Source organism: Aneurinibacillus aneurinilyticus ATCC 12856 (genome assembly GCF_000466385.1).
GTDB classification, from domain to species: domain Bacteria; phylum Bacillota; class Bacilli; order Aneurinibacillales; family Aneurinibacillaceae; genus Aneurinibacillus; species Aneurinibacillus aneurinilyticus.
The window spans coordinates 13,796-71,466 of the sequence record NZ_KE952827.1 but is presented as its reverse complement, the minus strand read 5'-3'; the positions used below and the strand labels follow the sequence as shown (position 1 = coordinate 71,466).

General features: G+C 45.4%; 56 protein-coding genes and 1 pseudogene (1 of these 57 cut by a window edge). 49 read left to right on the top strand and 8 right to left on the bottom strand.

Translation table 11 applies throughout. The annotated features are described in order from the left end of the window. The 3 genes from dinG to HMPREF0083_RS15885 form a co-directional block, all read left to right on the top strand. Positions 1-376, top strand: the end of a protein-coding gene (gene dinG, locus HMPREF0083_RS15895) for an ATP-dependent DNA helicase DinG (RefSeq protein ID WP_040303109.1). 2,468 nt of this gene lie to the left of the window's left edge; 376 of the gene's 2,844 nt are visible here — the last part of the coding sequence; its start codon lies beyond the left edge, outside the window; its stop codon occupies positions 374-376. A gap of 76 nt (positions 377-452) precedes the next feature. After that, positions 453-1,070 (top strand): redox-sensing transcriptional repressor Rex, encoded by a 618-nt coding sequence (locus HMPREF0083_RS15890; RefSeq protein WP_021622588.1) that lies wholly within the window; start codon positions 453-455, stop codon positions 1,068-1,070. 102 nt (positions 1,071-1,172) lie between these two features. After that, positions 1,173-2,522 (top strand): amidohydrolase family protein, encoded by a 1,350-nt coding sequence (locus tag HMPREF0083_RS15885; RefSeq protein ID WP_021622587.1) that lies wholly within the window; start codon positions 1,173-1,175, stop codon positions 2,520-2,522. 86 nt (positions 2,523-2,608) lie between these two features. On the opposite strand, the gene HMPREF0083_RS15880 is transcribed toward HMPREF0083_RS15885, so the two are convergent. Next, complete coding sequence (locus HMPREF0083_RS15880; RefSeq protein WP_021622586.1) at positions 2,609-2,788, bottom strand: hypothetical protein; 180 nt, start codon at positions 2,786-2,788, stop codon at positions 2,609-2,611. Positions 2,789-2,927: 139 nt separating this feature from the next. Between HMPREF0083_RS15880 and HMPREF0083_RS15875 the strand changes: the two genes are divergently transcribed. From HMPREF0083_RS15875 to HMPREF0083_RS15860, 4 genes are all read left to right on the top strand, one after another. After that, complete coding sequence (locus HMPREF0083_RS15875) at positions 2,928-3,407, top strand: cell wall elongation regulator TseB-like domain-containing protein (RefSeq protein ID WP_021622585.1); 480 nt, start codon at positions 2,928-2,930, stop codon at positions 3,405-3,407. Positions 3,408-3,584: 177 nt separating this feature from the next. Beyond that, positions 3,585-4,106, top strand: a complete 522-nt coding sequence (locus HMPREF0083_RS15870; RefSeq protein WP_021622584.1) for a hypothetical protein — start codon at positions 3,585-3,587, stop codon at positions 4,104-4,106. Further along, on the top strand, positions 4,099-5,628 hold the full coding sequence (locus HMPREF0083_RS15865; protein ID WP_021622583.1) for an AAA family ATPase: 1,530 nt from the start codon (positions 4,099-4,101) through the stop codon (positions 5,626-5,628). The genes HMPREF0083_RS15870 and HMPREF0083_RS15865 overlap by 8 nt, the downstream gene beginning before the upstream one ends. 279 nt (positions 5,629-5,907) lie before the next feature. After that, positions 5,908-7,086, top strand: a complete 1,179-nt coding sequence (locus HMPREF0083_RS15860; RefSeq protein WP_040303053.1) for a pyridoxal phosphate-dependent aminotransferase — start codon at positions 5,908-5,910, stop codon at positions 7,084-7,086. A gap of 181 nt (positions 7,087-7,267) precedes the next feature. Here HMPREF0083_RS15860 and HMPREF0083_RS15855 read toward each other — a convergent pair whose 3' ends face one another. Continuing rightward, the gene (locus HMPREF0083_RS15855) at positions 7,268-7,804 is read right to left on the bottom strand and encodes a hypothetical protein (protein ID WP_021622580.1); all 537 of its coding nucleotides are present in this window, start codon (positions 7,802-7,804) and stop codon (positions 7,268-7,270) included. Positions 7,805-8,133: 329 nt separating this feature from the next. Here HMPREF0083_RS15855 and asnS point away from each other — a divergent pair, with 329 nt between their 5' ends. The 3 genes from asnS to HMPREF0083_RS15840 all read left to right on the top strand — a co-directional run bounded on the left by asnS (position 8,134) and on the right by HMPREF0083_RS15840 (position 10,696). Then, positions 8,134-9,423 (top strand): asparagine--tRNA ligase, encoded by a 1,290-nt coding sequence (gene asnS / locus HMPREF0083_RS15850; protein WP_021622579.1) that lies wholly within the window; start codon positions 8,134-8,136, stop codon positions 9,421-9,423. A gap of 88 nt (positions 9,424-9,511) precedes the next feature. Beyond that, a complete protein-coding gene (locus HMPREF0083_RS15845; protein ID WP_021622578.1) occupies positions 9,512-10,261 on the top strand; it encodes a DnaD domain-containing protein in 750 nt (249 codons plus the stop codon). Positions 10,262-10,282: 21 nt separating this feature from the next. Beyond that, a complete protein-coding gene (locus HMPREF0083_RS15840; protein ID WP_021622577.1) occupies positions 10,283-10,696 on the top strand; it encodes a hypothetical protein in 414 nt (137 codons plus the stop codon). A gap of 166 nt (positions 10,697-10,862) precedes the next feature. On the opposite strand, the gene ppdK is transcribed toward HMPREF0083_RS15840, so the two are convergent. Further along, positions 10,863-13,511 carry a pyruvate, phosphate dikinase gene (gene ppdK / locus HMPREF0083_RS15835; protein ID WP_205762629.1) on the bottom strand — a complete coding sequence of 883 codons (2,649 nt, stop codon included), beginning with the start codon at positions 13,509-13,511 and terminating at the stop codon, positions 10,863-10,865. A gap of 241 nt (positions 13,512-13,752) precedes the next feature. Here ppdK and HMPREF0083_RS15830 point away from each other — a divergent pair, with 241 nt between their 5' ends. The 14 genes from HMPREF0083_RS15830 (at position 13,753) to HMPREF0083_RS15770 (ending at position 26,815) form a co-directional block, all read left to right on the top strand. Then, entirely contained in the window at positions 13,753-14,538 is a 786-nt protein-coding gene (locus HMPREF0083_RS15830; protein WP_021622575.1) for an enoyl-CoA hydratase/isomerase family protein, read from the top strand. Positions 14,539-14,621: 83 nt separating this feature from the next. Further along, positions 14,622-15,458, top strand: a complete 837-nt coding sequence (locus tag HMPREF0083_RS15825; RefSeq protein WP_021622574.1) for a sulfurtransferase — start codon at positions 14,622-14,624, stop codon at positions 15,456-15,458. Positions 15,459-15,775: 317 nt separating this feature from the next. Further along, positions 15,776-15,964, top strand: a complete 189-nt coding sequence (locus tag HMPREF0083_RS15820) for a hypothetical protein (protein WP_040303051.1) — start codon at positions 15,776-15,778, stop codon at positions 15,962-15,964. Positions 15,965-16,149: 185 nt separating this feature from the next. Continuing rightward, entirely contained in the window at positions 16,150-16,311 is a 162-nt protein-coding gene (locus HMPREF0083_RS28775) for a hypothetical protein (RefSeq protein WP_021622572.1), read from the top strand. Positions 16,312-16,372: 61 nt separating this feature from the next. Then, the gene (gene yfmF / locus HMPREF0083_RS15815; RefSeq protein ID WP_021622571.1) at positions 16,373-17,656 is read left to right on the top strand and encodes an EF-P 5-aminopentanol modification-associated protein YfmF; all 1,284 of its coding nucleotides are present in this window, start codon (positions 16,373-16,375) and stop codon (positions 17,654-17,656) included. After that, positions 17,653-18,939 (top strand): EF-P 5-aminopentanol modification-associated protein YfmH, encoded by a 1,287-nt coding sequence (gene yfmH / locus HMPREF0083_RS15810; RefSeq protein ID WP_021622570.1) that lies wholly within the window; start codon positions 17,653-17,655, stop codon positions 18,937-18,939. The genes yfmF and yfmH overlap by 4 nt, the downstream gene beginning before the upstream one ends. Before the next feature lie 25 nt (positions 18,940-18,964). After that, positions 18,965-19,699: an elongation factor P 5-aminopentanone reductase gene (gene ymfI, locus HMPREF0083_RS15805; protein WP_021622569.1), complete on the top strand. Its 735-nt coding sequence runs from the start codon at positions 18,965-18,967 to the stop codon at positions 19,697-19,699. A 122-nt stretch (positions 19,700-19,821) separates the two neighbouring features. Then, complete coding sequence (locus HMPREF0083_RS15800) at positions 19,822-20,076, top strand: DUF3243 domain-containing protein (RefSeq protein ID WP_040303050.1); 255 nt, start codon at positions 19,822-19,824, stop codon at positions 20,074-20,076. A 153-nt stretch (positions 20,077-20,229) separates the two neighbouring features. Continuing rightward, positions 20,230-21,030 (top strand): DUF3388 domain-containing protein, encoded by an 801-nt coding sequence (locus tag HMPREF0083_RS15795; RefSeq protein ID WP_021622566.1) that lies wholly within the window; start codon positions 20,230-20,232, stop codon positions 21,028-21,030. A gap of 31 nt (positions 21,031-21,061) precedes the next feature. Next, positions 21,062-21,916 (top strand): helix-turn-helix domain-containing protein, encoded by an 855-nt coding sequence (locus HMPREF0083_RS26465; RefSeq protein ID WP_051354684.1) that lies wholly within the window; start codon positions 21,062-21,064, stop codon positions 21,914-21,916. A gap of 104 nt (positions 21,917-22,020) precedes the next feature. Beyond that, positions 22,021-23,361: a 30S ribosomal protein S12 methylthiotransferase RimO gene (gene rimO / locus HMPREF0083_RS15785; RefSeq protein ID WP_021622564.1), complete on the top strand. Its 1,341-nt coding sequence runs from the start codon at positions 22,021-22,023 to the stop codon at positions 23,359-23,361. Further along, entirely contained in the window at positions 23,362-23,940 is a 579-nt protein-coding gene (pgsA, locus tag HMPREF0083_RS15780) for a CDP-diacylglycerol--glycerol-3-phosphate 3-phosphatidyltransferase (protein WP_021622563.1), read from the top strand. A gap of 49 nt (positions 23,941-23,989) precedes the next feature. Then, positions 23,990-25,234: a competence/damage-inducible protein A gene (locus HMPREF0083_RS15775; RefSeq protein ID WP_021622562.1), complete on the top strand. Its 1,245-nt coding sequence runs from the start codon at positions 23,990-23,992 to the stop codon at positions 25,232-25,234. Continuing rightward, positions 25,235-26,815: a DEAD/DEAH box helicase gene (locus tag HMPREF0083_RS15770; protein ID WP_021622561.1), complete on the top strand. Its 1,581-nt coding sequence runs from the start codon at positions 25,235-25,237 to the stop codon at positions 26,813-26,815. A gap of 103 nt (positions 26,816-26,918) precedes the next feature. On the opposite strand, the gene bioA is transcribed toward HMPREF0083_RS15770, so the two are convergent. The 3 genes from bioA to HMPREF0083_RS15755 are packed head-to-tail and all read right to left on the bottom strand — an operon-like array spanning position 26,919 to position 29,667. Continuing rightward, positions 26,919-28,304 carry an adenosylmethionine--8-amino-7-oxononanoate transaminase gene (gene bioA, locus HMPREF0083_RS15765; RefSeq protein WP_040303048.1) on the bottom strand — a complete coding sequence of 462 codons (1,386 nt, stop codon included), beginning with the start codon at positions 28,302-28,304 and terminating at the stop codon, positions 26,919-26,921. A 2-nt stretch (positions 28,305-28,306) separates the two neighbouring features. Beyond that, positions 28,307-29,080 carry a dethiobiotin synthase gene (gene bioD, locus HMPREF0083_RS15760; RefSeq protein ID WP_021622559.1) on the bottom strand — a complete coding sequence of 258 codons (774 nt, stop codon included), beginning with the start codon at positions 29,078-29,080 and terminating at the stop codon, positions 28,307-28,309. Continuing rightward, positions 29,077-29,667, bottom strand: a complete 591-nt coding sequence (locus tag HMPREF0083_RS15755) for a biotin transporter BioY (protein ID WP_081696096.1) — start codon at positions 29,665-29,667, stop codon at positions 29,077-29,079. Before HMPREF0083_RS15755 ends, bioD begins: the two co-directional genes overlap by 4 nt. 226 nt (positions 29,668-29,893) lie before the next feature. Here HMPREF0083_RS15755 and recA point away from each other — a divergent pair, with 226 nt between their 5' ends. The 9 genes from recA (at position 29,894) to mnmM (ending at position 39,230) form a co-directional block, all read left to right on the top strand. After that, positions 29,894-30,949 (top strand): recombinase RecA, encoded by a 1,056-nt coding sequence (gene recA, locus HMPREF0083_RS15750; RefSeq protein WP_040303097.1) that lies wholly within the window; start codon positions 29,894-29,896, stop codon positions 30,947-30,949. Positions 30,950-31,180: 231 nt separating this feature from the next. Beyond that, a complete protein-coding gene (locus HMPREF0083_RS15740; protein WP_051354683.1) occupies positions 31,181-31,846 on the top strand; it encodes a RecX family transcriptional regulator in 666 nt (221 codons plus the stop codon). Between the two features lie 229 nt (positions 31,847-32,075). Next, positions 32,076-33,617 carry a ribonuclease Y gene (gene rny / locus HMPREF0083_RS15735; RefSeq protein ID WP_040303045.1) on the top strand — a complete coding sequence of 514 codons (1,542 nt, stop codon included), beginning with the start codon at positions 32,076-32,078 and terminating at the stop codon, positions 33,615-33,617. Positions 33,618-33,686: 69 nt separating this feature from the next. After that, a complete protein-coding gene (locus HMPREF0083_RS15730; protein ID WP_021622553.1) occupies positions 33,687-34,484 on the top strand; it encodes a TIGR00282 family metallophosphoesterase in 798 nt (265 codons plus the stop codon). A gap of 118 nt (positions 34,485-34,602) precedes the next feature. Beyond that, positions 34,603-34,863 (top strand): stage V sporulation protein S, encoded by a 261-nt coding sequence (locus HMPREF0083_RS15725; protein ID WP_040303043.1) that lies wholly within the window; start codon positions 34,603-34,605, stop codon positions 34,861-34,863. Between the two features lie 330 nt (positions 34,864-35,193). Then, positions 35,194-36,930 (top strand): 2-oxoacid:acceptor oxidoreductase subunit alpha, encoded by a 1,737-nt coding sequence (locus HMPREF0083_RS15720; protein WP_040303095.1) that lies wholly within the window; start codon positions 35,194-35,196, stop codon positions 36,928-36,930. Position 36,931: 1 nt separating this feature from the next. Continuing rightward, positions 36,932-37,798, top strand: a complete 867-nt coding sequence (locus HMPREF0083_RS15715) for a 2-oxoacid:ferredoxin oxidoreductase subunit beta (protein WP_021622550.1) — start codon at positions 36,932-36,934, stop codon at positions 37,796-37,798. 110 nt (positions 37,799-37,908) lie between these two features. Further along, positions 37,909-38,649: an MBL fold metallo-hydrolase gene (locus tag HMPREF0083_RS15710; RefSeq protein ID WP_040303041.1), complete on the top strand. Its 741-nt coding sequence runs from the start codon at positions 37,909-37,911 to the stop codon at positions 38,647-38,649. Beyond that, entirely contained in the window at positions 38,646-39,230 is a 585-nt protein-coding gene (gene mnmM / locus HMPREF0083_RS15705) for a tRNA 5-(aminomethyl)-2-thiouridylate-methyltransferase MnmM (RefSeq protein ID WP_021622548.1), read from the top strand. Before HMPREF0083_RS15710 ends, mnmM begins: the two co-directional genes overlap by 4 nt. Before the next feature lie 44 nt (positions 39,231-39,274). On the opposite strand, the gene HMPREF0083_RS15700 is transcribed toward mnmM, so the two are convergent. After that, positions 39,275-39,481, bottom strand: coding sequence for a hypothetical protein (locus tag HMPREF0083_RS15700; protein WP_021622547.1), 207 nt, complete (start codon positions 39,479-39,481; stop codon positions 39,275-39,277). Between the two features lie 258 nt (positions 39,482-39,739). Between HMPREF0083_RS15700 and HMPREF0083_RS15695 the strand changes: the two genes are divergently transcribed. The 13 genes and pseudogenes from HMPREF0083_RS15695 to lepB all read left to right on the top strand — a co-directional run bounded on the left by HMPREF0083_RS15695 (position 39,740) and on the right by lepB (position 54,698). Further along, complete coding sequence (locus HMPREF0083_RS15695; protein WP_021622545.1) at positions 39,740-40,102, top strand: response regulator; 363 nt, start codon at positions 39,740-39,742, stop codon at positions 40,100-40,102. Between the two features lie 27 nt (positions 40,103-40,129). Further along, complete coding sequence (locus HMPREF0083_RS15690; RefSeq protein ID WP_021622544.1) at positions 40,130-40,588, top strand: chemotaxis protein CheX; 459 nt, start codon at positions 40,130-40,132, stop codon at positions 40,586-40,588. Positions 40,589-40,820: 232 nt separating this feature from the next. After that, complete coding sequence (gene miaB, locus HMPREF0083_RS15685) at positions 40,821-42,344, top strand: tRNA (N6-isopentenyl adenosine(37)-C2)-methylthiotransferase MiaB (RefSeq protein ID WP_021622542.1); 1,524 nt, start codon at positions 40,821-40,823, stop codon at positions 42,342-42,344. Between the two features lie 5 nt (positions 42,345-42,349). Further along, positions 42,350-42,817, top strand: coding sequence for a YlbF/YmcA family competence regulator (locus tag HMPREF0083_RS15680; protein ID WP_051354685.1), 468 nt, complete (start codon positions 42,350-42,352; stop codon positions 42,815-42,817). 302 nt (positions 42,818-43,119) lie between these two features. Next, positions 43,120-43,371 carry an outer spore coat protein CotE gene (gene cotE / locus HMPREF0083_RS15675; protein WP_021622540.1) on the top strand — a complete coding sequence of 84 codons (252 nt, stop codon included), beginning with the start codon at positions 43,120-43,122 and terminating at the stop codon, positions 43,369-43,371. A 98-nt stretch (positions 43,372-43,469) separates the two neighbouring features. Further along, positions 43,470-43,601, top strand: a complete 132-nt coding sequence (locus HMPREF0083_RS29805) for a hypothetical protein (RefSeq protein WP_262360680.1) — start codon at positions 43,470-43,472, stop codon at positions 43,599-43,601. A 35-nt stretch (positions 43,602-43,636) separates the two neighbouring features. Continuing rightward, the gene (locus HMPREF0083_RS15670) at positions 43,637-45,178 is read left to right on the top strand and encodes a recombinase family protein (RefSeq protein WP_209421085.1); all 1,542 of its coding nucleotides are present in this window, start codon (positions 43,637-43,639) and stop codon (positions 45,176-45,178) included. Between the two features lie 324 nt (positions 45,179-45,502). Next, entirely contained in the window at positions 45,503-47,230 is a 1,728-nt protein-coding gene (locus HMPREF0083_RS15665; protein WP_040303038.1) for a methyl-accepting chemotaxis protein, read from the top strand. Positions 47,231-47,363: 133 nt separating this feature from the next. Further along, positions 47,364-47,684: pseudogene (gene cotE / locus HMPREF0083_RS15660) on the top strand (outer spore coat protein CotE); the annotation flags it as partial. Positions 47,685-47,768: 84 nt separating this feature from the next. Then, positions 47,769-49,214 carry a putative amidoligase domain-containing protein gene (locus HMPREF0083_RS15655; RefSeq protein ID WP_021622535.1) on the top strand — a complete coding sequence of 482 codons (1,446 nt, stop codon included), beginning with the start codon at positions 47,769-47,771 and terminating at the stop codon, positions 49,212-49,214. 41 nt (positions 49,215-49,255) lie between these two features. Next, a complete protein-coding gene (mutS, locus tag HMPREF0083_RS15650) occupies positions 49,256-51,976 on the top strand; it encodes a DNA mismatch repair protein MutS (RefSeq protein WP_245191348.1) in 2,721 nt (906 codons plus the stop codon). Positions 51,977-52,000: 24 nt separating this feature from the next. Further along, complete coding sequence (mutL, locus tag HMPREF0083_RS15645; protein ID WP_167331573.1) at positions 52,001-53,998, top strand: DNA mismatch repair endonuclease MutL; 1,998 nt, start codon at positions 52,001-52,003, stop codon at positions 53,996-53,998. 175 nt (positions 53,999-54,173) lie between these two features. Next, positions 54,174-54,698 (top strand): signal peptidase I, encoded by a 525-nt coding sequence (gene lepB, locus HMPREF0083_RS15640; protein WP_370951640.1) that lies wholly within the window; start codon positions 54,174-54,176, stop codon positions 54,696-54,698. 82 nt (positions 54,699-54,780) lie between these two features. Here the strand turns inward: lepB and HMPREF0083_RS15635 are convergent, their stop codons facing one another. After that, a complete protein-coding gene (locus tag HMPREF0083_RS15635; protein WP_040303036.1) occupies positions 54,781-55,458 on the bottom strand; it encodes a DUF1232 domain-containing protein in 678 nt (225 codons plus the stop codon). 436 nt (positions 55,459-55,894) lie between these two features. On the opposite strand from HMPREF0083_RS15635, the gene HMPREF0083_RS15630 reads away from it, so the two are divergent. From HMPREF0083_RS15630 to HMPREF0083_RS29800, 3 genes are all read left to right on the top strand, one after another. Continuing rightward, positions 55,895-56,080: a hypothetical protein gene (locus tag HMPREF0083_RS15630; protein WP_021622529.1), complete on the top strand. Its 186-nt coding sequence runs from the start codon at positions 55,895-55,897 to the stop codon at positions 56,078-56,080. Between the two features lie 43 nt (positions 56,081-56,123). After that, on the top strand, positions 56,124-57,374 hold the full coding sequence (locus HMPREF0083_RS15625; protein WP_021622528.1) for a bacillibactin exporter BcbE: 1,251 nt from the start codon (positions 56,124-56,126) through the stop codon (positions 57,372-57,374). 120 nt (positions 57,375-57,494) lie between these two features. After that, positions 57,495-57,626, top strand: a complete 132-nt coding sequence (locus HMPREF0083_RS29800) for a hypothetical protein (protein ID WP_021622527.1) — start codon at positions 57,495-57,497, stop codon at positions 57,624-57,626. Positions 57,627-57,671 lie beyond the last annotated feature (45 nt).

Here is a 57,671-nt window from a genome sequence, read left to right as displayed (position 1 = left end):
CTGTGTGCTGCTCGGCACAAGCAGCTTCTGGGAAGGGGTGGACATTCCAGGAGAGGATCTGTCCTGTCTGGCTATTGTCCGACTTCCTTTCGTGCCGCCGAATCATCCGCTCGTTGAAGCGCGTAACCAGCAGCTTGAAGAGCAGAAGAAGAACCCATTTATGCAGCTGTCCGTTCCGCAGGCGGTTATCCGGTTCAAACAGGGGTTTGGCCGACTTGTCCGTACGAGTACGGACCGAGGCATTGTGCTTATTTATGACAGGCGTGTTATTGATGCGCGTTACGGAAGGGTATTCCTTAAATCCTTACCTGAGACGAACGTGCTCATCCAGCCGACAGGACAATTGCTTTCGGAGATTTCTGATTGGCTTGCATAGAATAGAATATTGCAAAAGCAAGCACGCAAAAGAATTTCTAATAAGTGGGATATAGGTAAGAAGGAGAGGACCGAGAGTGAAAGTGCCAAAGATTTCCGAAGCCGTTGTTAAAAGGCTTCCCGTTTATTTGCGATATTTAAATAGTTTAAAGGCAATGAACGTTCGTACGGTTTCATCGCATCAGCTTGGTGAAGCGCTTGATTTAAACCCGGCACAAATTCGCAAGGACCTTGCCTACTTCGGTGAATTCGGCCGAAAAGGAATAGGCTACGAAGTTAATTATTTAGTGGAAAAAATCAAAAGCATTCTCAAGCTTGACCGGCAGGTTAATGTGCTGCTGGTCGGTGCGGGACATCTCGGGCATGCCATTAGCAACTATAATGCGTACTTAAAGGATAACATGAAGATTATTTCAATTTTTGACGCCGATCCGATGAAGGTCGGCAAAAAAATTGCAAACTTAACCATTCAGCCGCTCGAAGAACTGGCACAAACAGTTAAAGAGAAAGATATCCGCATTGGTATTATTGCTGTGCCGGCGGATGCGGCACAGTCGGTGGTCGAGCACCTAGTGGATGCGGGAGTGGCTGGTATTTTGAATTTTGCGCCTACTAACCTGCGTGTACCGGAATGGGTACGTGTCCATGATGCAGATGTTACAATGGAGCTGCATAGCTTGGCGTATTATTTATAAAGTAAAACTTTACTCGGAGGGGGCCGCATCCCCCACCTAAACTTTTCTAATCCCTCTAAGTCTTGGGATAGGGGAGTTACTGCCCGTTAAGGCGGAATAAAAATGAAGAATAAGGAGGAAAGGCGCACTGGGGGCCAGTGTGCTCTATGCCCTATGAAAACAATCGTTATACATGCGACAGTGTTGACTGTCAACCAAACGAATCAAGTAATTTATGATGGCGCCATCGCTTTTGACAACGGTGTGTTAACGTATGTCGGACAGACGCCGGATAAACTTGATGCATATGAAGAGGTAATCGATGCTAAAGGTCGTATTGTGATGCCTGGGCTTGTAAATACACACGGACATACCGCTATGTCACTGCTGCGTGGCTATGCGGATGACCTTCCGCTTCAAGAGTGGTTGGAGACTAAAATGTGGCCGCTTGAGGCCCAATTTACAGAAGAACATGTGCGTTGGGGTACTTCGTTGTCTATTATCGAGATGCTGAAGACAGGTACAACGACGTTTGTCGATATGTATGACCATATGGATATGGTGGCAGAATTGGTTACCGCATCTGGAATGCGTGCTCGTTTGTGCCGCGGAGTCATCGGCTTATGTTCAGCGGAAGAGCAAACCAAGAAGCTGGAAGAGGCGAGTGCGTTCGCCGCTAAATGGAACGGAACCGCGAATGGACGTATCATGACGATGATGTCGCCACATGGAGCCTATACGTGCCCGCCGGATTACATAGAGCGAATTGTTGCGCGTGCCCATGAATTGGATTTACCTGTGCATATCCATATGTCCGAAACGGAATGGGAAGTACAACAAAATGTAGATGATTATGGTGCACGTCCAGTTGCCCATTTAGAGAAGCTTGGCGTGTTCAATCGTCCAACACTTGTAGCACACGCTGTACATTTAACAGATGAAGAACTGGACATTCTCGCCAAGTATGATGTCAAAGTATCGCATAACCCTATCAGCAATTTGAAGCTTGGCAGCGGTATTGCCCGTGTGCCGGACATGATGGAGCGCGGTATCTGCGTCTCGCTTGGCACGGATAGTTCAGCTAGCAACAATAATCTGGACTTGTTTGAAGAGATGAGGATGGTGGCGCTGCTTCATAAGGGTCACCGCCAAAATCCGGTGCTCGTTCCGGCGTCTGAAGCGTTGCGCATGGCGACGATTTACGGAGCAGAAGCCATTTTTATGGACGAACAAATCGGATCGCTTGAGGTAGGCAAGCAGGCGGATTTCATTATGCTTAATTCACATGATGTGTATTTCCAACCGGCGAACGACCCGATCTCGCATGTCGTTTATTCGGCAAGTGGCCGAGATGTAACGGACGTATATGTTCAAGGGGTGCAGCTGGTTAAAGACGGCAAGTGCCTCACGATGGAGGAAGAAACAGTAATCGAGAATGCAAACCGTATGTTTGAATTGCTGGAGAAAAAATAAAAAAATCCCTGCTGTGTATGGCAGGGAAAATAAGAATGAGATGGATAGGTAGGGGAATTAAATTACAATCACCGCCGTGACTGCGGCTATTCCATAGTAATCCAAGAATGAAGGTTAGGCTGGCGGAATGATGCAACCCCCATCTCTTCCCCGCATCGGTATGGAGAAGAAAGAAGCATCCATGATGGGTTCCGTTCATCCGCGAGCAGCCTTGCTACTTCATCCGGCAATTGTTCAAAAGGGTGCGCAAGGTGCGGCTGCTTCACGCACGCTCACCTCCTCCTGCGCGTACGATTAGTATTTCCGGGAGACTGGGCAGTATGTTTAGCATTTTTTGATGACTCTTCCGTCATTAGACGTGAAAGGCATGCTACACAAATATGAAATACAGGTAAGGGAACTTGAATGAAAAAATCGTGGTTATATGGGGTGCTTGCGTTGGTTATGCTTGTGCTGTGCTCAGTTTTGGCAGTGTATTTGCACCTGCAAGGACAGCAACGGGCAATAAAAGAAAAAGGGTCTGAACTGGCGTTGACGCGAACGCAGATGAACGAAGTAACCTTTGTGAATACGTATTATGGTAAGCAGGATTATATTGTGGTTGAAGGAAAAACGGAAAGTGGCGAAAAGCTGGTTGCTTGGTTTCATGGAGATCAAGGAGAGGTAGAGAAAATGTCGCGCCTTATTCCAAAAGAAAACGTACTTAAAGCGTTGAACAAAGACCATCCGAATATGCAACTTTCCCATATCATTCCTGCTAAGCAAGATAATAAGAAAGTATGGGAAGTACTGTTCACCGAGGGGAATGATTTCTACTATTATTACATTGATATGTATAATGGTAAGTTGATGAAACGCTATAAACTGCCGAAGATGAATACGTAAAAGAAGAAACATGATACAATGGAGCGGAGAGAATCTTCGCTCTATTTTTTGTTTTTCACGCAGAAGCTTGTCTTTTTTGTGAAGGAAAAAAACGCTTATCCCATAACCAACATATTTATGATATACTACGTGATATACAAACAATATATCACTTCTGTAGAAAGGGGTGGGTAGAGAATGAAAGTACGCCCATTGCCCATCTTTTTATCTGTTTTATTCAGTAGTTTGCTGTTGTTTGGGGGTTGGTATGTATTTCAGAATCAATTTGTGAAAAAACCAATCTCCAAAGAAATTGCCACCATGCAAGGTGTAAAGCTTAATGACGTTACAATCGCACGTGATGCGATCACTCTGAATGTGTCGTTTAACAATTCTGATAAATTTGCAGATGATTACAAAAAAGTAAAGAAAATCGCCTCTGAGAAAGCCAATGGTAAATCGGTCAAAATAGAATTTGACTCTCCGAACAAAAGCCTTAAGAAGATATGGGATGAGAACGCATTCGCTATTGCCGAAGCAATGGAACTTCACACGTATTCAAAGATTCCCGGCGTTTTGAATCAAATCAAACAGAAACATCAATTGAAAAATGTTAGCTCCTATATGGACGATCAGTATGTATATATTTACTTAAATGACGGCAAGAGCCCGTATTATGCGGTATTGCCGCGTGAACGAGAGGTGAGCCGGAATGGGTAAAGAAATAATCATCGGTGTAATCCCGGTTATGATCGCGTTTCTCGTTTTCATCGGCGTGAATGTGGCTCCGTTGATTATTGCCGCGATGATTATCAGTTTTCTAGTTTTTTTTGTGATGAGACAGGGTGGCATGTCTATTAGTCAGAAAAAAACTACGGTAGAAACGCCTAAGACAAAAGTGAAATTTAACCAAATCGGTGGTCAAGAACGCGCGAAAAAAGAGCTGAGAGAGGCGCTTGACTTTCTGATTCACAAAGACACGCTGAAAGAGTACGGCATTCGCCCATTGAAGGGCCTTCTGCTGACCGGACCTCCGGGAACAGGAAAGACTCTTATGGCCAAAGCGGCCGCCAACTATACAAATTCTGCGTTTGTTGCCGCTTCCGGTTCCCAGTTTGTAGAGATGTATGTTGGGGTCGGTGCACAACGCATTCGTGATCTTTTCAAGGAAGCAAAGCAGAAGGCGGAAAAGAACAATCAGGAGAGCGCTATTATTTTTATCGATGAAATCGATGTGCTTGGTGGCAAGCGTGAAGGCAGTCAGCACCGCGAATATGATCAGACGCTGAACCAGCTATTGACGGAAATGGATGGGATTACAACGTCTGAGCATCCGCGCGTTTTGATGATTGCTGCCACCAATCGGGCGGACATGCTTGATGATGCGTTGCTGCGCCCAGGACGTTTTGACCGTCAAATCGTGGTTGATCTGCCAGATATGAAAGCACGCAAGCAAATCCTTGAGATTCATGTGAAAAACAAACCGCTTGCTGATGATGTAAATATTGAGGCTATTGCGCGGGATACGTTTAACTTTTCTGGTGCTCAGTTAGAAAGTGTAACCAATGAAGCGGCAATTTATGCGTTCCGCGACAAAAGTAAAGTGATTACCCAGAGTCACTTCTCCCATGCTATTGATAAAGTAATGATGGGCGAGCAAACGGATCGCGAATCAACCGCGGAAGAGAGAGAACGCGTAGCCAATCATGAACTTGGTCATGCTATTGTATCTGAAGTGGTACGCCCGTTATCCGTATCGCAAGTATCGCTGCGTCCACGCGGACAGGCATTGGGTTACGTGCGTCAAAGCCCGCAGCAGGATCGCTACTTATATACACTTGAGAATCTTGAGCAACAGATTATGATTGCGCTCGGTGGCGCGGTGGCGGAAGAGATGCTGTACGGGGGGCGCAGTACCGGCTCGCGCAACGACTTTGAACAGGCGTTGCATTTAGTGAATACGATTATTGACAGCGGACTGTCAAGGCTCGGAATCGTGAAGATGGATATGGTCGGAAAAGAAGCGTTGCATGAAGAACGTCAGCGTATTTTAAATGACCTGCTTGATAGCACGCGTAAAGTGCTAACGGAGCACTTTGCGGTGTTCCGGCATGCGCTTGATCATTTGCTAAGTGAAGAAGTATTGAACGGCGAACAATTTCGTATCATGCTTGAAGAAGCCCGTGCGCTTCCAAAGCAGAGCAAGGTCGAAGAAATTGAGGCTCGACGTATGAAAGCATAAAGTAAAGCCTTCCATTAGAGGAGGCTTACTGCCCCGTTAGATCGGGATAAAGCAGATAACACAAGGATAATCCGAATGGTTTCGGGTTATCCTTTTTATAATAAGAGCAACATCGAAAAACAAGGTCTGTATTTTTTTCGCTTTTTCTTTCATGGACCTATAATATTATGGAGCTATGGGCATCTCTCCTTCCCTTTTTAATATAAGAGTTGTAAAATGAAAAGGTATTGAAAAAACAAAATAATGTAGATGTTTGTAGGAAGCAGAGGAGGAGCACTTATGAAATTAGCGAAGCGCGTGGCACAAATTACACCGTCCAAGACGCTCGCCATTACTGCAAAAGCAAAAGAGTTGCGTAGCGAAGGATATGACGTGGTTGGACTGGGAGCCGGAGAACCGGATTTCAATACGCCGCAGCATATTATCGACGCTGCAGTAAAAGCGATGGAAGAGGGTCAGACAAAATATACGGCTGCTGCCGGTATTGTAGAACTGAAGAAAGCGATCTGCGAGAAGCTGGCGCGCGATAACAATATTACATATAAGCCTTCACAAGTCGTTGTATGTAACGGAGCGAAGCATGCGCTTTATAACTTGTTCCAGGCAATTGTAGATCCGGGCGATGAAGTCATCGTACCGATTCCATATTGGGTTAGCTATCCAGAGATGATTACTTTGGCAGATGGTGTGCCGGTATTCGTTGAAGGGGCTGAAGCGAACGAATTCAAAATTACACCGGACCAGCTACGTGCGGCCATTACAAATAGGACACGTGCAGTTATTATTAACTCGCCGAGCAACCCAACAGGTAGCGTATATACGCGTGAAGAGTTAGAGGGATTGGCGCAGGTCTGCATCGAGAAGCAAATCCTGATGGTGTCCGATGAAATTTATGAAAAATTGATTTATGACGGACGTGAGCATGTAAGTATTGCAAGTCTGAGTCCGGAAGCGTACGATTTAACAGTCGTTATCAATGGTATGTCTAAGCCGTATTCCATGACAGGCTGGCGAATTGGCTATGCAGCAGGAAACGAAGCGCTTATTAAAGCGATGACGAACCTGTCCAGTCATAGCACGTCCAACCCAACGACATTTGCGCAATATGGTGCACTAGCGGCGCTCGAAGGCTCACAGGAGCCGCTGGAGATGATGAAGGCCGAATTCGATAAACGCCGTAAAGCGGTCGTGAAACTGATGAATGAAATCGAAGGCATTCATTGTGTAGAACCGAAGGGAGCCTTCTATCTATTTGCCAACGTAAGCGAAGCAATGAAAAAAGGCGGCTATACCGACGTGGATGAATGGGCCCAGGATCTGCTGGAAAAAGAATACGTAGCGCTTATCCCGGGTTCCGGTTTCGGCGCGCCGAATCATATTCGTATTTCTTATGCAACTTCTTTGGAACAATTAGAAAAAGGTATTGCCCGTATTAAAAAGTTCGTAGAAGAAAGCTAAAGAAGTCAGGACAAAAAAGTATAGGCCATCTTTTCCTGTTATGCAATCGGGAGGGGATGGCCTGCTTTGTGTGAATACGGTATGTATTCAAGTACTTCATATCTTATCCGAAATACTCTTTTTTTCATCAGTAAATATAAAAAATAAAAAAGCGACATATGATGCCGCTTCTTCTATAACTCTATTGTGTCACGCTAAATGTAGTTTTGATTTGTTGGAACATTTCATTTAGCATATCCGTTATCTCGGTAACTTCCTGATCTCCTTCATACAGTGTTTCCGATGGGAATAGTGCTGCATATATGGTATCGTTTTGCTCGGCCAGTTTCATATAAAGGGAATCATCATAGCCTTCAGATTGCCATACGTGGACAGGAATTTTCGCGATTTCCATAAGTTCGAATGAGTGCTTTGGATTAGAAAAAATAGCGGCAGGGAATCCATCAATGTTCTTCTCTACCTGCTCTACAGTATAATTGCCTATCCATGAATCAGGCAGCCGAAGAGAAAAGCCCAGTGCTTCATTAGTATATGTATCAGAAGCGACCGGTTGGGAATTCTGTTCCGGTGCCGGAGCAGAAGCGGTTTGTTGCGCAGATTGTTCAGGAAGCGCACTATCATCTGCATGCACGTCTGGTTGTGTAAAAATTGAAGCGCTGGCTACGCCGATAATGCCGAGCGTCAGAACAAAGGCCGCGAGTTTTCTAGAAAATTTCATCGCCGCATCTCCTACTTTCTACAATAGAATGGAATGATATAAGATATTTACCACCGATTTTGCGCATTCATTCCAAATTTTTTCTTTCTTTTTTGTGACCCACCCTTCATGAAAATACTGTATATGATATAGTTATTGTACCAATATTCAACTCCTCGTACCTCCGCCCTGAGGCTGAGAAATTCTTGTGAATTACTGTCGAAAAAAAAGGAGCAGGAGCATTTGCAAAACGATAAACAGGGTAGTATAATTCTGTAGGTTTATCTTCTTTTATCCATAACATTCTATATACACAATTTTATCATTATATACGAAGGAAGGATGAAAATATGCTGACAACGATTGCTCAAATCGGAAAGCACGTAGGAGAAGAGGTAAGGCTTGGAGCCTGGCTGTTTAATAAGCGTTCAAGCGGTAAAATTCAATTTTTGCAGCTACGTGATGGAACCGGTTTCATTCAAGGGGTAGTGGTTAAAGAGGAAGTGACGCCGGAAATATGGGATGCAGCTAAATCGCTCACACAGGAAAGCTCACTATATGTTACTGGCGTTGTTCGTGAAGATGAACGGGCTAAATCGGGGTATGAGCTTACGGTAACAGGTGTAGAACCCATTCATATTGCAGAGGAATATCCGATTACCAAAAAAGAGCACGGAGTAGAATTCCTGATGGATCACCGTCATCTCTGGATTAGGTCCATGCGTCAGCAGGCCGTTCTTTCTATTCGTTCAGCCGTCATTCAAGCAGTATATGAATTCTTTAAAGAGCGTGGCTTCTATAAAGTGGACCCGCCGATTTTAACACCAACCTCGGCGGAAGGAACGACTACCTTGTTCCATACCCAATATTTTGATGAGGAGGCGTACTTATCTCAAAGCGGGCAGTTATACATGGAAGCTGCAGCGATGGCATTTGGCCGGGTATTCTCGTTTGGTCCGACGTTCCGTGCGGAAAAGTCGAAGACGCGCCGTCATTTAATCGAATTCTGGATGATCGAGCCGGAGATGGCATTTGTTGACCATGAAGAGAGCTTGCGCATCCAAGAGGATTTCGTCAGTTATGTTGTGCAGTATGTATTAAAGAATTGTCCTCTTGCTTTAAAACGCCTTGGACGTGATACAAGCAAGCTTGAGAATGTGAAAGCACCGTTTCCGCGCATTACTTATACAGAAGCGATCGAAATGCTGCAGAAAGATGGACATGAAATTCAGTGGGGCGAAGATTTTGGTGCGCCGCATGAGACAGCAATCGCCGAAAAGTTCGATAAGCCGGTATTTATTACTCATTATCCGACCAGTATTAAAGCTTTCTACATGAAGCCGGACCCAGCCAACCCGGATGTTGCCCTGTGCGCTGATTTGATTGCACCGGAAGGATATGGTGAGATTATCGGTGGCAGTCAGCGGATCGATGATGTAGACCTTATGAAGAAAAGATATGAAGAACATGATCTTAATCCACAAGCATATCAATGGTATCTTGATCTGCGTAAGTACGGCTCAGTTCCTCACTCCGGCTTCGGGCTTGGCCTGGAACGCACCGTGGGTTGGATTTGCGGTACGGAGCATGTACGGGAAACCATTCCATTCCCGCGTCTTTTGAACCGTCTCTATCCATAAGGCCATAAAGGAAAAATGCAACTTTTACAAGACTAAACTTGTCGGATGTATCCTGTTATAATCGTTCATACATGAGAGGTGGATTTCGATGAGTGACGTCTTATTACAGATGCTGGAAGCGGGGACAACTTCGCTGCCCAATCTGCTTTTACAGCATTACAGGCAAATTGGATTACTGGATGAAGAGATGATGATTATTATTCATCTCCTCGCTTTTAAATCGGAAGGGAAGCCGTTTCCGACCATGCATGAGCTGGAGGAAAGGTTGTCTACAGAGGCATCCGTAGTGATAAAACGGATACAAAGGCTCGTGCAACAAGGGTATATTTCGATTGAAGAGACAGTGGACCCGTCAACGCGCGTTCGTTCAGAGTGGTATTGCTTTACGCCATTACATAAGAAAGTGATTGCTTGTCTGGAAGGAAAGGTTATATCGGAGGATATACCGGATGCAGCGAGAACGAGCGGAAGCGTGAAGAATCTGTATGCCATGTTTGAAGAAGAATTCGGACGGCCCCTATCGCCGATTGAGTGCGAGAATTTGGCTATGTGGATTGATCAGGATGGTTACAGTGAAGCGTTGATTATAGCAGCGCTGAGGGAAGCGGTTATCTCCGGTAAGTTGTTTTTTCGCTATATTGATCGCATTTTGTTTGAGTGGCACCGCAATAACATTCGAACGCCGAAGCAGGCACGGGAATATAGTTTGAAATTCCGCAAACATCAGCAGCGGAGCGGACAGACGCTGCCGCAGGGCCTGTCTACCGCAGCGGCGTCTGGGGCGTTGCCGCAAGAATTTCCGTTTTATAATTGGCTGGAAGAAGAAACGGATTCATAAGTTTAATGGAGGAAGCTTTCAATGGGGAATCTGGATGATTTGTTTTTATATACAAATCCGACGCGGCGCGATGCGAAGAGTATTTATCGCGATGAAAAGTATGCGCGTGGCATTTTGCTGAAGAACGGGGATATCATTGTCTGGAGCGGCGATATCATGCATACGAAAGTTGCACCGTTTTTAACTGAGACGGGTGTGCATTTCAGCGTATTTAATGACAAACTGGAGATTTGCTGGCAGTTCGAGTCATGGACGGATATTCAAAAACGGCTTGTAGAGGCTAAGCAGTATCTCGATAATCTTGGTTTTACGGAAGACGGTCGCATCGTTATCGACACTCGTTATTACACGCATACAGATGTTGATTTTCCTGAAATCCGATATGCGCAGCTTTTTGAAGAAGGTTTTGAATTAAAGCCGCTAGCGGAGAAATAAAAAGAGACAGGGCTGACATATGCCCTGTCTCTTTATTATTGGATAAGAAAGCGGGGTCTGCTTTCTGCCAGGCGTACTACTTAAAAATGGGCAAGTTTTTCTTATTTCCATATTTGCTTTATCTTAATCCAAACGATAATAAGACTTTGCTGTTGGAAATTTTATTTTATAAACGCAATCGTGTTCGGATGGCTGCCTGTGCAGCGGCGATTCTAGCGCTAGGGATCCGTTGTGGAACAGAGGAAATAAAGTTCATACCAACGTTTTGCAGGAAGAGTACGGAATCTTTCTCGCTCGTATGTTCTCCACATACGCCAGTTTTTAAGTTTGGCTTATTCTTACGCCCCTGTTCCATTGCGATTTCAATCAATCGTCCAACACCTTCCGTATCAAGGTATACGAATGGATTTTCCGGCAGAATATTATTGTCCAGATAGTATGCCAGGTACTTGCCCTCTGCATCATCCCGGCTGAAACCGTAGGCTGATTGTGTCAAATCATTCGTACCAAACGTAATGAAATCGGCATATTGCGCTATTTTATCCGCTGTCATACATGCGCGTGGCAACTCGATGAATACACCGATTGGGACGTCGATTCGGTCACGGTATATGCTAAATACTTGCTGCAATGTTTCTTCTACGGTTTCCCGTACCTTTTTCATTTCACGCCAGTCGCTTACGAGTGGCACAATGATGCGCGGATACACCTCCAGGCCTTCCGCTTTCAGTTCGAGTGCCGCCTCGGCGATAGCACGTGTCTGTATTTCATAGATTTCCGGGTATGTGATGCCTATGCGGCAGCCGCGGTGCCCAAATGATGGATTCAGTTCATGAAGCATCTCTATGCGCTGCTGGAGAGCTTCTTTTTCTTCTATTAGTTTTGTATCGCCTGCCACGCGTGCGCGTTCCAATTCCAGCGCGAGTGCCGATGGATTCGGCAGGAATTCATGCAGTGGCGGATCGATGAGACGGATAGTGACCTGTTTACCTGCCATGGCCCGAAAAATTCCGTGAAAATCATATTTTTGCATAGGGATTAATTCATTCAATGCCTTTTTTCGTTCGCGCTGATTTCGGGCAAGTATCATGCGTGTTACCCTTGGCAGGCGTTCCGGATCCATGAACATCAACTCGGTTCGGCACAAGCCGACGCCCTCCGCGCCCATCTTGCGCGCTAGCTCCGCTTCCTGCGGTGTGTTGACACTGCTGTACACACGCATCGTCTTGAACTCATTTGCCCATTCTAGAAGCGTGCAGAACTCTTTGGAGAACTTCGGGGGCACGAGTGGGACTTCTCCCAGGATAACCCGTCCAGTTGAACCGCAAATGGTAATAATGTCTCCTTCTTTCAATATGACAGTGTCAGTATGCAACTCACGCTGCTCCATATCCACCTTAAAGGACTCACAACCGACAACAGATGGAGTGCCCAAATCGCGGGCTACAACGGCAGCGTGGCTCGTAACGCCACCCCGGGTAGTCAATACACCTGCGCTGGCTAGAATGCCGTGGATATCTTCAGGTGTTGTCTCCTGACGTACAAGAATGACAGAGTGGCCGGTGCGGTGCTGGCGTTCTGCCTCTTCCGCGTCGAATACGATAATACCGGTTGCAGCGCCGGAGCTAGCATCAAGCCCTTTTCCAATAACGTTTAGCTCGGCGGTTGGATCGATGGTGTGTTGCATGAGTGGAGCGATGGCAGCCGGATCGACGCGCATAATCGCTTCTTCACGTCCAATGACTCCTTCGTTTGCCATATCCACCGCGATTTTAATGTTAGCTTCTGCTGTTCGTTTGGCTGAACGCGTCTGTAGCACATATAAATCGCCTTCCTCTACAGTAAATTCTATATCCTGTACATCGCGGTAATGCTTCTCAAGATTGCAGGCAATTTTATCGAATTGGTCGAATGTTTCCGGCAACCGTTCCTTTAGTACAGTCATTGGTTGTGGTGTACGGATGCCTGCAACAATATCCTCGCCTTGCGCATTGAACATGAATTCCCCGAATAGCTCGTTTTCTCCTGTAGAAGGATGCCGGGTAAACGCAATGCCTGTACCTGAATTCGAGCCGAGATTGCCAAATACCATCTGCTGAATTGTGACAGCGGTACCGATATGATCAGGAATCTTATGAATACGACGATAGAATGTCGCTCGTGGATTGTACCATGAATCGAACACAGCACCAATGGCTGCGAGGAGCTGCTGTTTCGGGTCCTGAGGGAATTTGTGCCCCGTTTCTTTCAGGACGATTTCTTTATAGATTAAGATTAAATCAAGCAGATGATCAGGAGTAAGCTGGGAATCCTGTTTCACGTTCGCTTGCCGCTTTACTTTCTCTAGTTCATCTTCGAACAGACTATCATTTATGCCAAGCACGATAGAGCTGAACATCTGAATGAAGCGACGGTATGAATCATATGCAAAATGCTTATTCTCTTTATGCTTGATGAGAGCAGCGACCGTATAATCGTTAAGACCTAAATTCAGGATAGTATCCATCATACCAGGCATGGATGTGGATGAACCGGAACGGACCGATACGAGAAGCGGATTGCTCGGATGGCCGAATCGTTTGCCCGATGTTTCCTCTAGCGTGTGAAGAGCATGATAGATGTCCCGGACAATATCAGGGTGAATGGTTTTGCCTTCATCATAAAAACGGCGGCAGGCACTTGTAGTAATCGTAAATCCAGGAGGGACAGGCAGGCCAAGCGCACTCATTTCTGCTAGATTGGCGCCCTTTCGCCCAAGGAGTTCATTCATGCTTGCGTTGCCTTCATGGAATAAATATACGTATTTCTCGCTCATCATTGTCGCCGGATATGGCGCACACCTCCGATTTGTTTACCTGCATGTTATAGCGTACTTTCTTCTTATTATAGTAAGTCATACAGAAAGGTTTGTGAACAAACATTGACTTTATTTACAATCGTCTGCTACGATAAAAAACAGTAAATTCTAATGATTCAGTAATGAAAATTGCATGTATAACTATTCCATTTCGCTCCAGGTATAAAAAATCCTGCAAAAAGAAGAGGAGGCAGCACGTATGAGTGTGCAAACGTCTGTGGTTCGTTTTGAGGTCGAACAAGGAGTCATGTCGGTCATTTTGCAGCGGCCTGAAGTGTTAAATGCTTACAGTGAAGAAATGCTGGATGGACTAATACAGGCTATGGAGGAGGCTGGGCGTAATGAGGAAGTGAGAGCGCTTGTCATCTCAGGGGCGGGACGGGCTTTTTGTGCAGGCGGAGACGTAAAAAGCATGAGCGAATTTACACCGCTTGACATCCATGATTTTGTAGGCAAGTTGAATTACCTTGTTCGGTCCATGAATAAGCTAGAGAAGCCGATTATTGCGGCTGTACATGGCTACGCAGCCGGTGCAGGGATTTGTCTTGCCCTTGCCTGTGACCTGATTCTGGCATCGGAGGATGCGAAGTTCTCAGCTGGATTTGCACAAATCGGGCTTGTAGCTGATGGAGGCGGGATGTTTTTCCTGCCGCGTACACTCGGTACGTACCGTGCAAAGGAGATGCTATTTACCGGTAAAGCACTTTCTGCGACAAAAGCGCAAGAGTGGGGTTTGGTAAACGAAATTTATCCGACGGATACAGTAATGGAAGAAGCGCAAAAGTTAGCGATACAGTTAGCAAAAGGGCCTTCCCGCACGTATGCCATGATTAAAAGGCTGGCGAACCAGGCACTTACGGCTGATTTGGAGGCCATGCTGGAGATGGAGCGAAACACGCAGGCCGTCATGGCAGCCACAGCGGATCATCGTGAAGGTGTACAAGCATTTAAGGAAAAGCGTAGGCCGGTGTTTAGCGGCGAATAGTACATATCAAGGGTGTTGATTATCCACTTTGAACATTCAACACCCTTGGTATCCATAGATGGAGGGAAAAGGAGGAGAGTACGATGGATACGCTCGTTTCGGCTTCATGGCTTAAGGAACATTTATATGACGCAAATCTTGCCGTAGCAGATTGCCGCTTTGTACTTGGCAGCCCGGACAAAGGAAGAGAGGCGTATGAAGAGGAACATATTCCTGGTGCACGCTATTTTGATTTAGAGAAGGATTTGTCGGCACCAAAAGCAGAACATGGCGGTCGTCATCCCTGGCCACAGGCGCATGTATTCGCGTCCAAGCTAGGTGGAATGGGAATAGGCAATGATACATCCATTATTTTATATGATGCTCAAGGAGGGGCGATGGCAGCCCGGGCTTACTGGGTACTGAAATACATCGGCCATAAGCATGTAGCTTTGCTCGATGGCGGATACGGCGCATGGAAGGCGGCCGAATATCCGGTTACACATGAAATTCCCGCCCCTGTACAGATGATATATGAGCCGCATGTGCAGGAGGAATGGATACGTAGTATGGAAGATGTACGGCAAAGCATGGACAAGGAACGGGCGGTGCTCATAGATTCCCGTGCACACAACCGTTATACGGGCGAAGCAGAAACAATTGACCCTGTTGGAGGACATATTCCAGGCGCAGTGAACTATGACTGGCAGAAGGTTATTGATGAGAATGGAAAGTTAAAAGATGAGGAGGCGCTGCGCAAGCATTTTGCTGCATTGCCGCAGGATCGGGAAGTGATTGTGTACTGCGGATCAGGTGTTACAGCCTGCGCCAACCTGTTCGCGCTTGAACGTCTCGGCTATAAGAATGCAAGATTGTATCCGGGAAGCTGGAGCGATTGGATTACGTATGAAGAAAATAAGATCGCTAAAGATCAAGAGTAAGTAACGAAGAAACCGCGTTCAACGCGGTTTCTTTACTTTTATATACATCCGATTTGATAAATCGACACATGTTTGTGGTGGGAGGTAGGAAAAGAAGGAAGTCAAGTGTAATTTATGAAGTTTCGATTCTTCTTGTCCACAGCTTTGTAGAAAAGCTAGGATGTCCTCCTCTAGTTTATCTCCGAAAAATATGCGTCTTTTTGCCGGATGAGAACGAAAATTTCTTCTGGATTAGATGACAGAATTAGACAAAATATACCGGAACAAACGTGTATAATGAACATACTAAGCAAGCAAAGGAAAAAGGAGGCATTGCCATGTTTCGAAACGAGTTTTTGCAAATTGTGTGGGAAAAAGGGAGAGTTGATGTTCCGGAACTTGCCAGATTGCTCAACACAACGGAAGACTTAATCGAAGCGGAAGCGGATGTATGTGCGGCTCACGGATGGATTCGAATGCTGGACTCTCTCATTATGGCAACACCTCTAACGCATACAGGGCGATAATGATAAAAAAGCTGTCTTCTTATTGTGAAGGCAGTTTTTTTGTGTTAGGCACCATGCTTTGATGATGATGTGTGCGTATTTTGGGCGGGCTATGCAATTTCAAATCATATAAATTTCTTTTGGCGTGCAGACTAATAGCATATAGGTTTGGTAGCTAAGCAGGAGATACAGAAAGGAGTTTATTTATGTGGAAATGTCCATATTGCGGAAGTGACCAAGGGATGCCGTACCAGGACTCAAATCTTACGGGTATGTTATGTTTGGATGGGATGTGCGGCCGCTTTCATGCGATGACCGATGAGGAAAGCAAGCAGGAGGAAAGACATGTATATGAATCCGATATGTAGCGTGGTTGGTATCGTTTGTTAAATCGGGTACAATAGAAGGAAAGCGGAAAGGAGCGAACGCATGAACGAATTATCGTTTATTAGCCATGAACAAGAGGGGATAGGCGTTCATATTTTGCCGACGCAAAAGTTTAAAACGACGACTATTCTCGTACATATCCAACTGCCGCTTACGGAGGAGCTGGTCACTAAAGGTGCCTTATTGCCCAATGTATTGCAGCGTGGAACGGAACAATATCCGAACCCGGCGCAATTGCAGCGCCACTTAGATTCTTTATACGGAGCTATTTTCAACGCCGGAGTTATGAAACGTGGCGAGAAGCAAATTATTCAGCTCTATCTTGAGATTGCCAATGAAAAATTCCTGGCCGACTCCAGGCCGTTGCTTGAAGAAGGAATCCGTTTTTTAGGTGAAGTATTAACGCGCCCGCTTTTGGAAAGCGGAGCATTTGCAAAAAAAGTAGTTGAACTGGAAAAAGAAACACTTACCAAGCGAATTGAAGGATTAATCGACGATAAAATGCGGTACGCTAACCAGCGTTTAACCGAAGAGATGTGCAAGGAAGAACCGTACCGCCTTCTCGCGTACGGTATTCGTGAACAGATTCCACAGATTACTCCAGAAGATTTGTATGCCTTCTATCAGGACGTGTTGTCTTCGTATCCGGTCGATATGTATGTAATCGGGGATGTACAGCCTGATGAGGCAGCGAGCTATTTGCACAAGTATATTCCCCTTACAGCTTCAGGCACAAAGAAAGTGCCGCCGACAACATACAAAAAGGCTGTAACGAAAGAGCACACGGTTACGGAAGAGATGAGCGTTGCCCAGGGCAAGCTGAACATCGGTATGCGAACGCAAATTGGATATGCGGATAATGATTACGTGCACCTCATGATGTATAACGGCGTGCTGGGAGGATTTCCGCACTCCAAACTGTTTATGAACGTACGGGAAAAAGCATCGCTTGCTTATTATGCGGTATCACAGCTTGAAACCCAGAAGGGGCTTTGCATGATTATGTCTGGGATTGAAACGGCTAACTACGAGCAAGCGCTCACCATCATCAAGGAGCAGCTGGACATGATGAAACGTGGTGAAATTACAGATATTGAATTAAATCAGACGAAAGCGATGCTTACGAATCAGCTTCGCGAGACACGCGACAGTGCGGCTGCGATTGCCAGCATGGATTATAATGGACGCCTGTCAGGTCGTCGTCGTTCATTGGAAGAGATTCTGGACGGGATTTCCCGGACCACAAAAGAAGATATCGCACGGGTAGCACAAAAGGTGGAAATTGATACAATCTATTTCCTGTGTGGCAAGGAGGAGGCGAAATGAAAACGAAACGGTACGAACGGCTGAATGAAACACTATATTATGAACAGCTTGACAATGGTCTGGAAGTGTACATTCTTCCAAAATCAGGGTTCAGCAAAACGTATGCAACGTTCACAACCCGTTACGGCTCAATCGATAATGAATTTCGGGTTCCCGGTAAAGAACGGTTAAAAGTACCGGACGGCATCGCACACTTTCTTGAGCATAAAATGTTTGAAGAGGAAGAAGGGGACGTATTTGCGGAATTTGCAGCCCATGGAGCCTCGGCTAATGCATTTACAAGCTTTGATCGTACAGCCTACTTGTTTTCAAGCACACAGGATGTAGCCCGCAATGTAGAAACATTGCTTAATTTTGTGCAGAAACCTTATTTTACTGATGAAAATGTAGAGAAAGAGAAAGGAATTATCGGTCAGGAAATTCGCATGTATGATGATGATGCGGATTGGCGTGTCTATTTTGGACTAATTGCCAACTACTATCATCATCATCCAGTGAAAATCGATATCGCTGGCACAGTTGAATCGATTAGTAAGATTACGAAAGAGCTTCTCTATGAATGCTATGAAACATTTTATCACCCGTCCAATATGCTCCTATTTATCGTAGGGGCGGTAGAACCGGAGGAGATGATGGAGCTTGTGCGGCAGAATCAGGCTAAAAAGGCGTATGATAAGCAGGCGCCGATAGAACGCTTCTATCCCGATGAACCTGCTACTGTGGCCCGGCAACGATCCGTTGTTCACCTGCCCGTCGGTATTCCGAAGTGTTTGTTCGGATTTAAGGATAAACAGGTCGGTTTGACAGGAGAGGAACTATTAAAACGGGAAGTGGCCACGGAAGTTTTGCTTGATATTTTGTTTAGTCCGAGTTCCGATTTGTATCAAAAGCTGTATGACGCTGGATTGATTAATAGCGGGTTCGGGGCTGACTATTCAGGCGAACCCCAGTATGGCTTTTCCATGATTGGCGGTGACACAAAGGATCCGGATGCATTAGTATCCATGGTTGATACTGAATTAAAAAGTGTGCTAGCACAGGGGATTGATGAAGAAGCGTTTACGCTTTCGAAAAAGAAAAAAACCGGGGAGTTTCTGCGAGCGCTCAATTCTGTCGAATTTATTGCCAATTCTTTTACGAAATATCGATTCGGGGGCACTGATTTGTTCGCCCGCGCCGATATTCTTGAAGCGATGACGTTTGAAGATGTGAGTGCGCGATTGAAAGAGCATATTGATTTTAATCAATTCTCGGTGTCCATTGTAACTTCGCCTGAGCAGTAATGGATGTAGACGGGAGAGGGAGAGGTTGAAACAGCATAAGTATGCCTGCATAACCGGCGCAAGCCGAGGCATTGGAGCCGCTATTGCCTTGAAGCTTGCCAGGAACGGATATGATTTGACACTGCATTATCATGCTTCGGCACAGGAAGCGGAGCGACTGGCGGAGCAATGCCGATTGGAAGGGGTAATTGTATCACTTGCAAGGGCCGACCTGGCTGCTGCCGACGGAGCGGAGAGCTTGTACAGCCAATTGCCGCAGGCGCCGGACGTGCTTGTGCTTAGCGCAGGGGTGGATGCCTATGGCATGATTCAGGATGTAACTGCGGAAGAATGGGAGAAAATTATGAATATCCATGTACGGGCACCATTTTTCTGCACCCGGCTTGCGCTTTCTCATATGGTACGTCAGCGCTTTGGACGCATTATTACAGTATCGTCTATTTGGGGGATGACCGGCGCCAGTTATGAGGTATTATACTCAACCGCAAAAGGGGCGGTCATCTCCTTTACGAAGGCGCTGGCCAAGGAGGTAGCACCTTCTGGAATTACAGTAAATTGCATTGCACCCGGATTGATTCGTACCGATATGATGACGAATTCATTTAACGATGACGAACTACATGCAATAGTCGAAGATATTCCTGCCGGTCGTATGGGAACACCTGAGGAAATTGCTGCTTTGGCTGCGTTTCTTGTTAGTGATGAAGCTGGATATATCAATGGACAGATTATTAGCCCGAATGGGGCTTGGTACTGCTAACGAAGCAAAATAAGGACAGGTAGTGAACGGTTAGACATATATGCATAAAACGCCTCTGAGTGATGCATGTTAAACGTAGAAGGCAGAATGCCCTTCACATGATCATGAAGGAGGAATACGACATGTCAGTCCTGGAAAACTTTCAAGATTGGAAATCATTCTTAGCAAGCCGTGTAGCGCAGGCGGCGAGCAGCGGTATGGAGCAAGAAACGATGGAAAATATGGCATATCAAATCGGTAACTATCTATCCAATCATGTAGATCCTAAAAATGAACAGGAGCGCCTCCTGAAAGAGCTTTGGGATGCTGGTAACGAAGAACAACGCCAAGCTATGGCGGGTGCCATGGTTAATTTTGTACAGAACAAAAAACAGTAACCTTTTGTTCTTCCCCTCTTGCTTGGAGGGGATTTTTCCTTTTTTCGTGTTTTTTTATACAAACGCGTTTTTTATGTTGGAAGAATTTCATTTTTTAGTGTAGAATAGTGTCGTTATGGAAGAATCAAGCGGGGAAAGGGCGTTATACTCAAGATGGAAACAGAGAAGCAAGATTGGTATCTTGAATACGAAATTCATAAAAATCGGCCCGGACTATTGGGAGATGTCGCTTCCATCCTTGGAATGCTAGCCATTAACATCGTTACGATCAACGGAGTGGAATCCCTGAATGGAACGATTAATCGCCGCCGTGGCATGTTGATTCAAACTGATGATGCAAAGAAAATCGAATTATTGGGCAGTATATTAGAGAAAGTTGATAATATAACGCTGCGCAAGTTGCGCCAGCCTACAATACTAGATTTGCTTGCGGTGCGTCATGGCCGTTATATTGAACGGGATGCGGAAGACAAAAAAACCTTTCGTTTTGTGCGTGAAGAAATCGGGGTTTTGGTCGATTTTATGGCCGAAATCTTTAAGCGGGAAGGTAACCAGCTAATCGGTATTCGCGGAATGCCACGCGTCGGCAAGACTGAATCTACCGTCGCTGCCTGCGTATCCGCCAATAAGCGCTGGACATTCATTTCCTCTACACTGCTACGTCAAACTGTACGGAATCAGCTGACCGTAGAAGAAATGAACGGAAAGCAGCATGTATACCTGATTGACGGCATTGTTTCTACAATGCGCAGTACCGAGCGGCATGCCATGTTGATGCGAGAGATTTTGCGTATGCCATATACGAAAGTGATTGAGCACCCTGATATTTTTGTACGGGAGACGGAATATGATATAGCAGACTTTGACTATGTTATTGAGTTGCGTAACCATCCCGATGAAGAAATTACATACGAAAACGTAGAAACAGGATTCTCCGGATTTGACATTCCATGAATAAAACCGGAGAGGGCAGGAGGTGGATGATTTGTCTGAGCTCGCAGAAGTGTTACGAAAAGCCAGACAGGAGAAAGGAAAGTCGCTTGCTGAAATACAGGAGGTAACAAAAATACAACGACGTTACCTGGAAGCGATTGAGAACGGGAATTTTGAAGTGCTTCCCGGCCAATTTTATGTACGAGCTTTTATAAAAAGCTATGCGGAGGCCGTTGGATTAGATGCAGATGAGCTGATTAGCCAATATGCTTCCGAATTGCCAGAGCCTCCGAAGGTGGAAGAAGCGCCGCCACCGCTTAGACAGAATCGACAGGCAAGCAAGGAGAAAGGCGACGGAAGTAAATGGGTATCAAGAATTCTTCTGTACCTGTTTGCCATTCTTGTCATCGGAGTCGTATGGGCATCTATATACTATTTTTCAAAAAACAAGGAACAGCCTGTACCGCCAGTACCAAAAGAGAATGTATCAAAAGAACAGAAAAAAGATATTATTGTTCCACCGCCGGAAACTCCGGATACAAAACAGCAACCAGCCCAGCAACCGGCTCAGCAGCCTGCTGCCTCAGGCAAAGTTTCCCAGCTGCCGAAAACTGGCTCGACAATGAACTTTGAATTAACAGGAGCAGACAAAATTACAGTTAAAGTTACGGCTAAATCCGGCGACCATTGGATGGATATTACTGGTGAAAAAGGCACCATTGGTCAGCAAACGCTCAAAGAGGGGCAAAGCGTGACGTTCGAAGTGCCGCAGGACCAAGGCAATGAAGCGCTGCTGCGTATTGTACGGGCACGTGATGTAGAAGTCCTGGTGAATGGGCAGGCGATCGATACATCGACAGCGAAGCAGACAAGTGGTTCACAACGAATTAAGATTGTGCGTAAGTAAGTCCCTGGATTTTCAGGGGCTTTTCTTTTGACACCTTTTTTTCAGTATATTATACTGATAAGTGGAAAATTAGACACTTTTGTCTACTGGACGGAGGAAACAGAGTGGATAAGACAGCAACAGCAGAGAAAGTAGCGATCATAACGCTCGGGTGCGAGAAAAACGTCGTCGACTCAGATATTATGTCACAACTTATCGATGAACGAGGCTACATTCTCATAGATAATCCGCAGGAGGCCGATGTTGTAATCGTTAATACTTGCGGCTTTATTGATGCTGCGAAAGAGGAATCGGTGAATACAATTTTAGAAGTAGCTGATTTGAAAGAAAGCGGCAATCTCAAGTCTCTTATCGTAGCAGGATGCCTGACTCAGCGCTATAAAGAAGTGCTTATGGAGGAGATGCCGGAAATTGACGGCATTGTCGGAACTGGCGATTTTGATAAAATCAATCAGATTATCGAAGATTCATTGGCTGGCAAAAAACCGATTTTTGTTGGTAATCCGGCATTCTCTTATGAGAACGTTGCACGGCGTAAAGTAGAGAAAGGAACGTATTCTGCTTATATCAAAATTGCAGAAGGATGCGACAATAAGTGTACCTTCTGTATTATTCCCCAATTGCGCGGGGCCTTTCGTAGCCGTACAATTGAGTCAATTGTGGCCGAAGCGAAGGAGCTGGCGGCACAGGGCGTTAAAGAAGTCAACTTAATTGCTCAGGATTCGACCAACTATGGTTTCGATATTTACGGCGAGCGCGTGTTGCATAAGCTTTTGCATGAAGTATCCAAAGTGGAAGGTATCGAATGGATTCGCCTTCATTATGCGTACCCTGGATACTTTACGGACGAACTGATTGAAGAGTTTGCTTCTAATCCAAAAGTGTGTAAGTATGTGGACATGCCGCTGCAGCACAGCGAAGATCGTGTACTAAAACGTATGTTGCGTCCTGGGCGTCAGCGTGATACGCGTGAGCTTATTGCTAAAATTCGCGAAGCTGTACCGGATGTTGCGCTTCGGACTTCGATTATTGTCGGATTTCCCGGGGAGACGGAAGAAGAGTTCCAAAATCTTAAAGCATTTTTGCGCGAAGTCCAGTTTGATCGCCTCGGCGTATTCACCTATTCTCAAGAAGAGGATACCGCGGCGGCACGGTTAAACGATCAAATTCCGCAGGATGTGATTGAACGCCGTGCCAACGAGCTTATGGAGGTACAGCGTGAGGTTGCGAACGAACGTAACGGCCGATTCGTCGGAAAAGTGGTTCCGGTTCTTATTGAAGGCTACGATGGCAAAAATGATGTATACATCGGGCGTTCCCAATATGATGCAGGGGAAATTGACGGTGAAGTCTTCGTAACCGGATATAGGGGAGAATTAGGGCAGATTGTTTCCGTACACATTACTCATTCATACGATTTTGACCTTGCGGGGGAGGTTATGTAGTTGAACCTAGCCAACCGGATTACGCTGGCACGAATTTTCCTCGTGCCAGTGGTTATGATTTTTCTGCTCGTCCAGTTTGATAATCTCGGATCGTTTAAAGTCGGGGGCGTTCATATTACATATAGCGAATGTATTGCTGCAATCGTCTTCATTATTGCCGCCATAACAGACGGCCTAGATGGATATATTGCCCGTTCACGCAAGATGGTGACCAATTTGGGCAAATTTCTCGATCCGTTGGCAGATAAGCTACTTATCTCCGCTGTGTTGATTTCGCTTGTGGAGATGCAGCGCCTGGATGCCTGGGTAGCGGTAGTGATTATCAGTCGCGAGTTTGCTGTGACCGGATTACGTCTGGTAGCGGCTGCGGAAGGTCTGGTTATTGCCGCAAGCAAGCTGGGGAAATGGAAAACCGTGCTACAGATTGTAGCCGTTGCTGCATTAATCCTGCAGAATTTCCCGTTTGAAACATGGCACTTCCCTTTTGCAACAATTATGGTATGGGCTGCAGTCATTATGACCATTGTCTCCGGTGTAGAATACTTTCTGAAGAACAAAAAGGTCATTCCGCTTGCTTAGTGTTCATCCATCATATTTGGTGGGTGACTTATTTGGAAGGAGTTTGCTTATGAAAGCAGAGATTATTGCGGTGGGAACGGAACTGTTGCTTGGGCAAATCGCTAACACGAACGCACAGTTTCTTTCGCAAAAGCTTGCCGAAGTTGGTATTGGAGTGTATTACCATACTGTGGTGGGCGACAATGCGGATCGTCTCTATCGGCTAATCGAAGAAGCGTTTACGCGCTCGGACCTGATTATTTTCTCTGGAGGGCTCGGGCCTACGAAGGATGATTTGACGAAAGAAACGGTCGCCCGGGCGGTTCATCGGCCGCTTGTACACGATGAAACGGCATTGGATCACATTGTTGCTTACTTTGATCGTCGTGGTATTAAAATGACGGAAAATAATCGTAAGCAGGCATTAGTAGTTGAGGGAAGCAAGGTATTGCCGAATGATCATGGCATGGCACCTGGTATGGTTATCGAGCACAAAGGCAAATATCTTATGATGCTGCCTGGACCGCCGCGCGAGCTATATCCGATGTTTACCACATATGGCTTGCCGCACTTGCTCTCACTTATTAGTGATCAGTATGTTGTACACTCAAAAGTTCTGCGTTTCTTCGGTATTGGAGAGTCGGCGCTTGAAGAAGAATTAATGGACTTGATTGACGCACAATCCAATCCGACAATTGCACCGTTGGCGAAAGAAGGCGAAGTAACGCTGCGCCTTACTGCGAAAGCAAAACATATATCGGAAGCTGAAGAGATGATTCAGGTTATTGAGCAGAAGATTGAAGGGCGTGTGGGCGAATTTATTTATGGGTATGATGATGATTCGCTTGAATCTGTGCTGGTACGGGAATTGATTGGGCAGAAAAAGACAGTAGCGTTTGCTGAAAGCATTACTGGGGGATTGGTGAGCCATATGGTAACCTCTGTTCCGGGAAGCTCTGCAATGTTAAAAGGTTCCATTGTTTGTTATACGAATGATGTGAAGCACCATTTGCTGGCTGTTCCCAAGGATATATTGACACAGGCAGGTGCAGTGAGTGAGGAAACCGCCCATATACTGGCAGAGGAAGTTCGCCTGCGGCTTGGTAGTACATATGGTGTATCCATTACAGGTGAAGCCGGACCTGTTGCTTCAGAAGATAAGCCTGTAGGTCTGGTCTATATCGGAGTAGCGGATGGCACACAGACACAAGTTAAGACATTTCGCCTATCGGGACAGCGGAGCGCTATTCAGTCCCGTGCAGCAAAACATGCAATTTTTACGATGCTTGAACGAATAAAAAAAGGTGGTTTTTAAATGGCACATTTCTCTGATTTTGCTTTGCATAAAACAATCCAACAAGCCATTCATGATATGGGCTTCGAGGAGCCGTCACCGATTCAGGAACAATGTATTCCGAAAATTCTTGAAGGCGGTGACTTGGTTGGTCAGGCACAGACTGGAACAGGCAAAACGGCTGCGTTCGGTCTTCCGCTGATTGAAAAAATAACAAACCGTAATGTTGTACAAGCAATTGTGCTTACGCCGACACGTGAACTCGCGATTCAAGTGTCAGGTGAATTACGTAAAATAGCTAAATACAAACGTGTACGTACACTGCCTATATATGGCGGCCAGTCTATCGGCCACCAGATTCGTGCGTTAAAACAAGGTGTGCAGGTCGTTATTGGCACACCGGGCCGGGTGCTTGATCACCTGCGCCGCAAAACGCTTCGTCTTGATCAAGTGAGCATGCTGGTGCTTGATGAGGCAGACGAAATGCTTGACATGGGCTTTCAGGAAGACATCGAGGCTATTATCAAAGAAACGTCGACCGAACGTCAGACCCTTCTCTTCTCCGCAACGATGCCACAGGAAATTATGCGCCTGTCCCGTAAGTATATGAACAATCCAGAAACAGTCGCGATTAGCCGTAAGGAAGTAACTGCACCAACAATCGAGCAGGTATACTATAAAGTATTTGAACGTAGCAAGCTTGAAAGCTTGTGCCGAATCCTTGATAGCGAGGAAATTGAACTAGGTATCGTATTCTGCCGCACAAAACGTGGGGTGGACGAGCTAACCGAAGCACTGCAAGAGCGCGGCTATCTCGCAAGTGGGCTGCATGGAGATTTAAGTCAAGCTCAACGCGATAAAGTCATGCAATCGTTCCGCGACTCATCAATTGAATTACTTGTTGCTACTGATGTAGCTGCACGCGGTATCGATGTAGGTAATGTTTCTCACGTAGTGAACTATGATATCCCTCAGGATCCGGAAAGTTATGTGCACCGCATCGGTCGAACAGGGCGTGCCGGTCGTAAAGGAATCGCGATGACGCTTGTAACACCTCGTGAAATGAAACAATTGCGTACCATTGAGAAAATCTCTAAAACCTCCCTTGAGTCACGTAATGTTCCGTCCATTGAAGAAGTAATGGAACGCCAGCAGAGCATCTGGAAAGAGCAGTTGATTGCTTTGGTGGAAGGTGACGAAGACATGACGCCATTCCTGGAAGTGGTGACACAGCTTAAAGAAGAATATCCGCTGGAGAAAGTGACGGCTGCGGCTCTCTCGCTTGCATTTGCACCTTCTATTTCTTCTGCTGAGGAAGAAATGTATGACTTTGGTGATACAGGCGCATCCAAAGGCAAAGTTCGCTTCTTCATGAACATTGGCCGCAGTCTTGATGTACGTCCACCGGATTTAGTGAAAGAAATCTCCGAATTGGTTGGTACCTCCAGTAAGACGATTGGCCGTATCGATATTTTTGAGAATTTCACGTTTATTGAAGTAGACCAGGAGATTGCCCCGTTCGTATATGAATCGCTCCGGCATTCCCGCATTAAGGGAAAAAGGGTCAACATCGAGCCTGCCAAGCCGCGTTCTAAGCGTTAATTTATTGTAGACACGAAAAGAAGAGCCCTTCCGCTTTTTGAACAAGTGGAAGGGCTTTTTTGATGTCTGTATATCTGTATACAAGTAATGGATGTGCCAGTGATTATTTTTGTAAAGCGTATGCTTGTGAAGTAACAGCTGAGATCGCTTCGTATGTAATATCAATCAATTGTCCCAACTCTTCCATACTCATTGATAGAATGGGCATCAATACGATCACCGGGCCTAAGGGGCGAATAATCGCTCCATTCATGCGCGCGTGCAGAATAACTTGATGTTCCACCTGCATTTGCGCAGGAAATGTTTTTTTGCTTGCTTTGTCCTGTACGAGTTCAATGCCTATCATCATCCCTTGCTGCCGCACATCTCCTACATGAGGCAATTCACGGAACAGCAGAAGCTTTTGTGCAAGAAACTCAATTTTATTTGGTAGGGTGGCCAGCAGACCTTCACGTTCAATGAGTTCAATATTTTTGAGTGCTACTGCACAGGCGAGCTGGTTTCCTGTGTATGTATGACCATGGAAGAATGTGCGCAACTCCTCCGGTTCACCGAGGAAAGCTTCGAATATTTCCTCTGTAGTGAGCGTTGCGGCCAGCGGTAAATATCCGGCTGTAAGCCCTTTTGCTATACAGAGAAAATCCGGTTCGACTTGTTCCTGTTCACAAGCGAATAACGTGCCTGTTCGCCCGAAACCTACAGCTACTTCATCGGCAATCATCAATACATTATAGCGGGTACATAATTCGCGAACACCGCGCAGAAAGCCGGCTGGTGCAGTAATCATTCCCGCGGCTCCTTGTACGAGCGGTTCGATAATTAGGCCAGCCACTTCATCGTGCGACTCCATTAGTATTGCTTCGAGCGAATCAAGGCACATTGCTTTACATGCTTCTTCGTCGTTGTTCTCCGTCAAGCGGTACGTATACGGTGCGGGGGTTTCCAGCCGCTTAAAAAGGAGGGGATGGAAAATGTGATGGAACGTTTCCATGCCCCCTACGCTGACCGAACCGATCGTATCACCGTGATATGCTTCACGCAATGAAATGAATGTGTTTTTCTTTCCGGCGAAGCGTACCGGATCTTTCAGTTGCCAGTACTGATAAGCCATTTTTAAGGCGATTTCTACAGAGGTGGAACCGGAATCGGAATAAAAAACCTTCGTCAAGTTCGTTGGTGTGCTATCCACCAGTTTTTTGGCTAGCAGTACAGATGGAACATTAGCGGCTCCGAGCAATGTTGAGTGTGCGATTTTGCCTGCCTGTTCAGCAAGGGCCGCATTAAGTTCCGGATGATTGTGGCCGTGTATATTAACCCAGAGAGAAGAATAGCCGTCAAGATATTTTTTTCCCTCAATATCATACAGATAGCTTCCCTCGCCATGTTCGATAATTAGCGGCTTCTCCCGGCGGTACGCTTTCATTTGTGTAAAAGGGTGCCATACGTACTCTTTATCCCATGCTTCCAGATCGCGAATCGATACAGTCATTTTCATTCCTCCATACGTTTTATTTGCAAAAGTTCTGCTTCCGCCTGTTCTAAGCGTTCAAGGAGCAGCGCAAGGTTAATGTGTGTGCGTAATTCATCCAGCTGCATCCGAAGTGCTTCCGGTGCAGTATCAGTAATCTGCGGAAAAGAGCCGAGCACAGGCAGACCGGTTAACTCGCTTATCATACGCACATTGTCCCGTTCCATGCTGTTCGGCTGTTGTGGCATGTAGTTCACGATGAATCCGAGGATAGGGATACCGTGTGCTTGTGCGTATTTTACTGTTAACACCGTATGGTTGATTGTGCCGAGCCCAGGATGGGTAACAAGCAGCAGGGGAAGATGCAGATGTGTAATCAAATCGTCTGTCATATATATGCCCTGTTCGCTTTCGTATAGGGGAACAGCTAATCCCCCTGCCCCTTCGACGACTACAAAATCATGATTTTTACGTAAAATCTGAAGCTGGCGGGCAATACAGTCCGGATCAATGAATACTTTGGTTTGCTGTGCTGCCAGATGCGGCGACACGGCGGGTTCCATACAATAGGTGCAAAGCTCATCTTGTCCATACGGCAATGGATGAATGGATTGATAGAATGCTACATCTTCAGCAATAAGTGTGTCGCCCATGCGAATACCGCCGCTCTGTATCGGTTTGTAAGGAACCGCATCGTATTCGCATCTGGCAAGGAGTGCGGTCAAGCAAGCGGTAATCATCGTTTTACCGATGCCTGTATCCGTTCCCGTAACAAACAAAGCGTGTCCTTGTTTCATGCTTTTATCTCTCCTCGTAACCGATGTTTTAATGGGTAAATTTGTTTATGTACTTTTACCGCGATGACAGAAGCGATAAGACAGAGAACGATATCACCCGGTACAGCAAGCAGAAATCCGTACAGAAATGTTTGCCAGACTGTAAATGCTTTGCCGATAAGTACGTTCATTGCAACATATAGATATACGGTGCCCGCCCCGTATACAAGCAGCAAGCCGGTAAAATGAGCAATAACGAAATCGCTCCATGTCGGATTTTCTGTTCGTTCGATAAGCCGACCAATGGCATAGCTGGCTAGAACAAAGCCTACCAGATAGCCGAATGTGGGTTTTAGTACATAGCCGATGCCTCCACCTTCCGTAAATACGGGTACTCCTACAAGACCTACGATGAGGTAGACGAGTTGGCTTAGTGCGCCTACCCGACTGCCAAGCAGCGATCCTGCAAAGTAGACGAATAGGATTTGCAGCGTAAATGGAACAAAAGGGACCGGAACCTTAATAAAGGCACCAATTGCGGTAAGCGAAGCGAACATAGCGGCCAGAATTAGCCCGATAGTCGGTGCTGCCGTTTTTTGTTTCATCATCATTCCTCCTTTGTTCCAGAGTAAAAGGAATGAGGTTTTATTGTCAACTTTAAAATAGTTATGGTTGACAATTATGTGTAAAAAAATGTAAAATAAAAACAAAAGCGAATAAATGTTCGTAAAAAATGCTTGGCAAACGACAAAAAAAGAGGTACAATAAAATACGTCGAAGAGATACTTAAACAACAATGGTTGATTATGAATATAAATGAAGGGAGCGATGGCTTTGTCCGATCGCAAAGCTGCTTTAGATATGGCCCTGCGCCAAATCGAGAAACAATTTGGTAAGGGTTCCGTAATGAAACTGGGAGAAATGGCCGCGACACAGCAGGTATCTACTGTATCTAGCGGATCCATTGCGCTTGATATCGCACTTGGTATCGGAGGATACCCACGTGGACGGATTATCGAAATTTACGGTCCTGAATCTTCAGGTAAGACGACGGTAGCATTGCACGCAATTGCTGAAGTGCAAAAGACAGGAGGCACCGCTGCGTTTATTGATGCAGAGCATGCACTTGATCCGGTATATGCGGGGAAGCTTGGTGTTAATATTGACGAGCTGCTGTTATCCCAGCCTGATACGGGTGAACAAGCACTTGAAATTGCGGAAGCGCTGGTGCGCTCTGGTGCGATTGACATTATTGTTGTCGACTCGGTAGCTGCCCTTGTTCCAAAAGCAGAGATTGAAGGAGAGATGGGTGATTCGCACGTTGGTTTGCAGGCACGTTTGATGTCCCAAGCTTTACGAAAGCTTGCAGGCGCTATTAACAAATCTAAAACCATTGCTATTTTCATCAACCAGCTTCGCGAAAAGGTTGGCGTTATGTTCGGAAATCCGGAAACTACACCGGGCGGACGGGCACTGAAGTTTTACTCCAGCGTTCGGCTTGATGTGCGTCGCGTTGAGACGCTGAAGCAAGGAAATGACATGGTAGGAAATCGCACAAAGATTAAAGTCGTGAAGAATAAAGTGGCGCCTCCATTTAAAATTTCTGAAGTGGACATTATGTACGGTGAAGGTATTTCCCGCGAAGGAAGCCTGCTGGATATCGGTACAGAGCTTGATATCGTGAACAAGAGTGGTGCATGGTATTCTTATAACGAGGAGCGCCTTGGACAAGGCCGTGAGAACTCCAAGCAATTTCTTAAAGAAAACCCGGATATCGCGCACGCGATTGAATTGAAAATCCGTGAACATTACAATCTGGATCAGACAGTGTCTTTGCCACCGGCTGATCAGGATAACAAGGACGAAGAGTTTGTGCTGGATTTTGAATAAACGCCTTTCTGTCACGTGTTGATGATAAAGAAAGTTTGCCGGCTTATGACAAGGCTGGTGAACTTTCTTTTTTAATGGATAAGAAAGTAAATGCCATTGTAAAGAAGAAAAGCAGCATCTATTTTTTATCCTATATGGAGCGCATGAAACGACGGGTGAAGAAGACCGACAACGTTCGCAAGTTTTTTTATAATAGAATCAACCTTGATATGTATACGGGAGGGATGGCAGTTGGGTGAAGAAAATCGTAATCCGAGCATGATTACACGTTTGGAGCGCCAGAAAAAAAATAAGCATCGCATCAATGTATATCTTAATGGTGAGTATGCTTTCGCCATTCATGAAGACGTGCTAATTAAATATAGACTGAGTAAAGGGTGTGAACTTGATGAGGCGGATATGAAAGAATTGCTCGAAGCGGAAGAGAAAAACCGGGCGGTTCAATACGGGCTGAATTATATTAGTCACAGGCCGCGTACAGCAGAAGAAGTACGAAAATATTTGTTGGCAAAAGGTTTTCCAATTCTCGCTGCCGAGGAGGCCGTTACAGGATTTATTGAACGGAAATATATTGATGACAAGGAATATGCCCGTTTGTGGGTGGAAGAAAGGCTCCGACTAAAGCCACGAGGCAGACACTTGTTGCGTCAGGAGCTTCAGGCAAGGGGCATTGACCCAGATGATATTGAAGCCGCGCTTGCAGGGATCGAACAAGGGGATGAGGAGGCAGCCTGCCTAGTACTTGCACGTAAAAAATACGCACACCAGCATTTTGATTCTTTCCAGGGGATGCGGAATAAAGTGGGACCTTTTCTGCAACGAAAAGGTTTTTCGCATGATATCATCAAAAAAACGCTCGAAAAACTCAAAAATGATAAGCTGGATGAGGGAGTGTAATACGAATTGCCCATTCTTGACATTCCTGCGGTATGATGGCAAAATGGACTTGTATATTCTTTCTTTATCGTGGTCCTCTATCTTTTCGCTAGCCTCGATGAGAGTATACGAATAGGTTTTGCATAGGAGAGATCGAGTGTTCGATCTCGTTTTTTAACTAAACCTGATAGTTCTTAAAAAAAGGGAAAAAAGTGAAGAAAGACCTCAGATGCAAGGAGGTGACAGAAAGATGAACTTAGTACCTGTAATTCTCATTGCACTTGCATCTCTGGTGGTCGGAGCGGTAATTGGTTATTTTGTTCGTAAATCATTGGCCGAGGCGAAAATTTCAAGCGCGGAAGAAGCCGCACGTCAAATTGTAGACAAAGCTGAGAAAGAAGCGGAAGCACTAAAGAAAGAAAAAGTGCTTGAGGCGAAAGACGAAGTGCATAAGCTACGAACGGATGCCGAGAAGGAATTACGCGAGAGACGAAACGAGATTCAGCGCCTTGAGAAACGCGTACTGCAAAAAGAGGAATCGCTTGACCGGAAGACAGAAATGTACGAGCGTAAAGAAACAGAGCTTGAGCGCCGTGAGCAGGCAATTAATCAAATGTATGCGAAAACGGAAGAACTTATGCAAGCTCAAGTAACTGAATTGGAACGGATTTCGAGTCTGACACGCGAAGAGGCACGCGGTATTATTCTGCAGCAAGTAGAAGATGAAGCGCGCCATGAGGCTGCCATGCTGGCAAAAGACATCGAACAGCAGGCGAAGGAAGAAGCGGAGAAGAAAGCCCGCCACATTATTACTACGGCCATTCAACGCTGTGCCGCGGACCATGTGGCCGAAACGACCGTATCTGTTGTTTCGTTGCCGAATGACGAAATGAAAGGACGGATTATTGGTCGTGAAGGTCGTAATATCCGTGCTCTGGAGACACTTACTGGTATCGATTTAATTATTGATGATACTCCAGAAGCCGTCATTTTATCCGGTTTTGATCCCGTTCGTCGTGAAATCGCACGAACCGCACTGGAGAAGCTTGTGGCAGATGGTCGTATCCATCCTGCGCGCATTGAAGAAATGGTTGAGAAAGCGCGTCGTGAAGTGGATGAACGCATCCGTGAATATGGCGAGCAGGCTACGTTTGAGACAGGAATTCATGGACTGCATCCCGATCTCATCAAAATTCTTGGTCGCTTGAAGTACCGTACGAGTTACGGACAAAACGTGCTGAAGCATTCTATTGAAGTATCGCATCTATGCGGATTAATGGCCGCAGAGTTGGGCGAAGATCAGATGCTTGCAAAACGTGCAGGTCTTTTGCATGATATCGGCAAGGCGATCGACCATGAAGTTGAAGGCTCACATGTTGAAATTGGGGTAGAATTAGCGAAAAAATATAAAGAGCATCCAATTGTTATCAACGGAATTGCCTCACATCATGGAGACTGTGAACCAACATCGGTTATCGCAATGCTGGTGGCTGCAGCTGATGCATTATCCGCTGCACGTCCAGGAGCGCGCCGTGAAACGTTGGAAACGTACATCCGCCGTCTGGAAAAACTGGAGGAGATCTCCGAATCATTCGATGGCGTTGAGAAATCGTACGCAATCCAGGCAGGTCGTGAAATCCGGATTATGGTGAAGCCGGACCAAGTTGATGATTTGGAAGCGCATCGCCTGGCACGCGATATTACGAAGAAAATCGAAAGCGAGCTCGACTACCCGGGACATATTAAAGTCACCGTTATACGAGAGACGCGGGCAGTTGAATATGCAAAATAAAACACAAAAGCTTCTCCGAGTGATCGGCAGAAGCTTTTGTTTGCTTTGAATGAGAAAGGAGCTAGGCATATGAGACTTTTATTTATTGGTGACGTGGTGGGATCACCTGGTCGGGACATGCTTAAGGAAATGCTGCCACGCCTTAAGAAGAAGTACAATCCACATGTTACAGTAGTGAACGGAGAAAATGCAGCATCTGGACGGGGAATTACCCAAAAAATTGCGAATGAGTTTTTCGAGTGGGGTGCAGGGGCGATCACCCTCGGCAACCATTCATTTGATAACAAAGAAGTGTTTGACTTTATTGATAATGAACCTCGTATGGTGCGTCCCGCAAATTTTCCTGAAGGAACACCGGGAAGAGGATATACGTTCGTAAAGGCAACGCTTGGTGGTGAGTTAGCTGTTATTAACCTGCAAGGACGAACATTTTTACCTCCGTCGGATTGCCCGTTTCGCACGGTAGAAAAAATTGTTGAACAGGTAAAGAAACGTACGCCATATATCTTTGTTGATATGCATGCGGAAGCAACCTCGGAGAAGCAGGCTATGGGATGGTTTCTTAATGGAAAAGTGAGTGCCGTGGTTGGCACCCATACGCATGTACAGACCGCAGATGAGCGAATTCTGCCCGGTGGAACAGCCTACTTATCAGATGTCGGTATGGTCGGTCCGCGCGATAGTATTCTAGGAATGGATCGTGAAGCGGTTTTGAAAAAATTTTTAACCGGATTGCCTGTTCGTTTCGAAGTTGCCATGCTTAAACCGCAATTAAACGGGGTAATAATTGATATGGAAAAAAACACCGGACGTGCCAACTCTATTCAGCGCATTATTATTGATGAAGATCATCCATTCATGGAGTAATTATTTTAGAATTTCCAGCCCGTTTTTCTGTTAAAATTCCATTGAACAGGAATGAATTGTACCTTCGCCGAATAGAGTAATTGTGGTAATTATCAATCTATCTAAGGAGGTACTTGAGATGGAGGTATTAAAGGTTTCAGCAAAATCCAATCCCAATTCTGTCGCTGGTGCCCTGGCCGGCGTTCTGAGGGAACGCGGCGCAGCTGAGCTTCAAGCCATCGGTGCGGGCGCACTTAACCAAGCAATTAAAGCAGTAGCGATTGCACGAGGGTTCGTAGCACCTAGTGGTGTTGATCTTATTTGTATCCCTGCCTTCACGGATATTCTTATTGAGGGCGAAGAACGAACTGCAATTAAGTTGATTGTTGAACCTCGATAATTGAAGAGCCACATTGAACTTTCATCAGCTGTGCCTGTTTATTCCTTGCGAATAAGCAGGCTTTTTTTCTGCGTTTTTTTCGGACATGTCGAGGAGCGGTAATTTTATTTAAGAAATGTTGGGTGAAGGGTTGCTTTTTATAGTAGAGAGGACTACAATGAATAAAGTTTGAAGTACACAATTTGTTCATATTTTTTAAATAGATACATATATAGTAGGTGACCTGACAAATGGAAGAGGGCTCAAAACTGTGGTGTATCTGTTTAAGAAATGGTACACTTTTCAGCTGAAAAGAACGAGCAATCTATCGTCTTTGAAGGGGTGGAGTTCATGATTAGTCAACTTTCCTGGAAAGTTGGAGGACAGCAAGGTGAAGGGATTGACAGTACGGGCGAGATTTTCGCGATTGCGTTGAATCGCCTCGGGTATTACTTGTATGGTTATCGCCATTTTTCTTCCCGTATTAAAGGTGGGCATACGAATAATAAGATTCGTGTAAGCACAAAGCCGCTGGGCGGAATTTCGGACAACCTCGATATTCTTGTGGCATTTGACCAAGAGACAATCGATGTGAACAGCCCGGAGCTTCGTAAAGGCGGCGTTATCATTGGAGATGCCAAGTTCAATCCGAAAGCACCTGAGGGAGCGGACGTTCGTCTATTCTCTGTACCTTTTACTGAGATTGCCGAGGAACTCGGAACGTCTCTTATGAAAAACATGGTAGCGATTGGTGCTTCCAGTGCTCTTTTAGGCCTGCCGGCTGAATCCTTCGCAGAAGTGGTGGAAGAGCTGTTTGGTAAGAAAGGCCAAAAAGTGGTTGAGAAAAATATGGAGGCAATCGCACGCGGTGCCGAGTATGTAAATAAAGAAGCAGGCGGTCCGATTGAAGACTTGCGTTTAGAAGCCGCAGATGGCAAGAAACGCATGTTCATGATCGGAAACGATGCTATCGCAATGGGAGCACTTGCCGCAGGTTGCCGCTTCATGCCGGCTTATCCTATTACTCCGGCTTCCGAAGTAATGGAATATCTGGTTAAGAAGCTGCCTGAATTCGGTGGCACCGTGATTCAGACCGAGGATGAAATTGCTGCTGTAACGATGGCTATTGGTGCCAACTATGGTGGCGTTCGTACATTGACTGCTTCGGCAGGTCCTGGTCTTTCTCTGATGGCTGAAGCGATTGGGCTTGCGGGTATTACAGAAACACCGCTCGTTGTTGTTAATACACAGCGTGGTGGTCCGTCCACGGGGATGCCGACAAAACAAGAGCAATCTGACGTAAACGCAATGATTTATAATACACATGGTGAAATTCCGAAAGTGGTACTGGCACCAAGTACGGCAGAAGAAGCATTTTATGATGCAGTAGAAGCATTCAATATTGCGGAAGAGTACCAAGTCCCTGTCATCTTGTTGACAGACTTACAGCTATCTCTTGGTAAGCAAACAGTAGAACCGCTTGATCAGAGCCGCGTAGAAATCCGCCGCGGTAAATATATGGGCGGACAGGAGCTTCCAGAAACTGAAGGCGAAATGTTTAAGCGCTATGAAGTAACGGAAGATGGCATCTCGCCACGTGTTATTCCGGGACAAAAACATGGAATTCATCACGTGACAGGCGTTGAGCATACAGATACGGGACGTCCAACAGAGGACCCGGTTATCCGCGTGAAACAAATGGATAAGCGTCTGCGTAAGCTTGATAATTTGAAAGTGGATACGCCGGTATACAAAGATGCTCCGCATGAAGAAGCGGATCTGCTTGTTGTAGCTATGGGCGGTATTCGTGGTGCGATTTCTGAAGCAAAAGAGCGTCTTGCTGCTGAAGGCGTGAAAGTAAATCAGGCTCATGTTCGTTTGATTCATCCATTCCCTGCAGACGAAATGAAGGAACTGATGGAAAAAGCGAAAAAAGTAGTCGTTATCGAGCACAATGCAACAGGTCAATTGACGGACCAGCTCAAACTGCACGTAGGAATGGCCGAGAAAATCAACAGTGTTCTGAAATATGATGGTAATCCATTCCTCCCTGGCGAAATCTACAATAAATGCAAGGAGCTGTTGTAAGATGGCAACATTTAAGGATTTCCGCAATAGTGTTAAACCAAACTGGTGTCCAGGATGCGGCGACTTCTCTGTACAGGCAGCGATTCAGCGCGCCGCAGCAAGCGTAGGGCTTGAACCTGAAAATCTCGCCGTTGTCTCCGGTATTGGATGTTCCGGTCGTATCTCCGGTTACATTAATGCATATGGTGTACACGGTATTCACGGACGTTCGCTTCCGATTGCGCAAGGTCTGAAAATGGCAAACCGTGAACTAACAGTTATCGCATCTGGCGGTGACGGAGACGGTTTTGCAATTGGCATGAGTCATACCATCCATGCGATTCGTCGCAACATGGATATCACATATATTGTTATGGACAACCAAATTTACGGCCTGACAAAAGGGCAAACATCTCCGCGTTCGGCTGAAGGCTTTGTAACAAAGTCTACACCGAAAGGTTCCATTGAACCGTCCATGAAGCCGCTTGAGCTGGCGCTTGCAGCTGGTGCAACTTTCGTGGCGCAGACGATGTCCAGCGATTTGAAAGGCATGACCAGCCTAATCGAGCAAGGTCTGAAACATAAAGGATTCTCGCTTATCAACGTATTCAGCCCGTGCGTTACATTTAACAAAGTAAATACGTACGACTGGTTCAAAGAGCATGTGAAGAATCTGAGCGATGTGGAAGGCTATGATGCGCATGACCGCATTGCGGCAATGCGTGTGCTGATGGAAACAGATGGTCTGGTGAACGGTCTGATTTACCAGAACAAAGACCGTGATTCATATGAAAGCATGGTTGCTGGCTTCAAAGAGGAAGGACTTGTAAAACAAGACCTGACAATCGAAGAAGCGAAATTCCAACAGCTTATGGCTGAATTTATGTAAGCAAACAATAGATACACCGATTGCTGTATGGCAATCGGTGTTTTTTTGTGGGCCAACTTTCTGCTATTATATTTATATGTACGAAAACCGACCGAAAGGAAGGAAAAGATATGAAGCTTACTGTGTTGGGGCACCAATCACCGACTCCAGGTCCGGGAGGTGCAACCCCCGGCTATTTATTGGAAACCGCGCAAGGCAAGATTTTAATTGATTGTGGTAGCGGTGTTTATGCTCAGATGATGAAACACATTCATATCGAGGAGCTAACGGCTGTTGTATTGTCGCATTATCATCATGACCATATTTGCGACATGCCGATTCTACAGTATGGTGTTATGATGGCCGAAATTTTTAGAAAACGAAGCGGGACGATGCCAATATTTGGGCCAGCAGAACCGCAAGACTGGGCTAAAAAAATGAATTATCAAAAGTATACTCAACTTCGTACAGTTAAAGAAAAAGATACGCTAACGATTGCAGGCGTTGAATTTTCTTTCCTGCGGACGGACCATCCTCTGCTTTGCTATGCGATGAAAATTACAGATGGCAAGAGAACGATCGTATACGGAGCCGATACAGGACCGGAAACGAATTGGTATGGATTTGCAGACGGATGTGATTTATTTATCTGCGAAGCCACATTCATTGAAGCGTATTTACCTAAGGGGAAGCGTGGTCATTTGTCAGCTCGGGAAGCAGCACAAACAGCACAGCGCCTCGGAGTTAAGCAGCTCTTGATTACTCATCTGTCACCAGATATTGATCGCACTGCTTATGAAAAAGAAGCGGCTACTGGTGGATTTACCGGAACCTGGCAGCTTGCAGACATTGGACAGGTAATTGAGCTATGAGTACCGGACATACACATAAAACCGCTCGATTGCCACGCATAACAGAGATGGCACACCAATTATTAGCAGAGAGAGTAAAAGCAGGCGACACGGTCATTGATGCAACCGCCGGCAATGGGTACGATACATTATTTCTTGCAGAGCTGGTCGGCGATACAGGACGGGTGCACGCCTATGATGTGCAGAATTCGGCGATCCAGGCTACAGAATCACGTCTAAGCTCCGCTGGATATAGCGATCGGGTGGAACTGCATCATGCTTCCCATACAGCTATTGCCGAAAGCGATGAGCCGATTCAGGCTGCGATTTTCAACTTGGGATATTTGCCCGGATCAGATAAACACATTATTACACAAGCCGATTCTACACTTGAAGCTGTTCAGGCCGCACTTTCACGCCTTATATCAGGCGGCATGGTTTTGCTTGTTGTTTATGTAGGGCATGCGGGGGGAGAACAAGAAGCGGAGGCATTAGAATGCTATATGCGAACGCTTTCTACCCGTGATTATCTTGTGCTGAAATATGAATACATCAATCCAGATAACCGTCCACCTTATATTTTGGCTGTCGAGAAAAAATAATACATAGCAAAGGGGGGTACGTATGTGCGTGCCCCCCATTTATTTTATGCCCGGTTTCCTGGTAGACCCGCTTTCTGCTGAAAAGGTACTTTGATGTTTTTAAAGCCGGCATTATGTGGAGTTGATTGGTGAGCTTGCGTATGTGCTTCCCGGGCGCGCGGTTTTCCGGGTGGCTTATACAACTCCGTAGAAAATTCGGCACGAGCAAAGTCCCGTTTGTTGCGGAAAATGTCATGGTTATTTGGCATCATGGTCACCTCCAGGTTTTTTCGGGGCGTATATGTAGTATATCCGCCTGAAGAAGCCGCATGGGTGTTAATATTTTCATTGCTTAGCCAATAAGCGGCATGGGCAAAACATATATCGAATTTTTAACTTTGATTTTTATTTGTATTTTTTTTGGTTGAAACATTTCAAATAACTGGGTATAATTGCCTAGTAACATATTATTGGGATACATAGGCATTATGGAAACATAGTGGGAATCTAAGGCTCAAGGAGGAAAGAAGATGAGCAAACGCATTTTGATAGTAGATGACGCATCTTTTATGCGAATGATGATTAAAGGCTTTTTGACAAAGCATGGATATACGGTGGCAGATGAAGCAGCCAACGGTGCAGAAGCAGTAGAGAAGTACAAGCAGGTTTCCCCTGATCTTGTTACGATGGATATTACTATGCCTGAGATGGACGGTATCGAAGCGGTAAAGGCGATTCGCCAGATGGACCCGAGTGCAAAAATTATTATGTGTTCGGCTATGGGACAGCAGAACATGGTTGTACAGGCGATTCAGGCTGGTGCCCGTGATTTTATCGTTAAACCGTTTCAGGAAGAGCGGGTAATTGAAGCCATCAAAAAAGTTCTTGCGTAACAATATAAGGTAGGGAGATGGGGAGGTATGCAGGCAAATCAGATCAATGCGATTTTGTCCGGTACGCGTGGCGTATTGGAAAATCATCTGGGCATGCAGGTGATGCCGGGCAAGCCATCGATGCAGATGAACCCGATATTTTCCGGGCAAGTGTCTGTCATTGTAGGTATGACAGGAACGCTGAAGGTAGATTTAATTCTTGGTATGACACAGAAATCGGTTTGTGCCATTATCGGCAAAATGTTTGGCGGTATGGAAGTACAGGAAATCGATGACATGGGCTGGAGCGCATTTTCCGAATTTGGGAATTGGGTCGGAGCAGCTTGCTGTACGGAATTAATAAATAGCGGATATGAGGTGAACATCACTCCGCCGATTATTAATGAAGGTGAAAGCAAATTTCGTTCCGTACATAGGTTTATCAGTATTCCGTTTCAAGTGGAAGAGAATGAAATTATGGTGCATATCAGTGCACAGCAAGCATAGAAAACGAGCCGCCGGTCAGGCGGCTTTTTTGGCATGGTGTATGATGTATTTGCGAATGGAATATATAGTATTAAAATACTGCGTATAATTAAAATAAAATTAATAAGCCTTCCTTTTTTTACAACACCATTTTATATTATACTTAATGGTTTGTTGACTTTTCCTTTGTTTTTAAAGCTACAGTTTTGTATAATTCTTATCGTATTATACTATTATTTTTCAGGAGGTTTGTATGACACAAGGAGTAAAAAATAACGCATCTTCTTCCGTGGACTTAAAATCCGCTCCGAAGAAGGAGAAGGACTATAGTCAATACTTCGTTGGTACGGCACCAAGCATGAAAGACGCCAAGAAGCGAACGAAAAACGGCATCGCATACAATGAGTTTGAAGGCATAGCTGATGATTTGCGCGAACTGGGTAAAGGTCGTACGTTCCTGATTCGAACATATGGTTGTCAGGCGAATGAACATGATACCGAAACGATTACCGGTTTGTTGCAAGCGATGAGCTTTGAGGCAACAGAAGATGAGAGAGAAGCAGATGTTATTTTGTTCAATACATGTGCCATTCGTGAAAATGCAGAGGACAAAGTGTTCGGCGAGCTAGGCCGCCTGAAGCATCTCAAAAAAGAAAAACCGGAACTCATTCTTGGGGTATGCGGCTGCATGTCGCAAGAAGAGGCGGTTGTTAACCGTATTCTTAAGAGCTACCAGCATGTCGATTTGATTTTTGGTACGCATAACATTCATCGTTTGCCTGTATTAGTGCGGGATGCGTTCTTCAATAAAGAAATGGTTGTTGAAGTATGGTCGAAAGAGGGCGACGTGGTTGAGAATGTGCCGAAAGTACGAAAAGAAGGGCTGCGTGCATGGGTAAACATTATGTATGGCTGCGATAAGTTCTGTACGTACTGTATTGTACCGTATACACGTGGTAAAGAGCGGAGCCGTCGTCCGGAGGATGTTATCGCTGAGGTGCGTGATTTGGCACGTCAAGGATATAAAGAGATTTTCTTACTTGGTCAAAATGTTAATGCATACGGTAAGGATTTTATAGATATAGAGTACGGCTTTGGTGATTTGATGGATGAAATCCAGAAAATTGATGTGCCGCGTATCCGCTTTACGACGAGCCATCCACGCGACTTTGATGATCGCTTGATTGAAGTGCTTGCAAAGAAAGGAAACCTTGTTGAGCATATCCATCTTCCGGTGCAATCGGGAAGCAGCGAGGTTCTTAAGAAAATGGCACGTAAGTATACACGTGAACACTATCTTGAATTAGTGAGCAAGATCAAGAAAGCGATTCCTGATGTTGTGTTGACTACGGACATTATCGTAGGTTTCCCGGGTGAGACAGAGGAGCAATTCCAGGAAACGCTGTCGCTTGTAGAAGAAGTGGGCTTTGATTCCGCTTATACGTTCATCTATTCACTACGTCACGGTACACCGGCTGCCAGCATGGAAGACAATGTGACCGAGCAAGAGAAAAAGGACCGTCTGCAGAGATTGATTGCATTGGTGAATCGCTTGGGACGTGAAAAGAATGAAGCGTTACGCGGGCAAGTGCTTGAGTTATTGGTAGAGGGACCAAGCAAAAATAATCCAGAGATGATGACCGGACGCACACGAACGAACAAAATTGTGCATTTTAAAGGTTCGGAGGACTGTGTTGGCCAACTGATTCATGTTAAAATAATAGAGCCGCAAACGTGGACATTATATGGTGAAGTGGTAGCCAAAGTAGAGGTGTAATGCTGATGGAAGAGAAGCAGGAACGTACATTTGATTATTCGTCCATTATGGGGCAGGCAAAAGAACTGGCCACGCTAATCGCGAACTCAGAAGAAGTAGAGCGTTTTAAGCAGGCCGAGAAAAAAATCAGCGCCAATGCCCGGGTGCAAGGATTAATCGCTAAAATTAAACAAAAGCAGAAACAAATTGTTAAACTAGAGCACAGTCGCCGTTATGAGGAAATTCCGGTGCTTGAACAGGAAATCGACACGCTGCAGGACGAACTCGATTCGATTCCAATTGTGCTTGAGTTCAAACAGACGCAGCAGGATATTAATGAATTGCTGCAGATTGTTACAAGTGTTATCGCCAATAAAGTATCCGAGAATATTATTGTCTCTACCGGTGGTGATCCGCTATACAATGAGACGGGATATCCGAAGGCAAAGCCTGAAGGTGTGAATGGCTGCGGAAGCAGTGGTTGCGGCCATTAAACTGAACCGGGCGAAAAGGTCACAATAGAAAAATAAAAAAGATAAAAACTAAGAAGACGGGAACGTTTGTTTCTCGTCTTTTTTTATGGATTAAGAAAGTTTTTGTTTGAAAGCAAGCAAGTTCCCTTGCAATGCTTATACTTTATACCCAAGCACCCCGGGCGCTTGCCCTGCATATTTATGGATTATCAGTTGTGGTGCTGATCAGGGCGATATAGGCGGCTTGTAGCACTTTGTGTTGCACCCGTGATGATTGCCCTGCATACAAATGTAGGGAAACGTTGTATGGAGGAGGTAACAACATGTCGAGTACAAATAAAGAGAAGCAGGCTCGGGAAATCGTCACCAAAGCCGTTTGTGGCCGAGGACGCAAGTTTTCCGAAGCCACCCATACCGTTACCCCATCCCACAAAACGGTCACTATCCTGGGAGCTTGGGTAATTAACCACACATACCGGGCTGACAAGGTAGGCGAGACAGTCGAGGTGAGTGGAACGTACGAAATCAACATTTGGTATTCCTACAACAACAACACAGATATGAACGTATCCTAATTGCAAGAAGAACTGCAAAAAATAAGTACAGGCGGCAGAAATGCGTACAAGATATTTTACTGCGTCCTGCTTCATACAGATAGTATCGGGTGATGCTCATGATTCGAATTCTTACCGTCGAATATGGCAAGGAGCCGATCTCAGCATACTTCATTGAACAGATTATTCTTTTCCATAAAGAAAAATACGGAGATGATGTCGAAGTAGAAATAATTGAACCGTCGGAATGACGGTCTTTTTTACATTCGGATTAAAGGGTGATGAGATGATACCTGTTGCCATCTATGCGAGGGTTTCCACTGATCAGCAGGGAGACTCCATTGACCACCAAATTTCATTAATGAAAGATTATATGTGCCGAAACTTTACGACAGATTATTATACCGATGCAAAGCTTGTATATATAGATGAAGGTTATAGCGGATACTATACGACAATATTGGAACGACCGGCAATGAAGCGACTTCTTGAGGATGCTAAAAAGGGAATTTTTAAAGTAGTTCTGTTTAAAGAGATTACACGTATGGGACGCGATGAAGAAGAGAACCTGAAAATCGTAAGGATTCTCGAAGCGTCTGGAGTTAGAATCCGATCAAATGATGGGTACGATTCAAAAAGAGCTGAATCCAAGCTTTTATTCAAGATTAGCAACTTCATGGCCGAAATAGAGTCTGAGCGCATTAGCAGTAGGGTATCGGCCGGATTTCGCGAAAAAGCGCGTTCCGGAAAGTGGCCGGCTTCTAAAATTCCGTTTGGGTATCGGCGCGATTGTGAAACACATCGATTGGAGATCGATGATATTCAGGCAGAAGTGATACGCTTAATTTTTCATTGGTATGTGCATGAGCGGATAGGTACATTAGCCATAGCGAATCGATTAAATGAAAAAGGCTACAAAACAGTTAACAACAATCCGTTTCAGCAGGCTACGATTCGGAGAATACTGGAAAATAGAGCCTATGTAGGTGACGTGGTGTATGGAACGAGACGTGCAAAGCTGGAGCGGGTCTATGATGCAAATCAAAATCTAATCAAAAAAAATAGAAAGTATATTGAAACGGGAAATCCAATCGTCGCAAAAGATGCACATCCAGCAATTATTAAGCGAAGCTTATTTTTACAAGCGCAAGAGATTATGAGGGAAAGACAGGAAAAAGTAGGGAAAACCTCGAATCGGGCCAAATATCCGTTGTCCGGTATTTTATATTGTGCCAGGTGCGGTGCGGGAATGGTATCTATTCGTTCCACAAAGCCTGACAATGAGAACTACCATTACCGTTATTACAAATGCGGCCGCAATCATAAATATGGAAAATCTGCCTGTGTACATGACCCGGTTCCGGCGAAAGCATTGGAGAAGGAGCTTTTTGAATTGCTGATGAATGAAATTAAGAAATCTCCAAAACGGTTTTTGATTTCGCGTAATCAGATAAAAATCACTACACTTACGGAAAAATTACAGTTATTAGTGGAACAAAAAAGAAAGCTGCAGAAGAAGCAGGTACATGCCGCTACAAACAGTGATGTGCTTGAGCAAGACGTGCTACGTGAGGTTCTATCTGTACTAAAAAATCAAATTCAAGCGATAGAGCAGCAGGTAATAGCTGTTCATAAGCAAATTGAAGAGAGCAAGAAAACAGGATCAAAGAAATACACGCTAGAAGAAGTGCTGGATAAGCGCCATAAAATTACGATGGATGACATTCAGCATCTGCGTGCTTTGTTCCATAAGCTGATTGAACGAATTGATATATATGATAAAACAACGATTACGAGTATAAAATTTACGTTTGATTTGTATAACTAAGCAAAAGGCAGGTTTGCGCCTGCTTTTTATTCCTTTTTGAATAATGTATGTTTCTTTGCATAGTTTTTTGCTGCCAATTACCCTGCTTAACATTTTTGTATTATGAATTTTGGCTTGTATATTTTGTTATAAACCGATAGGGAAGGACATAAAGAACTAGGTATAAAAGAACCTTTCTCTTTAAGTTGGTTGTTTTCAATATTAATATATTGCGTTTATTTGGCATTGAGTTTGCAACTGTAAAAATCTACATTATATAACTAAAGAGCGGAGCTATCTTTCGCCAAGGTATGAATAATCTGACGGAAAAGGTGTGTGAAATATGTGGGGTTACGGGGGAAAATTTCGCTGCTTTCTACTGTGCTTGTCGTTCTTGTAGTAGGAATTAGTGCCTTTTTTTCTTACCGAGGTGTTATGGAAGCTGTAGAGCAGACAGTAGCAGAGAACAGTATACAAATTGCTGAAAACGCAGTAAAGTATGTGGACGTGCAGGCATATAAACGATTCCTTGCCAACCCGGTAGAAAATGAAGACTATTGGAATATACGAAATACATTAAACGATGTACGGGAAAAAATCGGTGCCTTGTATGTTTGTACGATAGCGCTGGGCAAGAATGAATTAAATATTATGATTGATGGACAGCCCAAAGGATCGGACGTTACTTCCCCGATTGGAGAATCGACTGAAGTGCTGAGCTATGCAGAGGCGTCACAAATATTTCAAGGAAAAAAAATAGGAAGCAGTATTGTTCGAGATGAAAAGTACGGTGATTATTTACCGGCTATCGTCCCAATTAAAGATGAGACCGGACAGGTTATCGGCTTGTTAGAGGTTGATGTAAGCGCTCCATTTGTTACGAGTCTTATTAAAGAAGTGATTTCTTCTGCCCTCCCGGCTTTTTTGATGACAAGCATACTGTTGATTGTTGGTTCTATTGTTCTGTTTGCGTTCTTCTTGCGCAAAAGTTTACGTCCGCTTCGTGTTGTAACAGAGACAGCCGAAAAAATTGCGGCCGGTGATTTTTCGATTCAAATTGAAAAAGAGGGCGTATTCAAGAAACGCAATGATGAAGTAGGCAAATTGGCGCATTCGTTTCAAGTAATGGAAGATACACTGGCAAGCTTTCTGCGTCAAGTACAGCAAATGGTTGATCATGTGGCTGCTGCGGCAGAACACCTGTCGCAAGCGACTGAACAGTCGGAGCATACATCCACACGTGTTGCCCAGACTATTCAGGAAGTGGCGGAAGGAAGCAACAGGCAGAGCGATCAGGCTGAAGAGATTGTTCGAATGATGGGAAAGGCAAGCGAATTTGTTGCTTCCGGTAAAGAACAGGCCGAACGCAATATGAAAAACGCATTAGCTGCGGTTACCATTTCAAATGAAGGGCAGCAGGCGATTCAGCAAGCGATAGAATATCTTCCTGCTATTTCGGAGGCTGTAGAAAAAGCTTGTAAAACAATGGAACAGCTTGTACACCGTTCCGTCGAAATCAGTAATATTATTACTGTTATTACGGACATCTCCAGCCAGACGAATTTACTGGCGTTAAATGCAACCATTGAGGCATCCCGTGCTGGCGAACATGGCCGCGGATTCGCTGTCGTAGCCAATGAAGTGCGGAAATTGGCAGAACAGACAAACACAGCAGCGGGAATGATTACAACACTTGCACAGGCTATACAGCAGGAAACTGAAGTAACCATGCGTTCTATGCGGCATAGCCAGCAGGCTGTCGGGCAACAGGTGCAAATGATTCGTCAGGGTGGGGAGTCACTGGATGCGATTGTCGAGCATGTTCGGGTAACGGAGATAGACTCACGGAACATGAAGGAAATGCTGGAGAATATGAACGGAACGGTAGAGAATGTACTGCAGGGAATCCAGAAGATTGCGACCATCATTCAGGAAGCTTCATCCGCATCACAGGAAGTAGCGGCCGCAGCGGAAGAGCAGTTGGCTACCGTACAGGAAATCGCTGCGAGTGCATGCGAAATGGCAGACTTGTCCAAAAACCTGCATGAAGAGCTTCGTAAGTTTACTCTCTAGGCGCGATTTAATATAAAGCCTGGCTTAGTATCCTGTTATGGGAAACAGGGTGGACGGTCAGGCTTTTTGTTTTTGTTCAAGCACGAGTGAAGATGTCCGCGAGCTTATCTTATACAATTAGAATAACAACACAGAGACCACCGTGTTGAAGGATACCGCTAAGTTTGTCGAAGTCGTTCCCCTTTCCTACTATGACCCGAATTTGCGTGGAGATGTGGAAGTAACGGCGCGTGTAACGCAGGAACCAAACTGTGTGGAAGCCAAGATAAGACCTGGTGGTGGAATCGTAGTTACGGTAGAACGTGAATACACGGTGGAAATCGTCGGAGAGACGAAGCTGTGCGTCTGGGTTTGCGATATTTGCGATGACGGGGAAAAAGACGATGTCTTTACCGACGACTTTGAGGAGCTGGATGATTTCGCAGACCTTGATCCAGACTCCTTCCTGGATTAACGGCACATGCAAAACGATAACCGTGGGAGGGGAACATCCTCCCTTTTTCTTTTTGGGCTATTTTACAGGAAAGGAAGCTGAAGTATGACTTGTTTTCTGCTGTACAGTCAGGCGAATGTTCCCGATGCACCCTTGCTTGATCTATGGTTGGGAAAATATGGACCTTTTGTAACTGAACAGCCGGATTTCGTGGTGCAATGGGGCGAAGCAGGGCTTTCCGCTTGTGAGCGATATACGGTAGTGTTAAACGGAAAGGAAGCGATTGCGAATGCCTCCGATTCTACCATTGCAGCCAGAATGCTTTCCGATAGCGGAATCCCTCATGGCATAGCTGACACGTCTGCTACAGCCACGATACGCCGCTATATCGCGATTGTATTTCAGCAGGATATGATTAGTCTGTATCGTTCGTCTGGACGTCGTCTCTGGTTGAATAACCGTGTTAAAGAAGGAGAGGACAGATACGAAGAGATAGACCCCGAGCAGAAAACAAGAGAAATTCGCCGCCTTAAACAATACGCAATCCGGAGTGTGTACACATTGGGACTGGACTTTGCGGCGGTTTATTTGGGTGTTGATATGCATGGAACGATGCGGGTACTTAATGTCGCTACTACTTTTCACATGACCCGCACATTAGCCCGAAAGTTTATTTCCCGTATTGAAAATTTCTGCCGGGAGTATTGTGCCTCTGATACGCCCATTATGCTGGGAGCTGATATAGAATTTATACTTCGCAATCAGGCGGGGAATTTGGTGCTGGCTTCCGATTGCTTTCCGAAGGAAGGGCCGGTCGGTTGTGATCGTGTCTGTATGCGGGGCGACGAGACGAAGAAGCTTCGCCCGTTGGCGGAGCTGCGGCCAGATCCCGCGGCTGATGCCAGGGAGCTGTTTCGTAATCTGTACCGCACGATGATGATAGCCATTCGGAAAACAGGTTCACCGCATATCGAATGGGTAGCAGGAGGCATGCCTTTGACCGGGTATCCGATTGGCGGTCATATCCATTTCAGCGGAGCTGTACCGAATGCGCAATGGTTGCGTGCCTTGGATGGATATTTGGCACTGTCTGTATTTATGCTGGAAAGTCCTCGTTCGCTTGCCCGCAGACCACGTTATGGACAATTGGGAGATATGCGCTATCAGTTCCACGGTGGATTTGAATATCGAACACTGCCAAGTTTTCTTGTGTCCCCTAAAGTGACGCGTGGCGTGTTGGCATTAAGTCATCTAATCGCTCTGTCATACAGGGAGCTTCGGACACGGCCATTCCTGAATCAGGAGCTGCACCATGCCTTCTACCATGGCGATCGTGATACATTGTTTCCGCTTGTTCCCCGCTTGTGGGATGAATTGCGTGAAACGGAAATGTATGCGCATTATGCTATGTATTTAGAACCGTTCGCACAGCACATCCTATCTCGGACTCAGTGGGATGAATATTCGGATATCCGGCCTGTCTGGAAGCTGCCGCCGTTTCAGCCGGAATCATCTGTTTCTCGTCGAGCATACGAACACAGTGTGTTATAATGATAGAAGAGAAAATGCCAGTACAGGAGAGAAAAAACGTTATGAAATATACCCCCATGATTCAGCAATACCTCGCAATCAAAGCCCAGTACAAGGATGCTTTTTTATTCTTTCGGTTGGGCGATTTCTATGAGCTTTTCTTTGAGGACGCGCTGACCGCGTCGCGGGAATTGGAAATTACGCTGACTGGACGTGAAGGGGGCGGCGAAGAACGCATTCCGATGTGCGGTGTGCCGCATCATTCGGTAGATACATACATCGCCCAGTTAATCGAGAAGGGCTATAAGGTTGCGATTTGTGAACAGGTGGAAGATCCGAAGCAAGCTAAAGGTGTAGTGCGTAGGGAAGTAACCCGCGTTATTACACCAGGCACGGTTATGGAAGGGAAGCTTCTGCAGGATAAGGAAAATAACTATTTGCTTTCGGCGCTTATGTGTAATGCGGCGTTTGCGCTTGCTGCATGTGATATTTCTACCGGCGAATTTCATGTAACGGAAGTGCCGACCCAATCGCAACTGTTCGATGAGATTATGCAGTATCGCCCATCAGAACTTGTGCTACTTACCGGAGAAGAAACGCTGGAGGACGAAGAGCTATCCGAACAGTTGGCCTTGTACTCTATCGTTGTAACAAAGCGTTCCGTAGATATGGATATGAAGGAGGACACACAAGCAGGGTTTGCCGCCTTGTTCAGCGATGTGAAGTGTGGACGGGAAAGCACGCCGGCAATGCTTGCGGCGTCCCGCGGCCTACTGTCGTATCTAAAAGAGACCCAAAAGCGTTCACTCGATCATTTGCATCGGGTGAATCTGTATGAAGCAGCTGCTTTTATGGTACTCGATCAATTTACACGACGCAATCTTGAACTGGTAGAGACTATTCGAGAGAAGTCGAAGAAAGGTTCACTGCTATGGCTGCTGGATCAGACGGTGACTGCTATGGGCGGAAGGCTTCTGCGTCGCTGGATTGACAAGCCGCTTCTTAGCAAAGCAGAGATTGAACGCCGTCAGGAAGCAGTACAAGCGCTTCTGGATGGGTGGCTGGCACGAGATGAACTGCGCACCAGTCTAAAAGAAGTATATGACTTGGAACGTTTGGCCGGACGTATTGCATACGGTACAGCAAGCCCAAGGGATTTAGTCCAGCTGAAATCCTCGCTACAGTCAATACCGATGCTTAAACGCACGCTCCGTGAGCTGGCTGGCAGCTCGGAAGCATTGCGAGATGTGGCAGGCCGGCTAGACCATTGTCCGGATATTATTAATATGATTGATACGGGTATTGTTGACGACCCGCCGATTGTTATCAAAGAAGGCGGGTTAATTAAAGAAGGTTATCATGATTATTTGGACAAGCTGCGCACAGCCAGCCGTGAAGGTAAACAATGGATTGCCGGATTGGAACAGCAGGAACGGCAAGTGACGGGCATTCGCTCTCTAAAGGTCGGATACAACAAAGTATTCGGTTATTATATTGAAGTTACTAAAGCAAACCTTGCTGCGCTCCCGGAGGGGCGCTATGAGCGCAAGCAAACATTGGCTAATGCCGAGCGCTTTATTACACCGGAGCTGAAAGAAAAGGAAGCGCTCATTCTGGAGGCGGAAGAGAAACGCTCCGAATTGGAATACCAGCTGTTTGTAGAAATTAGGGAAAGAATTGCACATCAGGTGAAACGATTGCAAACATTGGCTGTGCAGGTAGCAACGGTAGACGTACTCCAATCGTTTGCCACTGTGGCTCAGGATAACCGCTATGTGAAGCCGGAAATACTGGTAGATGGGCCGCTTGTAATTCGGGATGGCCGCCATCCAGTTGTAGAAGCAGTGCTGCGTGGCGAGCCCTTTGTGCCGAATGACACTGAACTTGGTACCGAGCAGCAAATTTTGTTGATTACCGGTCCGAACATGGCCGGGAAAAGCACATATATGCGTCAGGTGGCGCTAATTGTCATTATGGCGCAGATAGGCAGCTTCGTACCGGCAGAATTCGTGCAGGTAACACCGGTTGATCGCATCTTTACCCGGATTGGGGCAGCAGATGATTTGGTAGGCGGTCAGAGTACATTTATGGTTGAAATGAAAGAGATTGAAGTTACGCTGTCAAATGCGGGTGAACGCAGCCTCGTCATCATTGATGAACTGGGCCGAGGCACTTCCACTTCGGAAGGAATGTCCATCGCACAAGCTGTTATTGAGTACCTGCATAATGATATTGGCTGTAAGACGCTTGTCTCCACGCATTATCATGAATTGTCGCATCTTGAAGCGACGCTTGACCGCCTGAAAAACTTCCATATGGCCGTTAATGAAACAGAGGACAATGTTATTTTCCTGCGTAAACTCGTTCACGGTCCAGCGGACAAGAGCTACGGTATTTATTGCGCTCAAATTGCAGGGCTGCCTTCACGCATCATTGAACGGGCCAATCAGTTGCTGGATGAATATGAAGGGGCAGTCGCCCGGGAGGTTGTGTCAGAGGATGGAGAACTGCACCGGCTAAAGGAGAATGCTCCGGTAGCGGAACCCCAGATTACTCTTGTACGGGAGCCTGTATCGGTTGGTGCAGTCGAGGTAGTGGAAGAAGTCGAACAGCTTAACCTTTTTGGTGAACCGGTACGGTCTGTTCAGGAGAAAAAGGCTGACAGACCTGGAGTAAACAAGACGGAAGAAAAGGCTCTGAAAAAATTGCGTGAAGCGGACTTATTGAATATGACGCCGATGCAGGCGATGAACTTTTTGTTTGAGTTAAAGCAACATATGTAACGGATAAGCGAGGAGGGGATGTCCGTGGCAAACATTCAGGTAATGGATACCCAATTAGCCAATTTGATTGCGGCTGGTGAAGTGGTTGAGCGGCCGGCCTCTGTTGTGAAGGAGTTGGTAGAAAATGCGATTGATGCAGGGAGCACCCGCATCGAAGTGCATTTGGAGGAAGGCGGTTTAACTTCCATTCGCGTAGTAGATAACGGATGTGGCATGGTGGAGGCGGATTGCCGTTTGGCATTTGAGCGGCATGCTACCAGCAAGCTGAAACGGGAGCGTGATCTGTCTCATATCCGCACGCTAGGATTTCGGGGTGAAGCATTGCCAAGTATTGCGGCTGTTTCGCGAACGGAAATTAAGAGTACGGCCCGGGGTGAGCAGGGCGGTACACGCATCCGTATTTCGGGAGGGACAGAAGAAGTTTGCGAACCGGTTGCATTCCCCCGCGGCACTGAGGTTGTTATATCAGATTTATTCTACAATACACCGGCCCGTTTGAAGTATATGAAAACCATCCATACGGAAGTCGGTCATGTTTCTGATGTAATGAATCGTTTAGCGCTGTCACATCCGAATATTGCATTTCTGCTTACACATAATCAGAAGCAATTATTGCGTACATCAGGAGACGGCCAACTGCTTCATGTCATTGCGGCAGTGTACGGTATGAATCTTGCTCGCAGCATGGTTCAGATCGAAGCGGAATCGCTTGATTTCAGATTGTCCGGGTATCTTGCCAAACCGGAAATCACCCGGGCAAGTCGCTCATACATTTCGACATTGATTAATGGACGCTATATACGAAGCATGGGACTGACGAATGCGATTCTACGCGGTTACCATACCTTGTTGCCGATTAACAGATATCCGATTGCGGTGCTTTCGCTTGAGATGGAGCCGACGCTGGTTGATGTGAATGTGCACCCGGCCAAACTTGAGGTCCGTTTCAGCAAAGACCAGGAGCTGTATGCGTTCGTGGAGCGAGAAGTCAAGCAGGTGTGGAGCGGTCAGCGACTCATTCCGGAACCAGGCCGGAATGAGTCGGCTGGTCCACGTCCGAAGAACAATGAATATCAGGCATCTATGGATTGGACGCTATTCGTACCGGATAAAGAAGAAAAACGCTTGGTTTCTGCACCTGATCCGGAATGGAGGACAGAACGAGCAGAAGGGCAAAAAGAAGATAGCGTTGGGGCTACGGAAACAGGAAACCGGTGGGAGCTGCCCGATTTTTCCGCTTCTAGCTTAGAGCAAGAGGAGAAGGAGGCAGAGGCGAGCCTATATCATACAGAACCGGGCTCAGACTATGTCGCAGAGCATCAGGAAACGGCAAGCACAATGGATGAACCTGCTACAGCGCCACAAGTTTCATCATCAGTCGAGCATGAGGAGCAAGACCCAGCGGGTTACGAGAGGAAAGAGGAAGCTCGTAATTTGCGCGTGCCGGAGATGTATGCACTCGGTCAATTGCATGGCACATATATTTTGGCACAGAATCAGGATGGAATGTTCATGATTGACCAGCATGCCGCACAGGAGCGCATTTTTTATGAATACTTTCTTAACAAACTGCACGAAGAAGCCATAGAGAGTCAGGAACTGCTTATCCCGATTACGCTGGAGCTGACAGCAGCTGAAGCAGCTGCAGTAGATGAAGGGCGTGAATGGTTTGAACGTGTAGGTGTGCATATGGAACCGTTTGGAACGAACAGTTATATTATTCGCTCCCATCCGCGCTGGCTGCCACGGGGGGAAGAAGAGGGAATTCTACGGGAAATGGTAGATATGGTCCTCACGTCGAAGAAAGGAATCGATGTGGTGAAGCTGCGCGAAGCGGCTGCCATTACGATGTCGTGCAAGGCCGCTATCAAGGCAAACCGTTACTTGAACCATGCCGAGATAGAGGCTCTTATTGAGCGATTGCGTCGGACGAGCAGTCCGTTTACGTGCCCGCATGGTCGTCCGATTATTATTCATTTCTCAACATACGATATTGAGAAGATGTTCAAAAGAGTGATGTAGGCATTGGGCACACATATACATCTGATTGGATAAATCGACACATTCCTCTTTTTCCTAAATCTCCTGCTTCAACCGTCAGGTAAGTGGGGGCAGTTCAAATATATGGTAGAATATGTTTATCGAAATAAGGGAGGCATCCGTCTTTATGAAAGTTGTAAAAGAGCTTAGAAGCTGGATGGGGCCAATTGGGATTGGCTTCATCTTATCCATATTTATTAGCATCTTTGTTTTTCAACCTTATAAGGTGGAAGGGCATTCCATGGATCCTACTCTGCATGATCAGGAGCGAATATATGTTTCAAAACTATCGCATACCTTTTCCAACCTTCCCGACTACGGTGATATCGTTGTTATTGACAGTCGTGTTAACAGGGAGCGTACTTTTAAAGATAACATCGTAGAGCATCCGTTTTTTCAACTTATAAACGGGAATACAAACGAAGAAATCTTTTATGTAAAAAGAGTGATTGGTAAGCCAGGAGACGTATTAGAATTTAAAGATCACAAGGTGTACCGAAATGGAGAGGCAATACAGGAGCCTTATATTAAAGAAACCATGGATTTTGAGTCAGATAGAAAATGGGTTGTTCCAGATAACCATATTTTTGTGATGGGGGATAATCGAAATAATAGCAATGATAGTAGAAACATTGGTTTTATTCCTCTTGATCATTTGATGGGTATTAAGAAATGGCCATAACAACGCAGTATCAGACACTGAAGCTGGCTGTTATATGGTGTAGCAAGAAGGGAGAGCGGGCGTGATTCCATGCTCTCCTTTCTTATAACTGATTATCACCTTGCTGAGCAGTAGCTTTTATTTGTGGAAGTCGATTTAATACAAGTTGGACGGCGATGGCATCATCAAGATAGCCAAACGGAAAAACATAATCGGGTATAATGTCCGCAGATAAGACAAAGTACAATAATGCACTTCCTATTATAGAGCGTTCTTCTAGTGTCATTTTATTCTTGCAAAAAAGTTTATGCATAAGCTTCAGTTGATCGATAAACGGTCCAGCGCCGCTTACTTGATCGACTTTTGCTTGAAATTCTTCCATGATAATGCGTTTGCCTTCCTCGGTCAACGCATACTTCTCGTATTTGGTCAATTCTTGCTGAACCCGTTCTGTTGTATACTGTTGATCAAATAAATTGGAAGATGCAAGAATTTCTTGAATCGTATCCACTGAAGCATGAATATCTGAGTGTTGCTGTTCTGGTTGCATTTCGAAATTAAAGCCTGCAGCTTTAAATAATTTATATGCAGGGACACCAAGGTGATGAGCGAATTGTTGCAGGTGCTCAGGTTTTGCCTGCTGTTTGTCGTTTGCAATTCGTGAAATAGTGGCTGTGTCGATTCCTGTAAGTGCACTGAGCTTACGCATAGACAATGAGCGCTCTTTTAGCAATGCTTTTAACAGTAACCCTATACTTTGGTCTTTTTTATTTGCGTACATAACCAGATCACTCCTTACAAATAGTGATAAATAAAAAGCGATAAGAGTGAAAGGTTGACCAATCAGGGGAAGTTCGGCTGGGGAAAGCTGTATTTCCTGGTATTGCGCTCTCAGCAAATGCTCTTTTCTTAACGCTTTAGAAAGAAATAATCAACACTCTTGAGACATAATATTCAACCCGTTTTTCATTAATACTTGTTGTTTTATTGTATGAATTATAAATGAGCAGTATAACAAAAAACTGGTGCGGGCGTAACTGCATCCATACCCAACATATTATTAATCCGAAAAGCAAGCAGGGCCAAAAGCCTCCCAATATGAGTGGGAGGCTTTCTTGTGTCAGAAAAGGTGAACAGCCATGAAAAAAGCAAAACATCATATAGGCATTAAATTTTCTAACTGTGGAATCCTAATACAGAAAGGGTGGCGATGACTAATGGAGAAAAAGCAAAAAACAAAAACTGCGTCTCTTCTTACAAATCAATTTGCTCAGGATAAAAATCAATATATAAACGAACGAATGAATGCTGAACCATTAAGTCTTACTGCAAGCGTAGATATCCAAACAGACGAGGAAGCAACAAGTCGAGAAAACGATTATCAATTTTTGTACTGGCAGTAAGTGCGGATGGTTAGAATTCATAAAAGGATAGCAGGAGAATATCATGGACGATAAAAAAACATGGGATTTAATTTCTATTGCATCCATTCCGCTTGTCATGACATTGGGGAATTCGATGCTCATTCCCGTCCTGCCTATTATGGAGAAAAAATTGGCGATTTCTCCATTGCAGGCCAGCATGATTATTACTGTTTATTCTGTAGTAGCTATTCTTTTCATTCCAATAGCAGGGTTTCTTTCCGATAGAATGGGACGAAAAGTAATTATTATTCCCGGTTTAATTATTGCTGGTCTGGGAGGTCTTTTGTCAGGATGGGCGGCCTGGAAAATGTCCCATCCTTATTTCATGATTCTTGTAGGCCGTTTACTGCAGGGAATAGGCGCGGCAGGTGCTTTTCCTATCGTCATGCCGCTTATCGGAGATATGTTCCGAAGCAAGAGTGAAGTAAGTGCAGGACTTGGATTTATTGAAACATCCAATACGTTTGGTAAAGTATTAAGTCCCGTTTTAGGGGCTTTCTTAGCATCACTCCTATGGTATGTCCCCTTTTTTGCTACGCTTGTTTTCTGCTTGATTTCTGCATTGCTCGTAGCTTTTTTTGTGAAAACACCAAAAGAGAAAAAAGAGCCCAAGGATTTTAAAGCCTTTAAAGCATCTATTGCATATATTTTTAAAACTGAAGGACGTTGGTTGTACGCCATTTTTTCCATTGGCTGTATTTCGATGTTTGTTTTGTTTGGCGTTCTTTTTCATTTATCATCTATATTAGAAAGTCAGTACAAAATTGAAGGAGTAATGAAGGGGCTGATTCTGGCCATCCCTTTAGCAGCACTATGTATTACGTCTTACATTACGGGAAAAATTATCGGCGAGAATAAAACAATAATGAAATGGATTGCGTTTTCAGGGATGTTGCTCTTATCCGGGAGTATACTCTGGATAAGCTTCTCCAATAGCGTCTACATCTTGATCTTTGCGCTTTCTTTAAGCGGGATTGGAATAGGCGCAGCGCTTCCTAGCCTCGATGCTTTAATTACACAAGGGTTTGGGGAAGAAGAACGGGGAACCATTACTTCTTTATATAATAGTGCACGGTTTATCGGTGTAGCGCTTGGACCGCCCGTCTTTGCCTTTTTAATAAAATTTTCCCATAAAACATTATTCTTTTCAGTTACTGTAGTGTGTATAGTTGCCGCGATTCTTTCACTGTTTGCGATTAAGCCTCCGGGCAAACCGCCTGTAAAAGGAAGCGTTTTCTCAATCCTTGTATCTAAAAAAGAACGAGTTAGATAGAAGCTAAGCATATTACGCTTTGCAGAGGAGGATACCGTTATACTTTTGCTATAATAGCATGGTAAAACAGGGTTAGTTCTTAATTATAAAGGAAAGGCTTTAATCAAGGAGGTAAGCCTCATGAGATTAAAGATTACAGAGCATCCGATTCAATTGATAATTATTGGTGTAGCCTTAATTGTTAGTGCAGTTCTCATTTGGAAGTGTGCTGTTTGGATGGATAACCAGTTTGCCAAAAAAAATAAATTGTAAAATCAAGGGTATTGATTATCCAGTATGATCCAGAGTGGATCGTCA

What these genes read in the sequence shown, in the direction of transcription:
- HMPREF0083_RS15885 (WP_021622587.1), top strand. Translation starts at nt 1,173, where the DNA reads ATGAAGAATAAGGAGGAAAGGCGCACTGGGGGCCAGTGTGCTCTATGC.
- HMPREF0083_RS15875 (WP_021622585.1), top strand. Translation starts at nt 2,928, where the DNA reads ATGAAAAAATCGTGGTTATATGGGGTGCTTGCGTTGGTTATGCTTGTG.
- HMPREF0083_RS15870 (WP_021622584.1), top strand. Translation starts at nt 3,585, where the DNA reads ATGAAAGTACGCCCATTGCCCATCTTTTTATCTGTTTTATTCAGTAGT.
- HMPREF0083_RS15865 (WP_021622583.1), top strand. Translation starts at nt 4,099, where the DNA reads ATGGGTAAAGAAATAATCATCGGTGTAATCCCGGTTATGATCGCGTTT.
- HMPREF0083_RS15860 (WP_040303053.1), top strand. Translation starts at nt 5,908, where the DNA reads ATGAAATTAGCGAAGCGCGTGGCACAAATTACACCGTCCAAGACGCTC.
- HMPREF0083_RS15855 (WP_021622580.1), bottom strand. Translation starts at nt 7,804, where the DNA reads ATGAAATTTTCTAGAAAACTCGCGGCCTTTGTTCTGACGCTCGGCATT.
- asnS (WP_021622579.1), top strand. Translation starts at nt 8,134, where the DNA reads ATGCTGACAACGATTGCTCAAATCGGAAAGCACGTAGGAGAAGAGGTA.
- HMPREF0083_RS15845 (WP_021622578.1), top strand. Translation starts at nt 9,512, where the DNA reads ATGAGTGACGTCTTATTACAGATGCTGGAAGCGGGGACAACTTCGCTG.
- HMPREF0083_RS15840 (WP_021622577.1), top strand. Translation starts at nt 10,283, where the DNA reads ATGGGGAATCTGGATGATTTGTTTTTATATACAAATCCGACGCGGCGC.
- ppdK (WP_205762629.1), bottom strand. Translation starts at nt 13,511, where the DNA reads ATGAGCGAGAAATACGTATATTTATTCCATGAAGGCAACGCAAGCATG.
- HMPREF0083_RS15830 (WP_021622575.1), top strand. Translation starts at nt 13,753, where the DNA reads ATGAGTGTGCAAACGTCTGTGGTTCGTTTTGAGGTCGAACAAGGAGTC.
- HMPREF0083_RS15825 (WP_021622574.1), top strand. Translation starts at nt 14,622, where the DNA reads ATGGATACGCTCGTTTCGGCTTCATGGCTTAAGGAACATTTATATGAC.
- HMPREF0083_RS15820 (WP_040303051.1), top strand. Translation starts at nt 15,776, where the DNA reads ATGTTTCGAAACGAGTTTTTGCAAATTGTGTGGGAAAAAGGGAGAGTT.
- HMPREF0083_RS28775 (WP_021622572.1), top strand. Translation starts at nt 16,150, where the DNA reads ATGTGGAAATGTCCATATTGCGGAAGTGACCAAGGGATGCCGTACCAG.
- yfmF (WP_021622571.1), top strand. Translation starts at nt 16,373, where the DNA reads ATGAACGAATTATCGTTTATTAGCCATGAACAAGAGGGGATAGGCGTT.
- yfmH (WP_021622570.1), top strand. Translation starts at nt 17,653, where the DNA reads ATGAAAACGAAACGGTACGAACGGCTGAATGAAACACTATATTATGAA.
- HMPREF0083_RS15800 (WP_040303050.1), top strand. Translation starts at nt 19,822, where the DNA reads ATGTCAGTCCTGGAAAACTTTCAAGATTGGAAATCATTCTTAGCAAGC.
- HMPREF0083_RS15795 (WP_021622566.1), top strand. Translation starts at nt 20,230, where the DNA reads ATGGAAACAGAGAAGCAAGATTGGTATCTTGAATACGAAATTCATAAA.
- HMPREF0083_RS15775 (WP_021622562.1), top strand. Translation starts at nt 23,990, where the DNA reads ATGAAAGCAGAGATTATTGCGGTGGGAACGGAACTGTTGCTTGGGCAA.
- HMPREF0083_RS15770 (WP_021622561.1), top strand. Translation starts at nt 25,235, where the DNA reads ATGGCACATTTCTCTGATTTTGCTTTGCATAAAACAATCCAACAAGCC.
- bioA (WP_040303048.1), bottom strand. Translation starts at nt 28,304, where the DNA reads ATGACTGTATCGATTCGCGATCTGGAAGCATGGGATAAAGAGTACGTA.
- bioD (WP_021622559.1), bottom strand. Translation starts at nt 29,080, where the DNA reads ATGAAACAAGGACACGCTTTGTTTGTTACGGGAACGGATACAGGCATC.
- HMPREF0083_RS15755 (WP_081696096.1), bottom strand. Translation starts at nt 29,667, where the DNA reads ATGATGAAACAAAAAACGGCAGCACCGACTATCGGGCTAATTCTGGCC.
- rny (WP_040303045.1), top strand. Translation starts at nt 32,076, where the DNA reads ATGAACTTAGTACCTGTAATTCTCATTGCACTTGCATCTCTGGTGGTC.
- HMPREF0083_RS15730 (WP_021622553.1), top strand. Translation starts at nt 33,687, where the DNA reads ATGAGACTTTTATTTATTGGTGACGTGGTGGGATCACCTGGTCGGGAC.
- HMPREF0083_RS15725 (WP_040303043.1), top strand. Translation starts at nt 34,603, where the DNA reads ATGGAGGTATTAAAGGTTTCAGCAAAATCCAATCCCAATTCTGTCGCT.
- HMPREF0083_RS15720 (WP_040303095.1), top strand. Translation starts at nt 35,194, where the DNA reads ATGATTAGTCAACTTTCCTGGAAAGTTGGAGGACAGCAAGGTGAAGGG.
- HMPREF0083_RS15715 (WP_021622550.1), top strand. Translation starts at nt 36,932, where the DNA reads ATGGCAACATTTAAGGATTTCCGCAATAGTGTTAAACCAAACTGGTGT.
- HMPREF0083_RS15710 (WP_040303041.1), top strand. Translation starts at nt 37,909, where the DNA reads ATGAAGCTTACTGTGTTGGGGCACCAATCACCGACTCCAGGTCCGGGA.
- mnmM (WP_021622548.1), top strand. Translation starts at nt 38,646, where the DNA reads ATGAGTACCGGACATACACATAAAACCGCTCGATTGCCACGCATAACA.
- HMPREF0083_RS15700 (WP_021622547.1), bottom strand. Translation starts at nt 39,481, where the DNA reads ATGATGCCAAATAACCATGACATTTTCCGCAACAAACGGGACTTTGCT.
- HMPREF0083_RS15695 (WP_021622545.1), top strand. Translation starts at nt 39,740, where the DNA reads ATGAGCAAACGCATTTTGATAGTAGATGACGCATCTTTTATGCGAATG.
- HMPREF0083_RS15690 (WP_021622544.1), top strand. Translation starts at nt 40,130, where the DNA reads ATGCAGGCAAATCAGATCAATGCGATTTTGTCCGGTACGCGTGGCGTA.
- miaB (WP_021622542.1), top strand. Translation starts at nt 40,821, where the DNA reads ATGACACAAGGAGTAAAAAATAACGCATCTTCTTCCGTGGACTTAAAA.
- HMPREF0083_RS15680 (WP_051354685.1), top strand. Translation starts at nt 42,350, where the DNA reads ATGGAAGAGAAGCAGGAACGTACATTTGATTATTCGTCCATTATGGGG.
- cotE (WP_021622540.1), top strand. Translation starts at nt 43,120, where the DNA reads ATGTCGAGTACAAATAAAGAGAAGCAGGCTCGGGAAATCGTCACCAAA.
- HMPREF0083_RS29805 (WP_262360680.1), top strand. Translation starts at nt 43,470, where the DNA reads ATGATTCGAATTCTTACCGTCGAATATGGCAAGGAGCCGATCTCAGCA.
- HMPREF0083_RS15670 (WP_209421085.1), top strand. Translation starts at nt 43,637, where the DNA reads ATGATACCTGTTGCCATCTATGCGAGGGTTTCCACTGATCAGCAGGGA.
- HMPREF0083_RS15655 (WP_021622535.1), top strand. Translation starts at nt 47,769, where the DNA reads ATGACTTGTTTTCTGCTGTACAGTCAGGCGAATGTTCCCGATGCACCC.
- mutS (WP_245191348.1), top strand. Translation starts at nt 49,256, where the DNA reads ATGAAATATACCCCCATGATTCAGCAATACCTCGCAATCAAAGCCCAG.
- lepB (WP_370951640.1), top strand. Translation starts at nt 54,174, where the DNA reads ATGGGGCCAATTGGGATTGGCTTCATCTTATCCATATTTATTAGCATC.
- HMPREF0083_RS15635 (WP_040303036.1), bottom strand. Translation starts at nt 55,458, where the DNA reads ATGTACGCAAATAAAAAAGACCAAAGTATAGGGTTACTGTTAAAAGCA.
- HMPREF0083_RS15630 (WP_021622529.1), top strand. Translation starts at nt 55,895, where the DNA reads ATGGAGAAAAAGCAAAAAACAAAAACTGCGTCTCTTCTTACAAATCAA.
- HMPREF0083_RS15625 (WP_021622528.1), top strand. Translation starts at nt 56,124, where the DNA reads ATGGACGATAAAAAAACATGGGATTTAATTTCTATTGCATCCATTCCG.
- HMPREF0083_RS29800 (WP_021622527.1), top strand. Translation starts at nt 57,495, where the DNA reads ATGAGATTAAAGATTACAGAGCATCCGATTCAATTGATAATTATTGGT.